A 56,772-nucleotide genomic window follows, 5' to 3' on the forward strand; every position below is an offset into this window, starting at 1 on the left:
GGGCGGATGCCGTGGCGTCCGACGATGGCGGCAAGACGGGCCGGCAGCGCCGGGTCGAACTGCAGCGGTGAGAAGTTGATGGCGAGATAGCTATCCTGCATGCCCGGTATGCGGGAAATCTTCGCGAGGTTGGCGATCGCCTTTTCCATGATGACGTTGCCGACCCTGACGATCTTTGCCGTTTCCTCGGCGACGCTGATGATTTCGGCCGGCGGCATCAAACCCTTCTGCGGATGGTTGAGGCGCATCAGCGCCTCGAAACCGGCAATGCCGCGGCCGTTCAGGTTGACGATCGGCTGCAGGAAGGCCTCGAACCAGTTGTCGATGAGGCCGGCTTCGATATTGGCCTCGATCTCGGCGCGGCGGCGGGCCCGGTCGAGCATGGCGTTGTCGAAGAGCTGCGCGCCGTTCTTGCCGTCGCGTTTCTTGGCATACATCGCCATGTCGGATTTCTGCAGCAGTTCGGCTGCGGTTGCGGCATGATGCGGATAGACGGCGATGCCGATGGACGCGCTCAGATGCATGTCGGGGGCGAAGGGCGTTTCGAAGATCGAGGCGATCTGCTCGCACATCACCTTGGCGCGTTTTTCGGCGTCCCTGGCCGGCAGCAGGATGGCAAATTCGTCGCCGCCGAGACGGGCCGCTTCGTCGGAAGGGGCAAGATGGGTCTTCAGGCGCTCGACGAGCTCGATCAGCGCCATGTCGCCGGCGGCATGGCCCATATTGTCGTTGATCCACTTGAAGCGGTCGAGATCGACGAAGAGGCAGGCGAGTTCCTGGCCGGCGGCGTCGGCGTCGGCGATCTTGTTATCGAGGACGGCTTCGAAGCCCTGGCGATTGAGAAGACCGGTCAGGTGATCGGTGATCGCCTGGCGGTGGTTGCGGTCCTCGGAGGCCTTGAGTTCGGTCACATCGGTCATGACCGATAGCGACAGGCGGTCATGAGCGCCGGCTCCCGCCTCCGATTCCATGATGAGGACGTCCATGATGCGGCCGTCCAGGCAGACGAACTTGACGGTTACGGTCATGCCGCTTTCGGCCAGGCGGCGCTTGCCGAATTTGTCGCGGGTGGTCGAGGTGACGAGATCGGCGAAGTTGCGGCCGATGACGGCGGCACGGTTATACCCTGTGGCCAGCAGCCAGTAGTCGCTGACGGCGGTGATGCGGTCCTCCTCGTCGAGCGAGAAGAGCATGGCGGGCGTCAGATTGTAGATGTCGGTGGCGCGGCGGTGGGCGAACTTCAGCTCCTTTTCCTCGCTTTCAAGCTTGGTCTGCATCTCGTTGAAGCTGCGAGCCAACCGTCCCATCTCGTCGTTCGACTGCCAGTCGACATGATGGCGGGAGCCCAGCTGGCGGGTGGCCTCGATTGCCGCCGTCAGCCGCATCAGCGGCTGGATGACGAAGAAACGGTTGCCGATCAGCGCCGTGCCGAAAACGGTCAGCACGGCGAAAATGAAGATCGAGATGAAGACGACCTCTTCCTGCTTCAGGCCGGAAAACAGCCCGAGTGCGGGATAATAAACGCTGATGCTGCCGAGGTTCCTCGGACCGTCGACGGTATTGTAGATGATGGCGCGCGACACCTGCACGAGCTGACCGTTGAAGGAGCGCGGAATGGTGGACTGGCTGACGTCAAGCTGGCCTGACTGATCGCGCACCTCGACCTTGACGATGGCGCCCTGGGAAACGACCGTCGCGCTGATCTGGGTGACGCTATCCTCATCGAGGTCCCACAGGGGTTTGGCCAGCGCCTGGGCATTGGCGACAAGAAGAACGGAGATATGGTCGCGTATTTCCTTATCGGCCCGTTCCGAGGAAAGAAAAAGGAAGAGAACAAAAAGCGGAGCGACAAAAACAAGCAGCGCACCGCAAACTATCGCAAAAAATCTGTTCTCAACGGAATTGTTCATGGTTCCGTTTACTCCCCCAGGCCGGCCATATTTCCTGTCGCGCGTCAAGGCGGGCTTCTTCGCAGCTGACGAAGCATGCTTTCACGAATTTGTTAAATGTTGCTGAAACGGGGCAGTTGCCGGGCAATGAAAAGCCCGCTTTCCAGGGGAAAGCGGGCCATATGCTTTACAAATTGGTCGAAGCGATCAGGCTTCGGCTTCGCCTTCGGCAGCAGTCTCGTCGATGCCGGCAGCCGGGGCAATGATGGTCGCGATCGTGAAGTCGCGGTCGATGACCGGGGTGACGCCCTTCGGCAGGGTGACTTCCGAAATATGGATGCTGTCGCCGATCTTCTTGCCGCTGAGGTCGACATTGAAGAATTCCGGGATCGCATCGGCCGGGCAATGAACTTCGACTTCATGGCGAACGATGTTCAGAACGCCGCCGACCTTGATGCCCGGGGATTTCGCTTCGTTGACGAAGTGAACCGGGATTTCGACGCTCACCTGGGTGTTACCGGAGACGCGCAGGAAATCGACATGCATCGTGAAGTCGCGGACCGGATCGAGCTGATAGTCCTTCGGCAGAACCTTGTACTTCTTGCCGCCGACTTCGATCGTCGCCACGGTGGTCATGAAACCACCGGCATGAATGCGCTTCGTCACCTCATTGGTGTTGAGAGCGATGGCAATGGGGGCCTGCTTGTCACCATAGATGACAGCGGGAATCAAACCGTTGCGGCGAAGTTCACGGGCGGACCCCTTACCAACCCGTTCGCGCGCCTCGGCCTTGAGCTCGTAAGTTTCCTGGCTCATGGCTATTCCTTTCGAGGTTATTTGGAGAGTTCGGCGGGCGGGCAATGCCTTGCTCCGTCGAACCGGAGGCGGGTATAACCCAACCTCATCCGCGTTGCCTCCAAGGGTGTCTACGCGGACCGGTGGCCTATATTATAAGTCGATCGGAAACGCAAGTTGCGGTTTCAGGCTGTTTTCCGGCGAAATACGCGCTTCGGCAAGCCGAAACCGCAGCCGACTTCGCAGCGATCGTATTCCCGGTCCAGCAAGCGGCAAAATTCAGCATTCCCGCTGCGGCCGAGGTTGACATCGGCACGCTTCACCTCTTTGGATGCCGCATTCAAAAAGCGGCTGAGGAGAAATCGGACTATGCGTCTTAAACTTGTCACGGCAACGAGCTTGCTGGCACTTTGCCTTGTCACTACGGCCCAGGGTGTCGAGATCAATCAGGGCGGCGCCGACGCGCTCAAAGGTACCCTGACGAAGCTGCTTCCGGAGGATCTGGCAAAGAGCGGCCTGATCACCGTCAATCCGGCAGGCACGCGCTACGAGATCATCTACGATCTGGCGAAGCTGCTTGCCAAGGCCGATCCCGCGACATTCGCGATCAACGGGCTGGCGCCGTTCTCGACGTTCGCTACACCGCTCGATAGCGGGCTTTGGAATATCGAAGGCGACAACAAGTTCAACGTCTCCGGCCATTTCAAAGGCAAGGACGAGAAGCCGACGGATTTCTCCTATTCTATCGCATCGCTTGTTTACAGCGGCGTCTTCGATCCTGCGATTAGCTATCTGCGCTCCGCCACTTCTACGGCCAAGGACATCAAGCTCACCAGCAAGTCCGAGACTGAGGAAGTCAGCGCCAGCATCGCCAGCATGGATCAAAAGCTGAGTTCGACGGACAGCGCAGGCGGCAACGGGCGTATCGATCTTACGGGCAGCGGTTCGATGTCGGCTTTCGTCGAGCAGATTTCCGGCGCGCAAATGCCGCCCGTTGAAATCCGTGCCGACTCGGTCGATGTCGAGGCCAAGGTGAACGGCCTGCCGGCGAAGCAGATCCGCGAGATGGTCTTCTTCATTCTCGATCATGTCGAGGAGAAGGAGTTGAGCCCCGAAAACAGCGACAGGATCAAGGGAATCCTCAAGGAAGCCTTCCCGCTTCTGGCCTCGTTCAGCGAGACGATCGGGGTCAACAATTTGACCGTCAGCACCCAGGTGGGCAGCGGCGGCGTCAAGGCCTTCGGTTATAACGTCGCCATCGATGGGCCGACCAACGCGATGCGCTTCGGCTTCGGCATGAATGCGCAGGAGCTCAGCTTCGACAGCCCGCTGATGCCGGCAAGCTATTCGCCTTTCCTGCCGACCAGCTTCGATCTGCAGCTCGCCATGCCGAATCTAGACTTCGCAAGTTTCGGCGACGCCTTGATGGCGATGGATTTCAATGAGAAGGCGCCGGAGACGAGCGGTGAGGAGATGGGCAAGAAGCTCTTCCGCGATGGTCGGCTCACCGTCGAGTTTCCGAAGATCAGCGCCAAGTCGGATGTCTATGACATCGACATGACGGGCAAGATCGAGGGGCGCGTCGATACCCAGAAGGACTATTCGATGGAGGCGACGATCCTCGCCCGCGATCTCGACAAGACGATCGCCGCAGTTCAGGAGCTTGCCAAGACCGATCCCGATCTCAACCAGGTCTCCTTCGGCATCATGATGGTGAAGGGCTTCGCCAAGACCGATGCGGATGGACGCTCGCGGTGGGACATCAGTGTCAGCCGCGATGGTGCGGTCGCCGTCAACGGCCAGCAGATCAAGGGGCCGGATGGTCCGGATCAGGATCAAGATCAAGGGCTGGAGCCAGATCAGGAGCAGGAACCGGATCAGGGTCAGGATGCGGTACCTGCGCCGCCGCAGCAGCCTTGAGCGTTATCAATTGGGATCAGACATGAAGAGGCCGGCCTTGTGCCGGCCTCTTTGTTTTAAGTCACACGCTTCACCGAGGCCAACGATCGGGACGACGATTTATTCTGGGCTTTCGCTGTCAACGAAGGCGGCTCCGCGACGATCAACGGCCAGCAGTTGACGCGGCTCGGAGGGCCTGCCCGGCAATAGCTTGGTCCATCTGATGCAGAAATTAAAAAGAGCCGGTCGATGCCGGCTCTTTTTTATTGAAGCGGCCGGTCAATCGAAGAGGCTGGAGACGGACTCTTCCTGGGCCGTTCGGCTGATGGCTTCGCCGATCAGCGGCGCCGTCGTCACGATGCGGATATTGTGGGCCGAGAGCACGGCGGTGGTCGGCTGGATCGAATCCGTGATGACGAGTTCGCGCAGCTTCGAGGAGGTCACGCGGGTGACTGCGCCGCCCGAGAGAACGCCGTGGGTGATATAGGCGGTGACGCTGGATGCGCCCTTGGCCAGCATCGCGTCGGCCGCGTTGCAGAGCGTTCCGCCGGAATCGACGATGTCGTCGATCAGCAGGCAGTCCTTGCCGGCAATGTCGCCGATGATGTTCATGACTTCGGATTCACCCGGCCGATCGCGACGCTTGTCGACGATGGCCAGAAGACAGTCCAGCCGTTTGGCGAGCGCGCGGGCGCGAACCACGCCGCCGACGTCAGGCGAGACGACCACGACGTTGCTGAGATCATAGTGACTCTTGATGTCGCGGGTCAGCACCGGCAGCGCAAAGAGGTTGTCTGTGGGTATATCGAAGAAGCCCTGGATCTGACCTGCGTGGAGATCGAGCGTCATGACGCGGTCGGCGCCGGCTTCGGTGATCAGGTTTGCCACCAGCTTGGCGGAGATCGGCGTACGGCCGGAAGCGCGGCGGTCCTGACGCGCATAACCGAAATAGGGAAGCACGGCAGTGATGCGACGGGCTGACGAACGACGCATCGCATCGATCATGATCAGCAGTTCCATCAGGTGGTCGTTGGCCGGGAAGGCAGTCGGCTGCACGAGGAAAACGTCCTCACCGCGGACATTTTCCTGGATTTCCACAAAGATTTCCTGATCGGCAAACCTTCGGACGCTGGCTCTCCCCAAGGGAACATTGAGATAGGTGCAGATCGCTTCGGCGAGTTGCCGGTTCGAATTGCCTGCGAAAACCTTCATTTTGGTCCGCCTGTTATGCGCTGATAGCCGCGCTTTTTAGTCAGCTTCCCGATGAATGCAAGGGCAAAGGTGCCACAGGCTTTCATATTTGCAAAAAGTTTGTGACTAACCGCCCTGAGTCTGTCGCCAGGAGGAGAATTCCGCGATGGTTTTCGAGGCGATCTGCTGCATGACCGAGGCGGGAACGCCTGCCCAGGGATCGGCCGCGGCCGCCGGCACGCTTTCCTGCCCCTGGATGCGGTGCAGGCGACCGCCGGCGCTGTCGAGAATGTCCCAGACATAGACCACTGTGACCTTGCCGTCGTCGCTGAAGGCTGAGAGATAGCCCTTGAGGATGTAATCGCTGCTCGCATCGGTCGAGCTCTTGATGGAAAGGCCGTGCGCGCGCGCCTCGGCGCCGAGCTGACGTGAGAGCGGGGTCACGGCCTGCACCGGCGCGCCGATGATCGGCAGGAAGCGTACGGTATTGCCGCGGCCGGAGGAAGAACTGGGCGGCAGGGCCGCGGTCTGCTGTGGCTGTTGCGCCTCGGCCGGCTGAGCCGGCTGTGCGGGAAGCCCGCCATTGGCCGCCGCCGGTGGCAGCGATTGCCCCTCGATCGGAGTAGAGGCGGCCGGCGAGGAGCCGCTCCGCGACAGGGCGTCTGCCTGCTGCTGCATCGTCGTCGGCGGCGCGCCGCTGCCGGGCCGATAGGCCTGCTGCGACTGATTGTAGGCTGGATGGTAGCCGCCCTGCTGCGCACTTGCCGCGAAACCCGGCTGGCGGGTACCCGCCAAACGCTCGGCTTCGCTCTGCGACACCGGGCTCGACGATGTCGCCCCGGAGGAATCGCCGATATCGACCTGCGGCGTCAGTGCATCGGTGGTATTGCAAGCGGTCAGCAGAGCTGTGACGAACAGGAGCGTGGGCACAATCGCAGCTCGCGTCATCCCTTGATCCGTCCTTCCCACAATTGCAATCAGCCCCACCCGAATTTATGCGGGCGGGGATGGTCGTCTGTCAATTCCGGATTCTCACCGGTCAGAGGCCGATGAAGTCGAGCGGATGCCGGGACAGCGGGCGCGGTGCATCCGCTGTCGTCAGATAGGTCTGGCCGAGCGTCATCGCCGTGCCCGTGTCGGAATCGGCGATGATCATATGCACGAAGAGCGACATGTTCGGCTCGATCGGCTGCGGATTGCCGACATGGAACATCTGGTGCTCCATCCAGGACGGCGAGAAGCGGGCGCCGAGCGAATAACCACAGGCATTCAGCCGGTGGCGAGCCAGGCCGCGCTCATCGATGATCCTGGCATGCATGTCGAAGACATCGCCGAAGGTATGGCCGGGCTTCAGCACGGTCTCAATCGCCTCGATGGTCTCGCGGCAGGCGTTGTAAAGCTCGCGATGGCGGTGCGTCGGCTCGCCGACGACGATCGTGCGCATCATGGCGGCGTGGTAATGCGCATAGGCGCCGGCCCATTCGAGCGTCAGCTGGTCGTTGGCGTCGAGCTTGCGGCGGCCGGCCTTGTAGCGGCAGAGCAGGGCGTCGGCGCCGGAACCGATGATGAACTCGTTGGCGGGATAGTCGCCGCCGCCGGAAAAGATCGCGCCCTGCATGGCGGCGAGGATATCGGCCTCGTCGGCGCCGGGCTTCGTCAACCGGATTGCGGCATCGAGCGCATCGTCGGCCAGAACGGCGGCGCGCTCGACATAGGCGACCTCGGTCGGGCTCTTGATCAGGCGCAGGCGGCTGACGAGGTAGGAGGCGTCGACGATCTGGCCGAAGGTGGTCAGTTGCGCGTCAAGCAGGCGGGCGACGCGGCCGGTCATGCCGTGCGTATCATATTCGACGCCGATGCGGGTGCCGAGCAGATCCATCTCGACCAGCAGGTTCTTCAGGTCGAGCGTCGGATCGGCATTGACCCGGTCGACCCAGATATGGATGTCCTCGAGGATCGAGGTGTGCCTGGCCTGGCGAAGATCGGCCGAGCGGGTGATCAGCGCCATGGTGCCGTCGCTCTTGACGACCAGCGTCTGGAAGAAGCAGTAGCCGAAGGTGTCGTAGCCGGTCAGCCAGTACATGCTTTCCTGGGCGAAGAGCAGCAGGGCGTCGAGCTTTTCTTCCTTCATCTTCTCGGTGAGGCGCGCAAGCCGGCTTGCGAATTCAGCCTTTTCGAAGTGCAGTGCCATTCTGCTCAAGTCTCCCTGATTGATATCGCGGAAATCTGGCGGCCGTAATCCGGCTCCTTGCGATGTGTCGTTCTGCGATAGGAAAAGAAGCGCTCGCTGTCCGGATAGGTGCACAGGCCGAGACTTTCGGCGCGCACGCCGGCTTTCGTCAGCCGATCGACGGTCAGCCCCGGCAGGTCGAACATGGCGTGGCCTGATGTTGCGGAAGGCACGAAGAAGCGATCGTCATCCGGGTTCTCGGCGACGAAACGCTCGACGAACTCGGGACCGACTTCATAACTTGCCTGGCTGATCGAGGGGCCAAGGCAGGCGACGATGCTGCCGCGGTCCGCACCCAGCGCCTCCATGGCGGCGATGGTATTTTCGAGCACGCCCGTCAGCACGCCCTTCCACCCGGCATGGGCGGCGCCGATGACGCGGTTGTCGGGGTCGGCGAAAAGGATCGGCCCGCAATCGGCGGCGAGCACGCCAAGCGCAATGCCGGGGGCCGCCGTCACCATCGCATCGGCGTCGGGGCGGGCACCGTCGTAATTGGCGCGGATCGTCACGACATCGGGGGAATGAACCTGATGCACGGTTGCCAGCCGTTCGACCGGCAGGTCGAACCAGGCGGCGACACGGCGGCGGTTTTCCAGGACCTTGTCGCGTTCGTCGCTGGAGCTGAGGCCGACATTGAGGCCGCGATACAGCCCTTCGGAAACGCCGCCGGCCCGAGTGAAATAACCGTGGCGGATGGTGCTGCCCGCCGCTTCGTTCAGCAGCGTGCTTTCGATCGGTGCGGGAGAGGCCGCGTCCTGCATCTGTGATTCCGGGGTTTTTAAGGGGTTTGTTATTATCCCAAGCGCATCGCATATGCGGCGCGCTTCAAGTTCTTGTTGCGCTGGGATGTTGAACCAGCCGCGTGCGCCCTGTCAATCCACCGGGCGAAAGGGCATGAGATCGACGGCGGGATGGGAGACCGCCATTACCTTGAAGAGTTCGCCCATCCGGCCTTCACCGGCGCCGGCGAGCCTTTCGACCGCCGTCTGGATGATCTGCTGGGTTTGCTGCTCGCGGTCGCGGCCGAGGGCGGCCGCGCGCTCGAGGATGCCGAGGCCGGTCAGAAAATCACCCTGATGCAGGGCGCCGTTCAGATGGACGCCGGCCGCAAGCGCCGTTTCGGCGAGCTGCTGGAAGTCGACATGGCTCGTCAGATCGGCTTCACCGGGATGGGCGAGCGGCGGGTCGAATTCATGCATGCGCACGGCTTGCAGCGTATCGCCGAAGCCGGTGACGAGATGACCGTAGTCGATCGCGAGCGCCGTGCCGCCGAAGGCGCGCAGCCGCTCGCAGATCGCCATCATCACCGCCTGGCGGGCCGGCGAGATCTCGAAGAGCGTACCGACCGGCACGTTCTGCACCGGTTCGGGAAGAAGCGCGGGATCGAGGCCGGCGACGCCGGCGGCGAAGGTCAGTTCGCCATCGGCGTCGATGCCGACCATGCGTTCGCGGAAACCCGTCGGCATGCGGACGAACTGGCGGATCGGGATGGCGTCGAAGAGTTCGTTGGCGGCAATCAAGGTGAAGCCTGATGGTACTTCGTCGAAGCCATCGTGCCAGGAAATCTTCTCGCCGTGGGGTTCGAGCGTCTGGCTCTGGACGTCGCGCAGGCGCTCACTGGTTTCGACGAGATGCACGGTCATGGCGTCGAAAAGCGGTGGAGCGATGCGGGAGATGACGCGCAGCATGTCTGCCATCATCGTGCCGCGGCCAGGGCCGATCTCGACGAGGCGGACGTCGGCCGGCGTGCCGTGACGCTGCCACGCATGGACGATGAAGACGCCGATCATCTCGCCGAAAATCTGGCTGACCTCGGGCGCGGTGACGAAGTCGCCGGAACGGCCGAAGGGCTCGCGGGTGCGGTAATAGCCGTGTTCGGGATCGGCGAGGCACAGCGAGAAATAATCGGTGACGCTGATCGGGCCGTTCGCCTGGATGATCGCCTTGATCTTTTCGCCTAGAGCGGTGGTCATGTCGCGCGTCCTGCCGTTTCAGAGCTGCAGCGCAGCCTGGCGGCGGGCCCGCAGCATCGCCCAGAGGCCAAGCAGGATCATCGGGAAAGAGAGCACCATGCCCATGGTCAGCCAGTTCGTGCCGATGAGGTAACCGATCTGGGCGTCAGGCTCGCGGAAGAATTCGACGAAAATGCGCGACAACGCATAACCGCAGACAAAGACACCCGTGATGAAACCGGGGCTTTTCAGCGCCCGCATGAAATAGACGAGGGCGGCCAGCACCAGCAGCAGAACGATGCCTTCGAGGCCGGCTTCGTAAAGCTGGCTCGGATGGCGGGCGAACGGGCCGCCGGTCGGGAAGACCACGGCCCAGGGCACGTCGGTCAACCGGCCCCAGAGCTCGCCATTGATGAAATTGGCGATGCGGCCGAAAAACAGCCCGAAGGGAACGACAGCAGCGACGATGTCGAACAGGCTCCAGATCGGGATGGCGTTGCGGCGGGCAAAGAGGATCATGGCGATCGTCGTGCCGGTCAGGCCGCCATGGAAGGACATGCCGCCGTTCCAGATCTCGAGCGCGCGGACGGGACTGCGCAGGACGGCAGGGAGATCATAGAAGAAGATATAGCCGAGACGGCCGCCGAGGACGACGCCAAGCGCTGCCCAGACGATGAAATCGTCGAGCTGCGTCCTTGATATCGGCGAGACGTTGCCGGGCCAGAGACTGTCATTGGCGGCGAGGCGGCGCGCATAGGCCCAGCCGAGCAGGATGCCGGCGACATAGGCAAGACCATACCAGTGAATCGCCACCGGACCGATCGAAAAGGCGATCGGATCGATATCCGGGAAAGGCATGATGGCAAGGAGATTGGCTGCTGTCGGCAAGGTTTTCCCACCTGTTTGGTTGCGCGGAACATGCCGCTGCGATCCCGGACGGTCAAGTCCATTGTTCGTGATGGCCCGTTTGCGGCCGCTTCCCGAGGCCTATCCCGTGCAAAGCGCTTGCATCGTCGATGGTGAAGCCCTACCTCAATCCTCGAGGCCCCGAAGGGCTGAATTCACCTCATGCGAAGGGAGAAAAACGCCATGACGACCGGAACGAACCGCATCATGGACGAATTCGCCAAGCTGATGACCGATGCGGCCGGTGCCGCCCAGGGCGTCCGCAAGGAGATCGAAACCGCGTTCAACGCCCAGGCCGAGCGTTGGCTGAACAGTATGGACGTCGTTAAGCGCGAGGAGTTCGAGGCCGTGCGCGAGATGGCGATCAAGGCACGCGACGAGAACGAGGCGCTCGCCGCCCGCGTCGCGGCACTCGAGGCGAAGCTTGCCGGCGAAGGGCACTGAAGTCCCGATATGACGCAGGTGCGGCACGTCTTCCTGGCAGATGCCGCATCTGTCACAAAAAATTCAGGTGAGTTTTCCACCTGTGGACACTGCCAAAAAAGCCAATTCGCAGAGTCGCTTATTCTCCCTTCTGAATTGAATTTCGAAGAGCCTTTCCACAGTGGCCGGTCCTATTTTCCGTTCGGGGGGCTGGCAGGGGGCAAGGGGCGCTATACACTGATTTTAAATGATGATTCGAAGCGACTTGGTAAGCTCCGGGCAGGTTATCTGCGTTAAGTCTGGCAGCGGTTCAACGATCATCCGAGTGGTGGTTTCCGGTATTTGCGTGTGTCTTTCTTGTGTTCGTACACCAAGTTAAGTCGCATTCGTTCCGGTCAAGAAGGTGCTGCATGAACCTGATGGAATTGGAAGTCGAGCGTCAGTCGAACCCGGTCGATATGATCGAGTACGTTGCCTCCAGCAACGACTGGTCGTTTGAACGGTCCGGCGAGGACGAGATCGCGATGACGGTCGAGGGTCGCTGGACGGACTATCACGTCTCCTTCTCCTGGATGGAGGAGTTCGAGGCGCTGCACCTTGGCTGCGCCTTCGATATCAAAGTTCCCGACATCAGGGTCAACGAGGTGGTCAAGCTGCTCTCGGCGATCAACGGGCAGGTGCTGATGGGTCATTTCGATCTCTGGCGCCAGGAAGATGTCGTCATTTTCCGCCAGTCGCTGCTGCTCGCCGGCGGTGCAGAGCCCACCAACCGTCAGGTGGAGGTGCTGCTTTCCAGCGCGCTCGATACCTGCGAAGCCTATTTCCAGGCATTCCAGTTCGTCGTCTGGTCCGGCATGGAAGCGACGAAGGCGATGGAAGCCGTGCTGTTCGAAACAGTCGGCGAGGCATAAGATGCCGACGAAGCGTTTCTCCTCGACAAATCCCGTCCTTTTGATCGGCGCCGGAAACATGGGCGGGGCGATGCTATCGGGCTGGCTGAAAAGCGGCGTCCCGGGCTCGGCCGTCATTGTCGTCGATCCCGGTCCGTCGCCGGCGATGCTGGCGACGATCAACGAAGCTGGCGCCACCCATGTGACCGCGCTCCCGGCGGATTTGAAGGCAAGCGTGCTGTTCCTCGCGGTCAAGCCACAGGTGATGGAGACGGTGCTGCCGACGGTGAAGAGTGCGATCGGGCCGGACACGGTCGTCGTCTCGGTCGCGGCCGGCAAGACGCTCGGTTTCCTCGAGAAGCATCTGGGTAAAGCCGCCATGGTGCGCGCCATGCCGAACACGCCCGCTATGGTTGGGCGCGGCGTCACCGGCGCCTTTGCCAATTCAGGGGTCAGCGATCAGCAGCGTGAGCGCGTCCATTCCCTTCTGCGCGTCTCGGGGCCTGTCGAGTGGGTGCCCGCGGAAGCCGATATCGATGCCGTGACGGCGCTTTCGGGCAGTGGTCCGGCCTATGTCTTCTATCTCGTCGAATGTATGGCGGAGGCAGGCCGTAAACTCGGTCTGCAGGCGGACCTCGCCATGCGTCTTGCGCGGGAAACAGTCGCGGGGGCTGGTGAACTTTTGCACCAGTCCCCCGACGGCGCTTCGCGGCTGCGCGAGAATGTGACCTCTCCCGGCGGCACGACGGCGGCGGCGCTCGCCGTGCTGATGGCAGAGGACGGCATGCAGCCTCTGTTCGACGCGGCACTCGCGGCGGCGCGCAAGCGGGCCGAGGAACTGGCCGGCTGACGGAGACGACATGGCCGAAGAGATCACCTATGCCGATTTCGAGCGTGTCGATATTCGTGTCGGCACGATCATCGAGGCCAGCCCCTTTCCGGAAGCGCGCAAGCCGGCGATCAAGCTGGTGATCGATTTCGGCCCTGAGATCGGCACGAAGAAATCCTCAGCGCAGATCACCGTGCATTATATGCCGGAAAGCCTGATCGGCCGGCAGGTGCTCGGCGTCGTCAATTTCCCGCCGCGCCAGATCGGGCCGTTCCGCTCGGAAGTGCTGACGCTGGGATTCGAGGACGAGAACGGCGCGATCGTGCTTGCGGCCGTCGAGCAGCCGGTGCCGAACGGCCGGAAGATGATGTGAGCGGGCGGAGCGCAGCTTCGCCGCCCATTCTCCACTAGGTCAGATTTCCCGCAAAAACGGATTGCTTCGCCGCTCATCGCCGATGCGGCTGCCGGGACCGTGGCCGCAGATGAAGCCGACGTCGTCGCCGAGCGGCAGCACCTTGTCGCGGATCGAATCAAGAAGCTGCTGATGATCGCCGCCCGGCAGGTCGGTGCGGCCGATCGAGCCGTTGAAGAGCACGTCGCCGAGATGGGCGAAATTCTGCGCGCGGTTGAAATAGATGACGTGGCCGGGGGCATGGCCGGGCGTGTGATAGACCTCGAATTCGTGGGCGCCGAAGGAGATCTTGTCGCCATCCTTCAGCCAGCGGTCGGGCACGACGTTACGCAATCCTGATATGCCGTATTTCGCAGCCTGGCTCTCGACCCGCTGCAGCAGCGGCAGATCGTCCTGATGCGGGCCGACCACATCGACCCCGAGGGCCTCCTTCAGTTCGCTGGCGCCGCCCGCATGGTCGAGATGGCCATGCGTCAGCCAGATTTCCTTGATGGTCAACCCGTTTTCCGCGATCGCCTGCAGGATGAGCGGCACGTCGCCGCCCGGATCGATGACGACGCCTTCCTTGGTATCTGGATCGAAGAAGATCGTGCAGTTCTGCTGGAAGGGTGTCACCGGAATAATGCCGGCCTGGAGCATGCCCATAGGTGCCTCGCTTGGTGTCTCGGATATCCAGGGTATAGTCCGAAACCACGGCGAGGACAGCCGGAATCTTCTCCCATTTACGGTCGGCCTCACGGCAAAAAGACAGACTGCAACAAGAGTTTATACCTGCTTTTGTCATCGTCATCAGGCGAAGAAATCGGGTTTTATTCAATTTTTCAAGGCACTTGCAGGAATTCTCATAGAGGCGATGTTCCGCCGGGCTGAGCGCATGGGAACATCGTGGAACCCCGCACGTTGTCAGCCCATCGAAACCAAGGAGACGCTCACATGACCTTAAAGAGAAACATTCTGCTGGCAGGCGCGGTGCTGATAGCGAGCGCCGGTCTTGCGCAGGCGGAGATGATGGCGACGACGGTCGATGATCTCAACGTCCGCGCTGGCCCCGGCCCGCAATATCCCTCGGTCGGTCTTGCCACCCGCGGCTCCACCGCAGTCCTCGACGGCTGCATCGAAGGCAGCCGATGGTGCCGTGTCGACGTCAACGGCATGCGCGGCTGGGTCTATGCCGATTATCTGCAGGTCGATCATGGCGGCAGCCGCGTTATCGTCGAGGAGCATCGTGCCGAGATCGGCGTTCCCGCCGTCACCTACGAGTCGACCGCAAGCGTCGTTCCGGCCGAGCCGCAGCCGGCGCCGGGCGACGAACTGCTCGGCCCCGTCGGGTCGGTCGAGACCATCACTCCGCCGGAGACGGTTCGCACCTATATCGACACCAATCCGGGTGAGACGGTGCGACTTGGCGGCGATGTCGTCGTCGGCGCGGAAGTGCCTGCCGATGTCACCTTCCAGACGATCCCCGACTATGAGTACCGCTATACGAGGATCAACGACCGGCCGGTGCTGGTCGATCCCGGTACGCGCCGGATCGTCTACGTCTATCAATGACGTGAATCGGCAAGAACTGAGGCGAGGCGGAACGTCGGGCCGCCTCGTTCCAGGGCAGTTCTCCCTGCCTTAATCCCGCATCGGTTGATTTTCTTAACGCTGTCTTCCGAAATATGATAAAATCCTAATATGCCGAAGGTTCGGCATGGATCGGCGATCGGGGAGATCGCCAGAGGAGGAAATCATGGAAGCGCTACTTCCGCTCATCACACAATTGATAGCCGGTGCAATCGGCGGCAATGCCGCGAGCGCCGCTTTGAAGCAGCACGCGATCAATGTCGTCGCTCGTACGATCGCAGGCGCGATCGGCGGCGTCGGCGGCGGCATGCTGCTCAGCATGGTCGGCGGGGAAGCGGCTATGACCGGCCTGCTCGCCGACGGCATCGGCGGCCTGATCGGCGGCGGTATTCTCTCGACGCTCGCCGGACTGGTCATGGCACGGGCGCACAGGTAAAGAAGGCCCGGCAGACGTTTACCGACAGCGCCGCGCCTGTTTTGGGACGCGGAAAGGCTGCTGGAGCACGTTGAATGGCTGCGTAATTTTATCCTTAAATCGGTTCCGATTTGAGGAATTATGCAGTGGCCGGACCGATCGCGTGAGGCTCTTATCCGGCGGCGACTGCGGCCGGATAGACCTCCTTCATACAGTCGTTCGTCAGCGCTTCGGAGATCATCGACGGCGTGAAGCGATACGGACCGCTTTCCGAAACCGGGGTAACTTCCGGTTGATGCGATTGGCCTGCGCCGAAACGTTCATCATCTTGCTGTCTCGCGCCAGGCAATTGGACCGAGGCATGCCTAAACCCCTGGCGCTTCGGGAGCTCGACGGTCGCCGCGGGCGCCATGCCTGTTGATTGTTGTCCCCATTACGTTTTATCCACAGACGGAAGGGGAACTCGCGTATTGCGTCGGTGTGCCGGACGGCCTTGGTTTCCAGAAATGCCAGGGACATGAGAGGCCGTGCGGGGCTCCCGCAGAGTTCGGGGAAGCTGGCCGCGATTCAAATTTATGTCAATAAAGCTGACATATCCTCGCGAAGGTTTCCCTATGCGCGGAAACAGAAAGGAAATGCCGAGTGTCACGACAGACCGGCCCGAAAGCAGGCAAACCAGAGCCGCTGGCCACGCCGATGGAAGATACCGATATTATAGATTTCGAGATCATCGAGTTGTTCTTCTTCGCCTATCGCGACTTCGTTTCCGATCCCGACGCCATCCTAGAAAAGAGCGGTTTCGGCCGGGCGCATCACCGCGTCGTGCATTTCGTCAACCGCAATCCCGGCATGACGGTCGCCGATCTTCTCGATACGCTGAAGATCACCAAGCAGAGCCTCGCAAGGGTGCTGAAACAGCTGATCGATTCAGGCTATATTCGCCAGGTCGCAGGCCCCGAAGACCGGCGACAGCGCAAGCTCTATCCGACGAAATCGGGACGAGAGCTGGCGCTTGCCCTTGCCGAGCCGCAATCGCGCCGCATTGAGCGGGCATTCGAAGGGGCTTCTGCGGAGGTGCGGGAGGGCGTAAAAGCTTTCCTCAGAGGGATGCGGGACAGACAGAGGGCGGAGTGAATGGCGGTCAAGACAGGTATTTCAGACGATGCGGCGCATTTGCTGGTGGTCGATGACGACTCCCGCATCCGGGCGCTGCTCAATCGTTATCTCGCCGAGAACGGCTTCCGCGTCACCGTCGCTGCCGATGGCGCCGAGGCGCAGCGCAAGCTCACCGGTCTCGATTTCGACCTGATCATCATGGATGTGATGATGCCCGGCGAATCCGGCATCGACGTCACCCGGGGGCTTCGCGCCATCAAGAACGTACCGATCATCATGCTGACGGCGCTGGCGGAATCGGGCAATCGCATCGAAGGCCTCGAGGCAGGCGCCGACGATTATCTTTCCAAGCCCTTCGACCCACGCGAACTGGTGCTGCGCATCAACAACATCTTGCGCCGAAATGCCGGCGGCGAGGGACCGAAGATCGAACAGGTGATGTTCGGCCCCTACACCTTCTCGCTGACCCGCAAGGAGCTGAAGAAGGCCAGCGAGGTGATCCGGCTCACCGACCGCGAGCAGGAGATCATGCTGCTCTTTGCACGGCGCGCCGGCGACACGATCCCGCGCCACGAACTGATCGGCAACGACACCGAAGTCGGCGAGCGGACGATCGACGTGCAGATCAACCGGCTGCGGCGCAAGATCGAGGACGATCCCGCCAATCCGGTCTGGCTGCAGACGGTGCGCGGCATCGGATACAGGCTGAGCATCGACTAAACTCAAGGTTCGGGACCGGCGCTGATGGTGACGATCGACAGCTTGCGGCGGGAAGACCGCACTCCTGCGCAGGGTTGGCGCTGGATCGTCCGCTGGCTGCGCCGCCGGCTGCCGACCGGACTTTACGCGCGCTCGCTGCTGATCATCATCATTCCGATGGTGCTCCTGCAATCCGTCGTCGCGGCCGTCTTCATGGAGCGCCACTGGCAGATGGTGACCGAGCGGCTGTCGCTTGCCGTCACCCGCGACATTGCCGCGATCATCGAGATCATCGAGACCTATCCGCAGAATTCGGACTACAGCGAGATCATCCGCATCGCCCGCGACCAGCTCAGCCTGCAGATCTCGATCGAGCCGGATGGCGACCTGCCGCCGCCGCGCGTCAAGCCGTTCTTCTCGATCCTCGACGGCATCCTCAGCGACGAGATCACCGACGAGATCCACCGGCCTTTCTGGATCGACACGGTCGGCAATTCGAACCTCGTCGAGATCCGCATCAAGCTGGAAAACAAGATCTTGCGGGTGCTGACCAAGCGCAGTCAGACCTATGCCTCGAACACCCATATCTTCATCGTCTGGATGGTCGGTACGTCGCTGGTGCTGATCGGCATCTCGATCCTTTTCCTGCGCGGGCAGATCCGGCCGATCCTGATGCTGGCGCGAGCGGCCGAAAGCTTCGGCAAGGGGCAGAAACCCGATAATTTCTATCCGCGCGGGGCCGACGAGGTCAGGCGCGCCGGCCTTGCCTTCATCCTGATGCGCGAGCGGATCGAGCGGCAGATCGAGCAGCGCACCGCGATGCTCTCCGGCGTCAGCCATGATCTGCGAACCATCCTCACCCGCTTCAAGCTGCAATTGGCGCTCGCCGGAGACAATCCCGACCTGCACGGGCTGAATGACGACGTCAACGATATGCAGACTATGCTGGAGGCCTACATGGCCTTCGCCCGCGGCGAGGTCGAAGAGGATGTCGGCGAGCTGAAACTCAGCGAGATCTTTGCGAAGCTGGAATCCGATTTCGCCCTGCACGGCAAAAAATTCAGCTATTCGATCGAAGGCGATGACGACATATCGGTCCGGCCGAACGCCTTCATGCGTCTCGTGACCAACCTTGCCTCGAACGCGCGCCGTTATGCCGACCGCCTCGACATCGAGGCCAAGCACAATGCCAAATGGCTGACGGTCATCTTCGACGATGACGGGCCGGGCATTCCCGAAAAGAATCGTGAGGACGTGTTCAAACCATTCTTCCGGCTGGATACGGCGCGCAATCTCGACGCATCGGGGACCGGGCTCGGGCTTGCGATTGCCCGCGACATTGCCCGCAGCCATGGTGGCAACGTCACGCTGAGCGACAGCCCGCTTGGTGGACTAAGGGCAACGATCCGCATCCCAGCCTAACAGGCCTGCATCAAATGAGCTGGATCAATTGGGCTGCAGCGAGACGTTAAGCGACATGAGCAGCTGTCTTTTCGCGGTCTCGAACGAGGCCGATGCCCGATCGCGCTTCCTCGGCAGATCGATGCGGATCTCCTCGAGAATGCGCCCCGGCCACGGTCGCATCACGATAATCCGGTCGGCAAGGACGAGCGCCTCGTCGATATCATGCGTCACCAGCACGAGCGTTGGGCGCGTTTCGGCCCATATGTCGAGCAGGTGATCCTGCAGATCGGCGCGCGTGAAAGCATCGAGGGCCGAGAAAGGCTCATCCAGCAGCAGCACTTCCGGTCGGGTAATCAGTGCGCGAGCGATTGCCACTCTCTGGGCCTGGCCGCCGGACAACTCCTTCGGCCAGCGTCCGCCCAATTTCCCCAGGCCGACCTTTTCCAATGCGGCCTCCACCCGTTGCCGGCGGTCATCACCTTCGAGCTCGGCGAGGCCGAAGCCGACAAAGTTTGCGACACTCAGCCAGGGGAAGAGGCGTGGCTCCTGAAAGATGAGATTGATCAGCGGATGCGGCTTGGTGACCTGTTCGCCATTCAGCTCGACCGTTCCCTGCGTGGGAATGTCGAGACCGCTGATCAATCGCAGCAACGTGCTCTTGCCGCAACCGGATCCGCCGATGACGGCGACGATTTCTCCCGGAGCCAGCCCGAGCGAAAAGCCCTCCAGTGCGCGCACCCCATTCGCATAGGTTTTTTCCAAGTTTCGCAGCGTCAGCATCGGCTCATCCCTCCCGCCTGTAACTATCCTGCCAGGTCAGGAAGGGTGCCGTCGCCGCAAGCAACAGGCTGTCCGTCAACTTGCCGACGACCGCGAAGGTGATGATGGCAGCCATGATCTGGTCCGGCTTGCCCATTTGCTGGCCATCAACGAGGAGATAGCCGAGGCCCTCCGAAGCGCCCATGAATTCCGCTGCGACGACGAACATCCAACCGAGGCCGAGGCCGGATCGCAAGGCAGTCACATAGGCTGGAAAGACCGCAGGCAGCATGACCCGCCGCACCAGTGCGAAACCGGAAAGCCGGAAGATGCGGCCGACCTCGACAATCTTGCGATCAACCGACAGGATCGCGCCGGAGATGCCGAGATAGATCGGAAAAAACACCCCGACGGCGATCAGCGCCACTTTCGATGTCTCGAAGATCCCGAACCAGAGAATGAAGAGCGGCACCCAGGCGATCGACGGGATGGAGCGGAGCGCCTGAAGCGACGGATCGATCAGTCGGCGGGCGAGACCGAAATATCCCGTTATGGCGCCGGCGATCGTGGCCGTGGCGGCGCCGATCGCAAATCCGAAGAATACCCGGACGGTGGTGATGCCGATATGGTCGAGCAATTCGCCGGACCTCAAGAGCGCCCATAGCGTCGCTGCGACCCTGGATGGTGGCGGCATGAGACGGCCTGAGAACCAGCCGGCCGCGACCGCAATCTCCCAGAACAAGAGGCCGAGCGCAGGCAGCAGAACGGCCACCGCCATCCGGTTGCTCACGCCATAAAAGATCGAAGCCGCGACCGGGCGCGGCGTCCTTGTTTCCGTCTTGATACCGGTTTCGGCCAAGTCCGTCATAGCGATGATCGATGCTCTGTCACTGGGTTTTCCCCACGGCAAAACGGTCGTCGATCAGTTCGTTCGTGACTTTGGCAATGTCGACGTCGGCGGGCAGGACGCCGGCGCTTTGCAAGGCGATACCCGCTTTCGAGATCGTGTCGCGCTGCAGGTCGCCGATCGTCGGTTGCGAGAGGTCCGTCCGCTCCAGCTGCTTGGCGATGACATTGTCCGGCAGTTTTGCCGCCTCCACCAGCGCTGCCTTGAGCGCTGCAGGATCGGCCAGCGCCTCGGCCCGTGCCTGCTCATAGACGGCGACGACGCGCTTGATGATGTCGGGATGTTCGGCGGCAAATGTCTCGGTCGTATTGAGCACGCCCCAGCTGTTGTTTTCCGGCTTGCGATAGAAGAGCTTCGCCTTGTCGTCCACTTCGGCGGCCGCCATCAGCGGATCGAGGCCTGCCCATGCATCGACATCGCCACGCAGAAGCGCAAGCTTGCCGTCGGCATGCTGTAGCAGCACCAGCTTCACGTCCGATTGTTTCAGGCCGGCATCCGCCAAGGCACGGACGAGAAAGACATGCGGATCGGTGCCGCGCGTCACCGCGATCGTCTTGCCCTTCAGATCCTCGACGGTGGATATCGGACTATCGGCGCGGGTGACCAGAGCCGTCCATTCGGGGCGCGAATAAACATAAATGGATTTGATCGGATTGCCGTTGACCCGCGCGATCAGTGCTGCCGCACCCGCTGTCGAGCCGAAATCGATCGATCCGGCGTTCAGGAATTCCAGCGCCTTGTTCGAGCCGGCGGATTGTACCCAGCGAATGCTGATATTGTCCTTGGCGAATTCCTTTTCCAGCAGGCCTTCCTTCTTCAGAAGAACACTGACGGGATTATAGGTCGCCCAGTCGATCCTGATTTCTGAAAGATCGGCCGCGCCAGCCGATGACAGGCCCAGCCCCAAAGCAACCGCGACACCGATCATCGCCGAACGAAACACGCCCATAACTTATTCCTCTCCTTACCATTGCCATCGATAGGTCGAGATAGCCTACGAGCACTGGTGACGGGCGAGAAACCTATAGCTTCTATTTCTATGGAATTTGTAGAAATATTTTTCCCCGGCCACGTGGATATGGTGCGGGGTGGGCAATGTCGAGAAAGCGGACGCGGTAGAGGACCAGTTGAGGGATCGACAAAAAGAAAGCGCCGCTGAAGAGCGGCGCTTGGCATCAGGGATGATGGCGAAATCAGCCGGCAGTGCAGAAATGGCTGCGGCCGTCATTGCCGATATAGGTGCCGCTGCGCGGATCGAAAGAGCGGTAGCGGTAAGAGCAGTAACGCTCCCATTGCGGCGACCAGGGTTCCACCGCCGTGCGGACCGGCTCGTAATATTGCGGCTGCTCGGCATAGACTCGGCGCGGGGCGCGATAGACCGGAGCGGGCTCATAATAATCCGGCTCGTAGGCCGGGTCGATGTAGCGGCGCTCTTCGTAGACCGGGCCGTTATTGGCGTTGGCGATGGCCGAACCGACGATCAGGCCGGTTGCGAGGCCGACGGCACCGCCGACGAGCGCGTCGTTGCCGTCATGATGGCGCCAGTGGCGGTCGCGTGCCGATGCTTCGCCAATGGCGGAGAGAGTGAGCGCGGCAGCCGTTGCCGTCAGCAGAAGAGTCTTGGCGAGCCTGTTCATAAGCATAAATCCCAATCCAGGGAACCGAACGCCGGTTCCTTTCTCGATGGTGACAGTCCTATCGATTTGTAGCTGAACGAAGGCTGAACGACAAAACCCGGCATTGCTGCCGGGCTTCAACTCGAATTTGACAGCCGTTAAGGGTTCAGCCCGCAATCTGCAGATTGACGGCCTTCGGGCCCTTGCCGCGGCGATCCGGCTCCGTGTCGAAGCTTACCTTCTGGTTTTCCGTCAGACCGGCCAGCCCGGAGGCCTGAACGGCAGAAATGTGAACGAAGATATCGGCGCCGCCCCGGTCCGGCTTGATGAAGCCGAAGCCTTTGTCGGTATTGAAGAATTTTACAGTGCCAGTCTCTGCCATGCGTCAGGTCCTTTTCTCTCTGCCCGCCATCCACACGGGCAGCATCATAGCATTGCCTCCTTGCGGGAGGTGTTGGCAGGCAATTCTTGAAATGTGAGAAAAAGGTCCCCTCTACCTCGGCCTGTTCCAGGCAGGACTTTCGCCCGCCATTTTTGGAACCGGCTGACCGGAATATTAGCGTTCCCGGCGCGCAAATACTTAAGGACTTCCCATGCTCGCAAAATGCCCGAACGCGCTGAGAGTGCTGCGTTTAAAGGATTTTGGCAAGCAAAAGTTTTTTAGCGTGTCGTTCCTGGCACACCCCTGCCGATAAACAATTTGCGCAAAAACGCAAAATTTCCTTCGCCGATAGGGAATGATTAACGTTTTATATCGTCTGCAATATAAGTTCCGAGCAGATTTTCCCAAAAATGCAACGTGAACGCGTCTTTCCGCCCCCAGTAAATTTTTTTCCGCTGTGGGACTCACCCATATTTGGACGCGTGTTCACGTGGCTGGCAGCCGCCGTCGGGCGAATCCAGGGACGAGTTCGACTACAAGCATAGCGATCAACATGAGCGCGCAACCTGCATAACCTGTCGCCGGCATCGTTTCGCCGAGCAGCAGGGCTCCGAGCGATGCGCCGAAGATCGCTTCGGAAGAAAGGAAGATCGCGGCCTGCGAGGGCGTCGTATAGCGCTGGGCTATCACCTGCAGGACGAAAGCCAGGCCAGAGGAGAAAATTCCGACGTAAAGGATCTCCGGCGCCGCCGCCCAAATCGCCGCAAGGCTGACAGGTTCGACGGCTGCGGCAACGGCCAGCGCACAGGTCGCGGTTACGGCGAATTGCACGGCGGAGAGCGCGAGCGGCCTTCCGGTCGCCGAAACGGTCGTGCCGGCGAGGGTGATCTGGATCGCCCAGAAGACGGCGCAGACGACGGTCAGCAGATCGCCCGGCGTCAGCGCCGAAAGATGGCCACCGGACAGGAGGTAGATGCCGGTGATCGCCAGCAGCGCGCCGGGCCAGATGATCCAATGCGGGGCGCGGCGCAGGAAGAACACGGCAATCAGCGGCACAAAGACGACATAGAGGCCGGTGATGAAGCTGGAATTCGTCACCGTCGTCGTCTGCAGTCCGACCTGCTGCGTGGCTGCACCGCCGAAAAGGGCAAGGCCGGTCAGGATGTAGAGCTTCGCATGGCGCGCGCTGGTCTTCTCTTTGGCCTTGCGCGCCTCAAAAAGGACGAAAGGCAGCACCGCCAGCGTGGCGACGGCAAAACGCAGGCAGATGAACCAGAAGGGACCGATCGCCTTCATCGCCGTCGACTGCGCGACGAAGCCGCCGCCCCAGATGGCGGCTGCAAGCAACAGGAGGAGGTTCGCCTGAACGCGCGTCATGTCGTCCTCGATGGGGAAGGGAGGTGTGGTCAAGCGGTTAGCAGTTGCGTTTCCTTCCGGCAAGGGTGAAGACTTTGGGCGGTGTGAACGGAGGTGAAGGCATGCGACGTGAAGAACGGCCAGCCGGCGACACCGCAGCGGCTAAGACGGCAGGCTATTCCGGCACGCCGCTTGCCCGGAAGCTCGGCCTGGCTGATGGGCAGGCCGCGGCTCTTCTCGGTGTTCCCGAGACGATCGGCGAGATCCATGGTTTCGACGGTTTTGCTTCGGTCGTCCGCGCGCTTCCCGAGACGCCTCAGCGCGCCTTCGACTATGTGCATTTGTTTACAACAGAACGGGCGGCGCTGGAGGCTGTTGCGCCCACGCTTTTTTCTGTCCTGATGCCGAGCGGCATGGTCTGGATCTCCTGGCCGAAGAAGAGTTCACGCGTGCCGACCGACATCACCGAGGACGTGTTGCGGGAGGTTCTGCTCCCGACGGGCCTGGTCGACGTCAAGGTCTGCGCCGTCGACGAGATCTGGTCCGGGCTGAAATTCGTCATCCGCAAGGAACTGCGCGGCCCGTTGTGATCTCTCAGCCGTTGCGGGCTTGCGCCCTGGAGACCCTGAGCAGCGCGCCGTCGTCCTCGTCCGTCACCATCAGCAGCGCTCCGTCGGGTGCGACGACGACGTCGCGGATGCGGCCGTATTCGCCCTCGAACAGGCGCTCTTCGGCGACGAAGGCGCCGTTGTCGTCACGTTGCATGCGCGACAGCAACTGGAACTTCAGCGCTGCGACGATGAAATTGCCGTCCCATTCCGGAAACATGGCGCCGCGATAGACGACGAGCGCGCCGGGTGCGATCGAAGGATCCCAATAATGCAGCGGCTGTTCCAGCCCTTCCTTGGCTGTGCCTTCGCCGATCTCGGCGCCGGAATAGTCGCGTCCATAGGTGATGATCGGCCAGCCGTAATTCTTGCCGGCCTGGGGCTGGTTGATCTCGTCGCCGCCGCGGGCGCCGTGTTCGACGGTATAGAGCTTGCCATCCCTGGCGTCGAAGGTGATGCCCTGCGGGTTGCGGTGGCCTTTCGACCAGATTTCCGGCAGCGCCTTGCCGCCGTCCTTGAACGGATTGTCGGCGGGGATGCTGCCGTCGGCATTGATATGGATGATCGAGCCGGCATCGTCCTGCCAGTCCTGCGAGCGGTCGCGGTCGCCGCGGTCGCCGACGCTGATGAACAGCGAGCCGTCGCCGGATATCGCGATACGCGAGCCGTACTGGATATTGCCTGATGTGAAGCGCCGCATGGTGAAAACCGGCTTTACTGCGTCCAGGGTCTTTTCATCGGCCGAAAGTGTGGCGCTGAAGGCTTCGGTGCCGGAGCCCTGCCTGTTGGCGATGGCGGCGGTGAAATAGAGTTTTCGGCTCGTCGCAAAGTCCGGGGCGAGCGCCACGTCCATCAGGCCGCCCTGGCCACGGGCGCTGACTTTCGGCACGCCGCCGATCGGGTCGGAGACCTTGCCCTCTCGGATGATGCGCATGCGGCCCGGCCGCTCGGTGACGAGATAGGCGCCGTCGGGCAACACCTCGACCGCCCAGGGATGTTCGAGACCGTCGGCGAGCTTGTCGACTCGCACTGTAAGATCCTGCGCTTTGATGGTATCAGCCGCATCCGCGGATATAGCCCCGAACAGGACCAGCGCTGCGGCCAAATGGAGGGCGGATATTCTCTTCATCGTGTTTTCCCTGTCGTCTCTCCAGGCTGAACGTGGAGCGGACAGGAAACAGCTTCAACCCTCATTCGACCTGATATAACGGCTTTGTGTTTGGCGGTTGAACCGAGCCGGTCGCCTGAGGGTCGACCAGTTCCGCCTCGAGGATGTAGCGCAAGGGCCCGCGCTCCGTCGCGTCGAAGGGCCAGCAGGTGGTCAGCACGAGACGGCGGCCGTCGGAGGAGGAATCGATGCCGTTTGCATCCCACGGAGCGATGCGGCCTTCGCCCGCCTTGAAGGTCAATAGTTTGCCGTCGCGGCGCGTGACTTCGATCGTATCGCCGGGCTTTATATATTGCAGCCAGCGGAAGTGCGTGTCGCGATGGGCTGCGATCACGGAGGTGCCTTCCTCGCCCGGCTGTGGGGTGTTGACGAGCCAGGCCGGACCGAAGGCGAGAGCCTCGCCGGAGGCGCCGGAAAGCACGATCGCCTCCTTGCCGAGGCGCGGGGCGCGCACCTTGGCCTCGGTGGTGAAATCCGCCCAGGGCCAGGGCTTTGTCTCTTTCCCCTGCAGCTCCGCGGCGAAAGCGCGTTTCAGCAGGATCTGGGAGAGCTCCGCCTTCGCTTTCAGCAGGAAGCCGTCGCCGATCAGCGCCAGGCCATAGAGGGCAAGACCGGCAATGGCGAAGGCGATTGCCTTTTCGATCGAGGAAAGACGCCAGAGGAAAAAGCCCTTGCTCGGGCGCGCCTTCGGCCTGTCATAGGCCGTGGCGGCCGCCATGGCGAGTTCCAGATAGGTCGGAAGCGGCTCGAATTCGGCCGCTTCCTCGTTGTGGCTTGCGGAGAGCCTAGAGACCATAACGCTTGGCCCCGACCGCGATCACCCGTTTGATGCGCCGGCGCCAGATGGCCAGCCCGCTTGCCGCCGTCAGCGCCAGGAGCAGCATGGTAAGCCCGCGGATGATCTGCTCGTCGGCGCGCGTTGCCGTCTGCGGCAGGTTCACGGTCGAGCTCTTCTGCGCGATCATGGTGGCGGCCTTGGCGGTCGGGGCTGCTGCCATCATGTTTGCGATCCCGGGCGATGCGGCGAGATCCTGTGTTTCGGCTGCCGCCTGTTCCGGTCCGGCGTTTCCTGCCGGCGTCGCCGAGCCATGGCGTTCTCCGCCGGCAGGAGGGACAGGGTTTTCGCCGAAGACCTTATCGAAGTCCCAACCTTCAGGCAGATTGAGCGGCAGCTTGGTTGAGCCGAGCGGCTGGTCGGCCGGGCGTGACGGGGTAACGTCGACGGCAACGAGGCTGGTGAGGCGGGAGACGAGATGGTGGGCGAGAGCGACCGTCTCGATATCCTTGTCGAGCGCGGCCCGATCCTGACGTTCATAGGCACGGGCTTCGAAATCGTCGATCTTGCGGCGGGCCCAGAGCTTGGAAATGCCTTTGCCGTCGGCGGCATTGGCGATATCCATGTCGACGCGCCAGGGCTGCTCGCCTGTCTTGCCGAAGATCTGCAGCTTGCCGGCGGGTTTGTCCTCAGGCAGTTCGGCGGTCAGCACGACGGGTTCGCCACTGTAAAGGTCCGGCATCGGGTTCGGCGTGATATCCTCGGCTTTTATGCCTTCAAAGGTCGCGGCGATATCGGTCATGGCTGGGTTCTGCAGCTTGGCGAAAAGCTCGGCCATGCGGCTTGCCACCTGATCGGTCGAGCCGATCGCCGTGAAGGTGCCACGGCCGACTTCGGCGGCCTTGGTCATGAAATAGGTATTCGGCGCCGAGCCGATACCGACGGTGAAGACGCGGGCATCGCCGCGGTTTGCAGTGATTTCCTGGAAGAGCTGTTGCTCGTTGCCGATTGCGCCATCCGTCAGGAACACGACCTGGCGCAACGCTCCGCTTGCGACCGGTCCCTGGTTGCGCAATGCAGCCTCCAGGGCGGGCAGCATTTCCGTGCCGCCGTCGGCTGTCAGGCCCCTGACATAGGCAATGGCCTTTTCGCGATTGTCCGGGGTGGCAGCAACGAGACCCTTGAAGTAATCCGTCATCGTATCGTCGAAACGGATGACGTTGAAACGGTCGTCGGGGTTCAGCTTGGAAATGGCAAGCGCCAGGCTCTGCCTTGCCTGCTCGATCGACGGACCGGACATGGAGCCGGAATTGTCGATGACGAAGACTACCTCGCGTTTTGCCGGCGGCGCTGCCGCATCCGGAGCCGTGGGCGGGGTGACGAAGGCGAGCAGATAGGTCTTGCCGTTCATGACTTCCCGGAAGAGGCCGGCACTCGGCATCTTGCCGGGGGCGGCCTTCCAGGTGAGCTCGAAATCCTTGTCGGCGGGAACGGTGTCCGCCTTCAGGCCGATCGTCCTCGCCTGGTCGCCATCCTGCCTGATATCGACCGCGTGGAAGGACGATTTGACGTCGCCAAGCGGGAAGCCTGCCTTGAGGTCGACGGTCAGCGAAACCGGATTGATCCTGGCGTTCTCACGCGGATCAAGTACGGGGGCTTCGATCTTGTCGCGGTTTTCCACCGGGTCGCGTGGTGTGGCGAAACCGGCGCCGTTATTGAACTCGACGGTCTGGACGATCGGCGCCGGATTGTAGCGCGGGGCGACGACCATCGGAAAACGCAGCGAGAACTCGCCGCCCGACTGGTGGACCGTCTGCTGATATTCGATCTGGACGACGACGGTTTCGCCGGGACCGATATTGGCGACCTGGTTGGTGAAAATGTTCGGCCGCTGTTGTTCGAGCAGCGCCGTCTTCTTGCCCTCGGCCTTGGCCTGCTCGTAGATTTCACGGGCTTCCTGGCGAGGCTTGATCTGGCCTTCGATGAAGCGTTCGCCGATCTGCATTTTCAGGGCGTCAACGGCGGAATTGTCCGGCAGCGGGAAGACGTAGGTGCCTTCTACCCAACCCTGGCTTGGATTCTGAAAGCGCTGCGTCACCTTCACCCTGGCGATCGGGCCGGAGACGTCGATGGCGACATCGGTCTTCAGCCGCGGCGCTTCGACATAAAAGCCCGGCTCCTTCGACGGAAAGAGCAGCGAGCCGCTGTTGACGTCATTCGGCCGGACAAGCGCCGCCAGTTGGTTGGATGCCTGCGGCGCCTGCTCGGCGCGGACTGTGGAGGCAAACCCCAGCATCGCCGCTATGCAGGCGGCAAGAGCGGTGACGGCAACAAGGACTGAAACGGAAATTCGGCGGGCGCGAATGCGCCCTATGGCAAACTCATCTTCCAGAAACATTGGCATACCCTCAATAACCAATTTCGGATGCCGGATGATGCGGCTTCGATCTCGGCGCGCTCACGACCGAATTGCGGCGTGGCTCGGCATTTGTTGCGGCTTATTCGTGGCGATGGTCGAATCCGGCGATGCCACTGATTTCAGGGTATAAATCCGGATGACTTCAGAGTTTGATTCAAGATCCGCGCAGCACGATTCAACCTCGTGACGCCGGCCAGTCCGAAGGCGTGGACAGGCCGGGCGGGCGGCGCGGCGAAATGATCAATAAGAATCATGCCGCCATGACGCCTTTCCGCTTGAAATGCCGTCATACATTGGACATAGAGCTAACCGCAGAACTCCGGTCCCGGCTTTCTGCCCGTTTCAACCAATAGGACCGTTATCATGGCCTTCCTTGCCGATGCTCTTTCCCGTGTGAAGCCTTCAGCCACCATCGCCGTCTCCCAGAAAGCGCGCGAGCTGAAAGCAAAAGGACGTGACGTCATTGGCCTCGGTGCGGGTGAACCGGATTTCGATACGCCCGACAATATCAAGAAGGCCGCCATCGACGCGATCAACCGCGGCGAGACGAAGTACACGCCGGTTTCCGGCATTCCTGAGCTGCGCAAGGCAATTGCCGCCAAGTTCAAGCGCGAGAACGGCCTGGACTATACAGCGGAGCAGACGATCGTCGGCACCGGCGGCAAGCAGATCCTTTTCAACGCTTTCATGGCAACGATGAACCCCGGCGACGAAGTCGTCATCCCGGCGCCTTACTGGGTTTCCTATCCCGAGATGGTGGCGCTGTGCGGCGGCACGCCGGTTTTCGTTTCGGCCACCCAGGAGCATAATTTCAAGCTCCAGCCGGCCGATCTCGAAAAGGCGATCACCGAGAAGACAAAGTGGTTCATCTTCAACTCGCCGTCCAACCCGACGGGTGCGGCCTATACGCATGACGAGTTGAAGGCGTTGACGGATGTGCTGATGAAACATCCGCATGTCTGGGTGCTGACCGACGACATGTACGAGCACCTGACCTATGGCGACTTCAAGTTCGTCACGCCTGTCGAAGTCGAGCCGAAGCTCTACGACCGGACGCTGACGATGAACGGCGTCTCCAAGGCCTATGCAATGACCGGCTGGCGTATCGGCTACGCGGCAGGCCCGCTGCAGCTCATCAAGGCCATGGACATGATCCAGGGCCAGCAGACCTCGGGTGCGACATCGATCGCCCAGTGGGCTGCTGTCGAAGCGTTGAACGGCACGCAGGACTTCATCCCGGAGAACAAGAAGATCTTCGAAGGCCGTCGCGATCTCGTCGTTTCCATGCTGAACCAGGCCAAGGGCATTGTCTGCCCGGTGCCGGAAGGCGCCTTCTACGTCTATCCCTCCTGCAAGGGTCTGATCGGCAAGACGGCTCCGTCGGGCAAGGTCATCGAGACGGACGAGGATTTTGTTTCCGAACTGCTGGAATCGGAAGGCGTTGCCGTCGTTCACGGTTCGGCCTTCGGTCTCGGCCCGAACTTCCGCATCTCCTATGCAACTTCCGAAGCACAGCTCGAGGAAGCCTGCCGCCGTATCCAGCGCTTCTGCGGCGCCTGCAAGTAAGCCGGTTGGCACAGCATCGATCAAAGGCCCGCCGCGACGGCGGGCCTTTTTCTTTGTGGCGAGGTCGGGCTGGCGCTGTGATTGTCGTTCACGTCCCGATTCAACATGCTGCAGAGTTGATTCCACTTTGCCTCGCAAGTCGTTGAATTCCGATTCAAAACGTGACGCAGGGTGACGGCTCGGCGGGTGATCGGCGGTTGCGGGTTGGCATCAAACCAACTAGATATCCGGCATCAAGTTTACGTTGCCGCTTCGGGAGGCCGGGATTTTGCAGCAGAGTGCGGTGATCGTCTGTTCGGATGTCAACATGCTGCCGGCCGCCTGCTGCACCCTGCTTTCCGTCAAGCGCAATCTCGGCGGTTCTGCCGTGGAGTTCCTGCTTCTCGGCATCGACCTTACGCCGAATGAAAGCGCCGAGGTCGGAAATTTCGCGCGGATGCACGGCATGGCGATCACTGTGCTGCCCTACAATACGCCGGATACGGCAAAGCAGGCGCGGGGCCGCTGGTCGGGTGCGACGCTGGCGCGGCTCTACATGGATCTGCACATACCCGCTCATATCGAGCGTCTGCTTTACCTCGACGCCGATGTGCTGGCAGTTGCGCCAGTTGACGAACTCTTCAGCAGGGATTTTCAAGGCAAGGCGCTTGCCGCCGTCGACGACTATGTCATGGCCTTTCCCGAGAAGGCCGGCGCACGGCAGCGGAAGATCGGCATGCACGAGGGTGGCCGCTATTTCAATGCCGGTGTGCTGCTGTTCGACTGGGCGGCCTGCCGGGAGAGGGAGCTTTTTGCCAGGACACGGGAGATCTTCGAGGAGCGGTCGCATCTTTTCGAGAATAACGATCAGGATGCGCTGAACGTCACCTTCGACGGCGACTGGCTGGTGCTCGATCCGCGCTGGAATACGCAGACCGGCCTTCTGCCCTTTGTCGGCCGGCCGGCGATCATTCATTTTACCGGCCGGAAAAAACCGTGGCAGGCCACCGTACCCTGGGTGCACCGCCGGATGGCCAAGCGTTATATCGAGGATCTCAGCAATACGCCGTGGGCCTCGTTCTGCAGGCAGCCGTCGATGATGGGCCGGGTCGCGGGTTTCCTTTCGCATGTGGGAAAGCGTATCGGCGGGCTGACGCGGCTGGCACGGACGCGCGCCTATTTCAGCAACAGCTAGTAAGGCGGGCAGTGCGCATCGTCCTTGGAAAGTGCATGTGAGCCGATATGGAAGCAATCCCCAGTGACACGCAGAGGGCCGCCGCGGATGGCGGCTTCAACTTCCTGACGCCGGAGGCGTGGAAGGCACTGTTGTCACCTTATTCCCACGTCGTGCTGGTGGCAAACAGCGAAGCAGTCGATTTCGAGCGGCTGCGAAGCGAATTTCCGGAGACGACGCTCTACGTCTTCTTCAACAATGTCTATAAGGTGCTCGACGAAGCCTTCACCGGCCATGCGGTGCTGATTGCCCGCAGCGGCGTGATGGGCGCCAATATCGTCCACCGGCGCGAGACGGCGGATGTTCTGCGTTTCTTTGCCGGCAACGATTTTTTGGGTGTCGTCAATATTCGCGCCTCCCCGGAGGAAAACTTCAGTGAGGAGAGCGGCTTCAAAGGCGCCAGAACCCGCCATCTCGATCTGACGCAAATGCTCGGCGATCTCTATCCGACAGGCAAGATCGCGACGAGCGGCTTTGCGATGGCGCTTTGGCTGGCCGACCTGCAACTGCCGGGCAAGATCCTGCTTGCCGGTTTTTCGGCAAAGAGAAGCGAGAAGTGGAAGGTCTTCGACGTGCACGACTGGACGTTCGAGCAGATCTTCCTGCGTCTCTTTGCCAGGATGGGCTCGATCTCGATGATGGGCGGCGTCGATGCCAGCCCCTATTCGGCGCTGGCCAAACGGTTTCCGCAGGTGCCGCCGATCGAGATTGCGATGACGGCGGCCGAAGTTCTGTCGGAACGGCTCCACAATGCGAACGGCCAGATCGACCGGCTGATGTCCGTCACCAAATCGATCCGCGCCATTGAGGGTTTCTTCCGGCGCTTCAAGCCGAAAACCCGCAAGCAGCGCTTCCTCGAAAAGTCGAAGGAATGACTGCCGCAGGGACCTGCCAACAAGGGTGAACTGCCAAGAAGGCGATGTCAGCCGCCACCGTCAAAGTCCCAGCGCCGTCAGCATGATGAAGGTGGCAAAGAGGATGAAATGCGTCATGCCCTCGATGGCGTTGGTCTCGCCGTCGTTGAGGTTGATCGCCGCGGCAATCAGCGTGATCGTCACCATTACCGTCTGCACCGGGGTCATGGCCATGATGAAGGGCTGGCCGGTGTAGAGCGCGATTGCCTCCATGACGGGTACCGTCAGGATCACCGTCGACAGTGAAGCGCCCATGGCGATGTTGACCGTCGCCTGCATGCGGTTCCTGAGGGCTGCCCTCAATGCCGTCAGGATTTCGGGGGCGGCCGAAATCGCCGCGACGACGACGGCGGTCACCGCGATCGGCGCGCCGCTGTCGCGCAGCCCCTCTGCCATGAAGGCCGACATGAACTCCGCCAGCAGGCCGATGATGACCACGCCGACGAGAATGGTGGCGATCGAGATCGCGGCCGACTCGTCGGGGGCGTGCTCGTCCGGACTTTCTTTCTTCCGCTCGGAGCGCGGATAGCTATAGCTGAAGAAATAGCTGTGCTGACCGACTTGCATGCGCAGGAAGAGGCCGTAGAGCGCGATCATCGCGACGATAGTGAAGGCGGAATAATAGTGCCATTTGTCGCGGGGCACGAATTCCGGCACGATCATCGAGATGCCCATGGCGGTGAGGATCATCACGCCGTAGGTCTTGCCGGAGTTATCGTTATAGGGCTGTTCGCCGTGCTTGAGGCCGCCGAGCAGCGCGGCGAGGCCAAGAATGCCGTTGATATCGAGCATTAGGGCGGAATAGATCGTGTCGCGCACCAGCGTCGGCGAACTCTCGCCACTCATCATGATGGCGAGGATGATGACTTCGACGGCGACGGCCGAAAGGGTCAGGATCATCGTGCCGTAGGGATCGCCGACTTTGACGGCGAGCAGTTCGGCATGATGGGCGACGCGGATAGAGGCGAGCACGATGGTGCCGACCAGGGCGACGGCTGCGATCAGCGCGACGCCGCGCCCCATCTCGATCACCGCGTGTTCCATGAGATAGGCGATCACTGCAACGAAAAGTGCGACGACCAGAAACTTTTCTTCTTTAAAGCGTGACGCGATCCCCAAGCCTGAGCTCCTGTCCCGATTCATGCGTTTTATCTAAGTCACTGATTTCGCCTATCAAGCAGGCCCAGGGCCAGTCCCGTTTGCAGTCTTCGGCGTTTAATGGAATACTGAACGTCATCGGGGCCGGAAAGCAGATCGCGGCGTCCTCGAATTCTCGTCAAGCGGCCGCGATGATCCGGATCCTGTCCGGAAGCGTGCGAATGCGCAACAAGAAGATGAGGAGACGGATGCATGATCAAGGTGGTCTACGAAGTCGTGCCGCATGACGGCGGCTGGGCCTACAGGCTGGGAGGTGTCTATTCCGAGGCATTTCCGACCCATGCCGAGGCCCTCGAAGCTGCGCGCATCGTCGCGGCCGAACAGCAGGTCGGCGGCGATTCCGCCGAGATCAGCTGGCAAGACGAGAACGGCAAGTGGCATGAGGAATATGCCGAAGGCGGCGACCGGCCGGAAACCGAGGTGGTGGATGGTCTCTGGAAAGGTCACGCGGCCGGGGCCTCGCCAGGCATTTGAAATTACCGATTGCCCGTCAATGCCCGCGCGACGATCGCGTCGACGAATTCACGCTTATGCGCGGTATAGCGATCGCCGTCCATCCTGAATTCGGCTGCCAGCCTGCGTTTGAGCGCGGCATACTCCGCCGCCGCTTGCGGATGCGCGATGAGATAATCCCGGAAAGCCAGCCTGTTTCGATGGGTGCTGTTGCCGGGCGGGCAAAGATAGACCCGCTCCGCCGGCACTGAACCTCTCGACAAAAACGCCCAGACATCGTCGTCATAGCGGTTGCCGCGCGGCTCGTAGCCTTCTGCCAGAAGCACGCGGGTGGCGCCTTCGATATGCCCGAGGCCGGGAAGGATGATGTCGATATCGATAAGCGGCTTGGCGGTCATGCCCGGTATGGACGTGCTGCCGATGTGATCGATGGAGAGCGCCTGCGGCAGCAAGCCCAGCAACCTGTCGCGGATGCGCCGGAAGGCTTGGGGCCATTGCGGATCGTGGGGCACGAGTTCAACCGGGTTGTGCGTCGTCATTTTCCCATCCCGCCGGAGCGCCCGTCCAACAGGACGTGCCAAGGAGCCTATTGCTTTGAAATTTGCGCATGATTCTTTCCGAAAATCGATTCCGATTTTCGCACTTATGCGCTGGTCGAATATCGGTAATAGTCCTGCAGACCGTTGACCAGGGCGTCGAACGTGGCGCGGCAGCGCGGCGAGGTCTTCAGGCTCGCATGCATCGCCACCCATGTACCGAGCGGGATTTTGAAGGCATCGGGCAGGATGTGCACCAGGTCAGGATTTTCCCGCGCAAGCCCGGTCTGGCAGATGCCAATGCCGACGCCGGCGCGGATTGCGGAAAGCTGGGCAAGGTTGCTGTCGGTCCTGTAGGAGAATTCGATGCCGGGCACCGCATAGCGTTTCATCACCATGCGTACATAGGCCGTCTGCCGGTCGAAGCCGATCAGCCGGTGGTTTGCGAGGTCAGCCAAGGTTTGCGGAATTCCGTATCGGCTGAGATAGCGGCGATGGGCGTGAAAGCCGAGCGGGATATCGCCGATGCGGCGCACGAGGAGCGCATCCTGCTGCGGCTCGGCCATGCGCACGGCGATGTCGGCCTCGCGGTTCACCAGGTCCTCGATGATATCGGAAGCCGAGAGCTCGATCTGGAGGTCGGGATAGGTCTCCTGCAGCGGTCCGAGAATCCCAGGCAGCACCTCGACGGCGATGACTTCGCTGGCGCTGACCCTGACCGTTCCAGCCACGCGTTCGCGCTCACCGGATGCGGTGCGCAACAGGGCGGCAGCGGTTGCCGCCAGTGTTTCGGCATAGGGCTTGAGCGCCAGTGCGGCGTCGGTCGGCAGCAATCCATTCGGCGAGCGGGTGAAGAGTTCGGCGCCGATCGCCAGTTCCAGTGCATCGACATGGCGGCCTATGGTCGGCTGGGTCAGCCCCAGTTCTCGGGCGGCGGCTGAAAGCGATCCCTGCTGGAGCACGGTCAGGAAACTGCGGTAGAAATCCCAGCTTGGTTCAACGCTCATATATTTCTGTATAGCAGATGCAACAATTTCGTCAATTTTGTTTATGCCTTGCTGATGGCATGATCCTCTCATCCAACCGAAGGAGATGAATGTCATGAACAGCGAAATGCAGATGACGGCCCTCGTCCTCGGCGCGACCGGCGGTATCGGCGGCGCGGTTGCCCGCAAGCTGCTTGGGCGCGGCTGGCGCATCCGGGCGCTCAACCGTGATGCAGCCAAGGCGTCGAGGCGCGAGCCGGCTTTCGAATGGCTGCAGGGCGATGCGATGAATGCCGGTGACGTGCTGAGGGCGGCTGAAGGCGTCGGCCTGATCGTCCACGCCGTCAATCCGCCCGGCTACCGCGACTGGGAAAAGCTGGTGCTGCCGATGCTGGACAATACAATCGCCGCCGCCCGCGCCGTCGGCGCGCGCATTGTGCTGCCGGGCAACGTCTATAATTTCGGCCCCGATGCCTTGCCGGCGCCGACGGAGGAAAGCCCGCAGCATCCGGTGACGAAGAAAGGGGCGATCCGCGTCGACATGGAGAAGCAGCTGAAGGCCGCCTCGCAGTCCGGTGCCGGCGTGATCATCGTCAGGGCGGGGGATTTCTTCGGTCCGGGCACGACTGGCAACAGCTGGTTTTCGTCTGGCCTCGTAACCCCCGGTAAGCCGGTCGGCACGATCAGGAATCCCGCACGGCGCGGCATCGGCCATCAATGGGCCTATCTGCCCGACATGGCGGAAACCATCGCCCAGCTCGTCGAGCGGGCCGATCGGCTGCCGCCTTTCGCCGTCTATCATATGGAGGGCTTCTGGGATGCGGACGGCATGCAGATGGCCGAAGCGATCAAGCGCGTCGCCGGCGGCAAGGCGAAGATCGCCGGCTTTCCCTGGTGGATCGTGCCGCTGGCAGCACCCTTCGTTCCTGTGATGCGGGAGATCAAGGAGATGCGTTATCTCTGGAAGGTGCCGGCGCGGATGCGGAACACCAGGCTCACGGCCGAGCTCGGAAGGGAGCCGCAGACGCCGATCGACGAGGCCGTCAGGGCTTCGCTCGCGGCGCTTGGCTGCCTGCCTGAACCGCATCGCGACATGACGACCGCCTTTATCGGGCATTCGCCTGAAAAGATGCGTTAGGTCCGAAGTTCGGCCAGCGCAATCCGGGCGACCGTCAGGGCTTTTTCTGCCTGCTCGATGTTCGGATCGCCGAGGAACCAGGCGGCGGAAAGGCCGGAATAGGCAGATATCCATTGCAGCAGCCGTTTCGGCTCGAGCCCAGCCGCTGCTGAGACGACTGCGAGCTGGCGGCGGAAGCGAGCCGGATCGGTGATCGTTGGCAATTCCTCATTGGCGAAGATGTTGGCGAAATCGAAGCCGCGTTCGCCGTGGAGCCGCTTCGGATCGATCGCCAGCCAGCCGCGCGACTCGAAATCGAGGATATTGCCGTGGTGGATGTCGCCGTGAAGGATGGCGACGTCGCGCGGATCGGCAAGGAGGGCGTTGGCGATCGCCGAACAATCGGCAAGCGTGCCGCCATGCTTGGCTGCTGCCGGCTCCAGATCGCGGAACCAGCGGGTGAGGGGCACGGGATCGGGAAGCAGTTTTTCGCGCGGCGCATGCAGCCGTGCCGCTGTCTGACAGAGAATGCGGCTTGCCTCGTCGTCCTCACCATTCATCGCCATGGCAAGCAGCGAGCGTTTCCCCATCGCCCTTTCCAGCAGCACGGCGTCGTCCTCACGGGCGAAGACATAGGCTGCGCCGTCACCATCCCACCATTGCATCAGCAGTGCGCCATATCGCTCGTCGATATCGGCAGCCACTTTCAACATGGCGGGCCCATCCTGCCAGAGGACCGGCAGCAACAGGCTCGAATGGGTGATGATCGGCTCGCCGTCTTGTATGAGCGACCAGCGATGGAGATAAGAATCGAACATGGCGACACGCTACAAAGATGCATCGAAAATGGAAATCCCGCCTTTCGGCGGGATTTCGCGGTTTGCATTGCAAAAGGCTCAGGCGACTTTTTCGAGGATAGGATAGTCGATATAGCCCTTGCCGGTGCCGCCGTAGAAGGTCGACTGGTCGGGCGTGTTGAGCGGCAGATGGTGTTCCAGGCGCTCGACGAGGTCGGGATTGGCAATGAAGGGCTTGCCGAAGGCGACGAGATCGGCGCGGCCGCTTTCGACGGTGTCGATCGCCAGATCACGGTCGTAGCCGTTGTTGACCATCCAGTCGGCCTTGCCGCCGGCCCTTTCGTAAGCTTGGCGCAGCGCCTTGTATTCGAAGGAGGGATTATCGCCCTGCTTGTAGTCACGGTCGCCGCCGGTCTGGCCTTCGATGACATGGAGATAGGCGAGGTCGTATTTGGCCAGGCCTTCGACGATGTGTGTAAAGGTCGCCTGCGGATTGGAATCGTAGCTTTCGCCGGACGGCGTCACCGGCGAGATACGGATCGCGGTGCGGCCGGCGCCGATTTCCTTGACCACGGCATCGACGACTTCGAAGGTCAGGCGGGCACGGTTTTCGATCGAGCCGCCATATGCATCGCTACGGTCGTTGACGCCGTCGCGGATGAACTGGTCGAGCAGGTAGCCGTTGGCGCCGTGGATCTCGACACCATCGAAGCCGGCATCGATCGCGGCCCGGGCGGCCTTGCGGTAATCCTCGATAATGCCGGGAATTTCGGCGGTTTCAAGCGCGCGCGGCTCGGAGGTGTCGGCGAAGCCGCCGGTGCCGTCGGCATTGACCAGATAGGTCTTGGCCTTGGCGACGCGGTTGGTCGAGGAAACCGGCTTGCCGTCGTTCGGCTGCAGCGTCGTGTGCGAGATGCGTCCGACATGCCACATCTGCACGACGATCTTGCCGCCAGCAGCATGGACCGCGTCGGTGACGCGCTTCCAGCCGTCGAGAGCCTCCTTGGTATAGAGACCCGGCACATTGGCATAACCCTGGCCTTGATGTGTGATGGCTGTCGCTTCGGTGATGATCAGGCCGGCGCTGGCGCGCTGGCGGTAATATTCGACGTTGAGGTCGTTGGGGATTGCGCCCGGCGAGCGGTTGCGGGTCAGCGGCGCCATGACGATGCGGTTCTTGACGGGGATGTCGCCGACTTTCGTGGGTTCGAAAAGCTTGGCCATGATGGTCCTTTCTTTTGCGGGAGGATCACTCGGCAGGAGCGAGGGCGGCTCGGCCCCTGGCGGAGAGATAGGTGAGCACCGTCGCGCCGAGGCCGATTAGGGCCATCAAGGCTGCGGCGAGTGGAACGCGGGTGAGATCGAAGCCCGCGTCGATGACCAGGCCGCCGACCCAGGCGCCGAGCGCATTGCCGGTGTTGAAGGCGCCGATGTTGATCGTCGAAACAAGATTCGGGGCGTCCTTGCCGAAGCCGACGACGCCGACCTGAAGCGCCGGCACGGCGGCAAAGCTTGCCAGTGCCCAAAGGAAGAGGGTGATTTCGGCCGGGATGAAGAAGCGGCTCGTATAGCTGAAGGCGATCGAGGTGATGGCGATCGCGGCAAAGACGCCGGCAAGCGTCGCGCCGAGCCGCCAGTCGGCAAGCTTGCCGCCGACGAGGTTGCCGACGGTCAGCCCGAGGCCGATCAGGAACAGCGTCCAGGTGACGCCTTCGGGCGACACGCCGGTGACGTCGCGCAGCAGCGGCGCGATATAGGTGAAGAGGGCGAACATCGAGGCGGCGAAGAAGACGGTGGTGGAGAGCGCCAGCCACAGGCCGCCATTCCGGAGTGCCGCGATCTCGCGCAGGATGCTGCCGTTTTCCTGCTGCTTGTCCCTCGGCAAAATGGCGATCAGGCCTGATATAGTGACGATGCCGATGACGGTGACGACACCGAAGGTGGCGCGCCAGCCATAGGCCTGGCCGATCGCGGTGCCGAGCGGCACGCCGAGAACATTGGCAAGCGTCAGGCCGGTGAACATCAGCGCGACGGCGCGAGCCTTGCGGTCTTCGGCGACCAGTCCGGCGGCGACGACCGAGCCGATGCCGAAGAAGGCGCCGTGGCAAAGCGCGGTCACGATGCGGGCGATCATCAGCACCCAGTAGCCGCTCGCCAGAGCGCACAGCAGGTTGCCGGCGATGAAGAAGGCCATCAGCGCAATCAGGGCGGTGCGGCGCTTCAGCTTCGCAGTCGAAACGGCCATCACGGGTGCGCCGATTGCGACCGCCAGCGCATAACCGGTTACCAGCCATCCGGCCTGCGGGATCGTCACCGACAGATCGGCGGCGACCTCAGGCAGCAAACCCATGATGACGAATTCGGTGGTGCCTATCGCAAACGAGCTCAAGGCGAGAACGAGGAGGGCGAGGGGCATTCTAAAGGTCCTGCGTCAGTTGCTTGAGAAAAGCGGCGATCGTTTCTTCGTTTCGCTTGTAGAAGATCCACTGGCCGACGCGTTTGGTGGTGACGAGGCCGGCGCGATGCAGCGTCCCGAGATGAGCCGAGACCGTCGACTGCGACAGGCCGCAGCGCTCGAACTGACTGGCGCAGACACCCATTTCGAAAGGGTGCTCCTGCGAGGGGAAATGTTGCTCGGGGTTTTTCAGCCAGTTCAGAATGTCCATCCGGGCGGGATGAGCGAGTGCCTTGATAATCTCGTCTTTGTCCATCGTCGTTCGCCGAACTATAAATCGTGTTTGACCGATATATTGATCGTCGGAACTCGATATGCAAATCACGGAGGCGTGAGGTGGCGGCTTTTAGTGGGTGCGCAATTTTTGGGCAAAAAAAGAGGGCCACCGGAAAACCAGGGCCCTTGTAATTGTGAAGGTCAAAAACCTCCAGAGGGGAACAGCTAATGCGGTGGTACTGGGAGAGAAACCACAAGATGCATCAGCTGAGATGGATATGGTGCTTCCTTGAGCAGGTTTCAATGCTTTTTTGTGCATGTCTGCTATGCGCCGCACAATTTTTTTGCGGTGCGGCATTTCCCTGGGCAAGCAAGGCAAAAAAAGAGGGCCACTGGAAAACCAGGGCCCTTATAAGTGTGAAGGTCAAAAACCTCCAGAGGGGAACAGCTAATGCGGTGGAACTGGGAGGAAAAGCCACCATGTGCATCAGCTATGTGCGATATGGTGGTTTAATGGGCAAACGGCAACCCTCATTTGTGCATGCCAGTCATGCGCCTTCTGCATAGTATGCAAAACGTCGACAAAATCGGGCTTAAAAGTTCCAGTTTCTAGCCTTGCTGACGATGAAATCGCGGAAGGCCTTCAGCTTGGCGGCGTTCTTGATTTCATCGGGATAGCAGAAATACGTATCGAAGGAGGGGACGTCGGCATTGATCGCCAGCTGAATCAGGCCGGGGTCGCGACCGACGATGTAATCCGGCAGGCAGGCGACGCCGATGCCGAGCAGGGCGGCTCGCTTGATCGAGGTCTGGCTGTTGATCTGCAGATGCGGGATGCGCTTGTTGTCGGACGAGCGGCCAGCGACCTCCAGCCAGTTGACGTCGAGCAGGTAGCTCGGCGCCGGCTCGCCGAAGGTGATGATGCGGTGATTGTCGAGATCCTCGATCTTCTGCGGCTCGCCATGGCGGTTGATATAGGACGGAGCCGCATAGACGTGCATGTGCACGGTGAAGAGCTTGCGCTGGATGAGGTCGGATTGCTGCGGCTGGCGCAGGCGAATCGCGCAGTCGGCATGGCGCATGTTCACATCCACTTCCTCGTTGTCGAGGATCAGCTGGATCTGCACATCGGGATAGAGCTGCAGGAATTCCTGGATCTTGTCGGTCAGCCAGCCCTGGCCGAGACCGACCGTCGTCGTGACGCGCAGCTTGCCGGACGGCGTCTCGGTCGTCTCGGTGAGCTGCATCTTCACGGTTTCGAGCTTCAGCAGCACGTCGTGGGCGGTGCGATAAAGCAGTTCGCCCTGCTCCGTCAGAATCAGGCCGCGCGCATGGCGGTGAAACAGCTTGGTGCCGACATCCTGCTCCAGCGCGCTTACCTGGCGGCTGATGGCGGATTGGGACAGATGCAGTTTATCCGCCGCATGCGTGAACGAACCCGCCTCGGCAGCTGCGTGGAAAATACGCAGCTTGTCCCAATCCAATGGCATTCCCCCACCCCTCATGCCGATCTTACTCCGCGGCCACGGCGACGGGCATGTGGCCCGTCAGATATCGCTCGGCTTCCAGTGCTGCCATGCAGCCCAGGCCGGCGGCGGTGATCGCCTGGCGGAACGTGTCGTCGGTCACGTCGCCCGCAGCATACACCCCCTCCAGGCTGGTCGCGGTCGAATCCGGTGCGGTCCAGAGATAGCCATTGTCCTTCAGCTTCAGTTTGTCCTTGAAGAGCTCGGTTGCCGGCGCGTGGCCGATGGCGACGAAGACGCCGTCGATCGTAACCTCGGTGATCGCCCCGGTACGCGTGTCGCGCAGGCGGGCGCCGGATACGGATTGCGGCATCGGCGGCTTGGCCGGCGTGCCGGTGATCTCTGCCACTTCGGTGTTCCACAGCACCTTGACATTGTCCTTGGAGAACAGACGCTCCTGCAGGATCTTCTCGGCCCGGAAGAAATCGCGGCGGTGCACTACGGTGACCGACTTGGCGATGTTGGAGAGATAGAGCGCCTCTTCGACGGCGCTGTTGCCGCCGCCGACAACGATCACATCCTTGTTGCGATAGAAGAAGCCGTCGCAGGTGGCGCAAGCCGAAACGCCGAATCCCTGGAAATGCTGTTCGCTCTCGATGCCGAGCCATTTGGCCTTGGCGCCGGTGGCGATGATCAGTGTATCCGCGGTCCAGACCTGGCCGCTGTCGGTGCGGGCGACGAAGGGACGCTGGTTCATGTCGACTTCGGTCACGAGATCGTTGACGATCTCGGCGCCGACATGTTTTGCCTGCTGCAGCATCTGTTCCATCAGCCAGGGACCCTGGATCGGATCGGCAAAGCCCGGATAATTCTCCACATCGGTGGTGATCATCAGCTGGCCGCCCTGTTCGAGACCGGCGATCAAAACCGGTTTCAGCATGGCGCGCGCGGCATAGACCGCGGCAGTATAGCCTGCGGGTCCGGAACCGATGATGAGCACCTTGGTATGGCGGGCGGGCATGTCATTTCCTTTCGACTGGCAGGAGGGCGGCGGCTAAGTGGTGATTGCGGCCGTTTCGCGGTCCATGGGCCATTTATGAACGTCCAATGCTTTTATTCAAGGGCAGCCTTGCGTTACCAACAAGGCAAATCGCCAGGATGTGCAAGAATCCGTCATCGGCGTGAAACATTCTTGCGTATTCCGCCGCTTTATATAGAAGCTCCCCGCGGAGAATTAAAGAAAGGCAATGATGTGGGTCGCGCCGAACTCGACGTCATCGACATAAAGATACTCCGGGAGCTGCAGGCCGACGGCCGCATGACCAATGTGGAGCTCGCCGATCGCGTCGGCATCTCGGCGCCGCCCTGCCTGCGCCGGGTGCGCAAGCTCGAGGAAGCCGGCATCATCGAGGGCTATCACGCGATGCTGAACAGCCCGAAGCTCGGCTTCGACCTCGTCGCTTTCTGCATGGTTGGCCTCAAGCACCAGTCGGAAGGCAATCTCAAGGCCTTTGCCGCCGCCACCACCGAATGGCCGCTGGTGCGCCAGGCGTGGATGGTCTCCGGCGACAGCGATTTCCTGCTGCATTGCGTGGCGGAGAACCTCACCCGCTTCCAGGATTTCGTCATCGAGGTGCTGACGGCGAACGAACATGTCGATACCGTGCGCACCATGCTGACGATCCGGCAGGTGAAGAAGCTGGGACTGGTGGAAGTCTAGACTCCCAATTGCTCCCGTCCATTACTTGCGCGAGATATAGCCGCCCCGGTTGATGCCGTGGCGCTGGAGCTTGTCGTAGAACGTCTTTCTCGGAATACCGAGCGCTTCGATGGTGCGGCGCACGTCGCCGTCATTGGCCGACAGCGTGTCGCGGATGATCTCCGCCTCGTAGCGTTCCAGTCGTTCGGGAAGCGTGGAGCCCGCCGGCTGCGCAGGGACCACTGCCGCTCCACCGCCTTCCACACCAAGCACCACGCGTTCGGCATAATGCGAGAGTTCGCGGACATTGCCGGGCCATGTATGCGAGGCGAGATGCTGCCGCACACCGGGCGAAAGCGGCGGGACCTCGCGGCGAAACCGCTCCGCGGCACGGGCGGCGAAATGGGAGAACAGCAGCGGAATATCGTCGCGGCGTTCTCGCAGCGGCGGAATGGAGATCGTCACAACATTCAGCCTGTAATAGAGATCCTCGCGAAAATCGCCGCGCACCGAGGGATCCCCGAGGTCGATCTTGGCAGCCGCGACAACGCGAAGATCGACCGGGCGCACCTCGTTGGTGCCGAGCGGCGTGATCTCGCGCATCTCCAGCACTCGCAGCATCTTGACCTGCGTGGCGGCCGGCATGCTCTCGATCTCGTCGAGGAAAAGCGTGCCGCCGCTTGCATGTTCGATGCGGCCCGTGCGGCGCTTCTGAGCGCCGGTAAAGGCGCCGGCTTCGTGGCCGAACAGTTCGCTTTCGATGACGGTTTCGGGCAGAGCGCCACAGTTGAGCGCCACGAAATTGCCCTTCCGGCGGTGGCTCCACTGATGCAGGATCTGGGCAACCACTTCCTTGCCGCTGCCCGTTTCGCCGGCGACCAGCACGTCCACATCGGTATCGGCGATATGGCGAAGAATGTTTCTCAAGTTTTCCATGACAGGCGTCTGGCCGATCAGCGGCAAGTTCTCCTGCGCATCCTCGGCTGCTTTGCGCAGCATGCGGTTCTCCAGAACAAGCCGCCGCTTCTCGCTGGCGCGACGCACGCTTTGGACGAGCCGATCGGCCGCGAAGGGTTTGGCGATGAAATCATAGGCGCCGTCCTGGATCGCCTGAACGGCCATCGGAATATCGCCGTGGCCGGTCATCAGGATCACCGGCAGGTCGGCATCCATGCCCTGCAGCGTGGCGAAGAGTTGCAGTCCATCGATCTCCGGCATGCGGATATCGGTGACGACGGGGCCGGCGAAGTCGGCCGGCAGGTCCGCCAATGCGGCTTTCGCCCCGTCATAGGCGGACACGGTGAAACCGGCGAGTTCGAGCGTCTGGGCGGTGGCGCGGCGCAAATCCTTGTCGTCGTCGATCAGCGCAACGGGGCTCAGTGTGTCCATGAGCTCAAGCCTTCCTCAGATGAACGATGAAGCGGCTTCCCCCGCTGTCGCTGACGACCTCCATCCGGCCGCCGTAATCGCCGACGATATCCTTGGAGATGACCAGCCCGAGACCGAGACCGCTCTCTTTCGAGGTGTTGAACGGGGTGAACAGGCCTTTGCGAATGTCAGGCGGAATGCCGGGGCCGTTGTCGGCGACCGTCACCGTTATCATCTCCGCATCGGCTGACGTTCTGACCTCGACGCGGCCCTCTCCGGCCTTCGGCGCCACCGCCTCCAGGGCATTCTGAAGCAAGTTGATCAGCACCTGTTCGAGACGGATCCGGTTTCCCATCACCTGCAGCTCAGGCGGCGGCAAGTCGATGTCGAGCAAATCCATTCGCCCGGCAAACCGGCTGCGCAACAGCATCACAGCACCCTCGATGACGTCCTTCAATCCTGTCGGTTCGGCGCTGCCTCGGCCTTTGCGGGCAAAGGTCTTCAGCTCTTCGGTGATCGCACCTATGCGCTCCGTCAGCGCCGCAATGCTTTCGAGATTTTCGCCGGCTGGCGCCGCCTGGCCGCGATCGAGGAAGGTGCGGGCATTGTCTGCATAGGCACGGATGGTCGCCACCGGCTGATTGATCTCATGAGCGACGCCGGCCGCCACCTGGCCCAGGATGGCCAGCCGGTTGGCCTGCACCAGATCCTGCTGCACCGCCTGCAGCTTCTGCTCTGTGCTCTTATGGCCGATGATTTCGGCCTGCAGCCGGTCCCGCGCCTGGCTGAGATCCAGCGTCCGCTCGACTACCCGCCGTTCCAGTTCCTCCCGCGCCTGCTGTTCTCTGGATATCCGCAGGGTGATCGCATGCCGGCGGCGCAACAGGAAGGCTGCTGCGGCCAACAGCGGCAAGAGGATGAGCAAGGCCAGCATGCGGGCTTCGCGAATTCCCGCATCGACGGACGGCCCGAGCGTCACGAGATGCTGCAGCTGCCATCCGGTGGCCGGAACCGGCATCCCGACATCGAGAAACCTGGTTTTTCCGGCATCGCCGGGCATGACGATCTCAACGACGTCAAGGCCGTCCCCGAGGTTCCTGATAAGATCGAGCGGCAGGGGCTGAAGCGGCGCAGCGCCGAATTGAAGGCTTTCGCGGATCGCAGTCAGCCGGTCTTCGGCGATCCGGCCGATCGTCATGAACCGCCATGATGGAAGACTGGTGATGAGGACGATGCCGCGCTCGTCAACGACATAGGACGGGGTGCCCGAGGCATTCCAATCCGCCTCGACGTCGTCGAATTCGACCTTGACCACGACGACACCCAGCAGGCCATTGCTGCCCGAAATCCGCTGGGAGATATAGAGGCCCGGCTTCTTGCTGACCGTGCCAAGTGCGAAGTGCTCGGCCTGTCCTCGTTCGACTGCCCCTTGGAAATACTCGCGGAAGCGGTAGTCATTGCCGACGAAGCTCGTCGGTTCGCGCCAGTTGCTGGCCGAAACCGCCATGCCGTCCTTGTCGATGACATAGATGACGGCGGCCTTCGTGCCCGCCGCCAAATTTTCCAGCTTCTGACTGAGCCGCTCGAACGCGCCGGCATCCTTTCCGGCCAGCGCCGCGGCGAGTGCTGCGTCCTGCGACAGAACGAAGGGAAGCGCCCGGTATTTTTCGAGAACCGTGCGCAGCAAAGCCGCATTCAGTCTCGCATCCATGCGGGCCTGTTCCTCAAGGGCGGCCTCCGCCCGGTGCCGGCCGATCTCGCCGCCAGCCCAGAGGCTTGCGACGACGGCGAGGAGGGCGAACACGGCATAGGTCCACCACATCCGGTGGATGCGGTGCTGCAGGGGCAGGGAAGGCCACAATTTCGGCGACACGGACATGGCGGATTTGTGCATTTTTCTGCACGAAACGCAAATGGATTTGTGCGGATTTCCGCATTTCTTAATTAGCTGTCAGCAGCCCCGTAAATTTTTCATTAATAAATTCAATCTGTTGGTTGGTCGGCGTGAAACTGGCACGGTGATTGCGAAGGAGATGGCAACAACGGCTGAGCTGTTGGATTTGAAGCGAACGGCTCGGGAGGCCGGAGTTCGTTCCGGGCGAGCCATTAGGAGGACATCATGATCGCAGCACCACTCGATGCAGTCGCAGGCAGCAAGGGCAAGAAGCCCTTTTATAGCCATCTTTACGTTCAGGTTCTCGTGGCCATTGCTGCGGGTATCCTTCTCGGCCATTTCTACCCCGAACTCGGCACCCAGCTGAAGCCGCTCGGCGATGCCTTCATCAAGCTCGTCAAGATGATCATCGCCCCGGTCATCTTCCTGACCGTCGCGACCGGCATTGCCGGCATGAGCGATCTGCAGAAGGTTGGCCGTGTCGCCGGCAAGGCGATGCTGTACTTCCTGACCTTCTCGACATTGGCGCTCATCATCGGCCTGATCGTCGCCAACGTCGTCCAGCCTGGCGCCGGCATGAACATCGATCCGGCCTCGCTGGATCCGGCCGCCGTCGCCACCTTTGCCGCCAAGGCGCATGAGCAGAGCATCGTCGGCTTCCTCACCAATATCATCCCGACGACGATTGTCGGCGCCTTTGCCGATGGCGATATTCTGCAGGTCCTGTTCTTCTCGGTGCTCTTCGGCATCGCGCTCGCCATGGTCGGCGAAAAGGGCGAGCAGGTCGTCAATTTCCTGAATTCCCTGACGGCTCCCGTCTTCAAGCTCGTCGCCATCCTCATGAAGGCTGCCCCGATCGGCGCCTTCGGCGCCATGGCATTCACCATCGGCAAGTACGGCGTCGGATCGATCGCCAACCTCGCCATGCTGATCGGCACCTTCTACGTCACCTCTCTGCTCTTCGTCTTCATCGTTCTCGGCGCCGTCGCCCGCTACAACGGCTTCTCGATCGTGGCGCTGTTGCGCTACATCAAGGAAGAGCTGCTGCTGGTTCTCGGCACCTCGTCTTCGGAGGCGGCGCTTCCGGGCCTGATGAACAAGATGGAAAAGGCCGGCTGCAAGCGCTCGGTCGTCGGCCTCGTCATCCCCACAGGCTATTCCTTCAATCTCGACGGCACCAACATCTACATGACGCTGGCTGCACTCTTCATTGCCCAGGCAACCGGCATCCATCTCTCCTGGGGTGACCAGATCCTGCTGCTCCTGGTGGCGATGCTGAGCTCCAAGGGTGCCGCAGGCATCACCGGCGCCGGCTTCATCACCCTGGCAGCGACGCTCTCCGTCGTCCCCTCCGTACCGGTCGCCGGCATGGCGCTCATCCTCGGCATCGATCGTTTCATGTCGGAATGCCGGGCGCTGACCAACCTTGTCGGCAATGCGGTTGCAACGATCGTCGTGGCACGCTGGGAAAATGAGTTGGATACGGCGCAGCTGGCCGCGGCGCTGGACGGCCAGACAAGCGAGGACGCTCCGGCTGCCGGGCTCCAGCCGGCCGAGTAATCGGCCAGGACGTTCACAGTCTTGAAAATCCTGCAGCGGCCCGTTCTTCAGCGGGCCGTTTCTCTTTTCTGCTTCAGCCGCGGTTGTCGCCGAGCAGGCTGTTGTAAACGGCGGCGATCGCGCCTGCTTCCTTCTCCAGCGCGAAATTCGCCCTGACATGCCGCAGCGCATTTTCGCCATGCGCAATCGCCAAGGCGGGATCGGTGATATAGGGCGCGATTGCCCGCGTCAGCGCCTCGCCATCGCCGGCGGCAACGACCGAACCCGTCTCGCCCTCAACGATGAGCTCGGCGTAGGCGCCCGCATCCGATGCCACCACCGCGGTGCGCGAAGCCATGGCTTCAAGCGGCGTCAGGCCGAAGCCCTCGTTGCGGGAGGGCGCGACGTAAAGCGTCAGGCGGCGATACCAGATCTTGATATCGGGCACTTCGCCGAGAAAGAGGATACGGTCGCTAAGCCCGGCGGCGGCGACATCGGCCTTGAGCTTGTCACCGAATGCCGCATGCTCCGCCGTCACGCGGCCGGAGACGATCGCTGTCCATTCCGGATTCTGCGGCAGCAGTTCGATCATCGCTTTGACGAAAAGATCGGTGCCCTTCTGGTGGCGCACGCGGCCGAAACAGCCGATAAGATGGCGTCCGGGCAGGCCGGTGGCGGCGATGCCGTCCTCTGCCGTTTCCGGCGGATGAAAGAGGGCAAGGTCGACGCCGTGCTGGATGACCGTGTGCGGCACCTCGAGGAACGAGCCGGAACGGTCGCTGGTCGCGATGACGGCGTCCATGCGGCGGATCAGCCATTTCGTATAGGCGGTGTGGCGGCGTTGGGCAGCCGAGGTGAAGAGCAGCTTCAGCGGCATGCGCATGAGATGGCGAAGCAGGATGCCGACGGCCATCTCGTTGTTGCGGCGCGCGTGCCAGACACGCTGGCGCCGGCGTGCCGGCGGGCGCCAGAGGCCAAGAAGCTGGCGCCACCTCAGTTTCGGCAGGCCTTCCGGCAGGCCGGGGCCAAGGGTTGCGATCTTTATGCCGAGCCGGATCTGGCAGGGAATGAGCTGAACAATGGTCGACGTGACGCCGGAGAGCCGGCGCTTGAAATTGGGCGCGATGATCTCGACGTCACGCATATCGGGCAAGGGATAGGTCTCGCGGCTGGCGGGCGATCAGCCCCAGGAAACCTGGAGGATTTCGTAGGCCTTGGAGCCGCCCGGCGCATTGACCTCGATGGAGTCGCCGACTTCCTTGCCGATCAGCGCACGGGCGATCGGCGAAGAGATGGAGATGCGGCCGGCCTTGACGTCGGCTTCCTGGTCGCCAACGATCTGATAAGTCTTTTCTTCCTCGGTGTCCTCGTCGACGAGCTTCACCTTGGCGCCGAACTTGATCTTGTCGCCCGACATCTTCGTGAGGTCGATGACCTCGGCACGCGCCGTCAGGTCTTCCAGTTCGCTGATGCGGCCTTCATTATGGCTCTGGGCTTCCTTGGCGGCGTGATATTCGGCGTTTTCGGAAAGGTCGCCATGAGCACGGGCTTCGGCGATCGCCTCGATGATTCGGGGGCGCTCCTCCTGCTGACGCCAGCGCAGCTCTTCCTGCAGCTTGACGAAACCACCCTGTGTCATCGGTACCTTTTCAACCATTTTTCTGTCCTTCACTCCTTGTATCCGCTCGTCCGTGCTTTTCGAGCAATCAGCCGCAGACACAAAAGAAAACAGGTCCCGAAGGGGAGCTTCGGAACCGTGCCACAATCCTAGTTAAGTGCTTATAGCAGATCGCCAAGGCCGATTTCCAGAAAATTCGCATAAACGAAACGCAACCCACCGCGGCATCCGGTGGCGCGCCTGAAAAATGGGCAAAGGTGACGTCGCTCCCATTGACTTTGCATATAAGAACATATAGTGAACATACTAATGAAGAAGTCGCTAACAGAACGCTTGGCCATCCTTTCCGATGCTGCGAAATATGACGCTTCCTGCGCTTCCAGCGGCACGGTGAAACGTGATTCTCACGCAAGCGGCGGCCTCGGTTCGACCGAGGGATCCGGCATTTGTCATGCCTATGCGCCGGATGGACGGTGCATTTCGCTGCTGAAAATACTGCTGACCAATTTCTGCATCTACGACTGCGCCTATTGCGTCAATCGCTCGTCGAGCAATGTCGAACGGGCGCGCTTTACGCCTGAAGAGGTCATCTGGCTGACACTGGAATTCTATCGCCGCAATTATATCGAGGGCCTGTTTCTTTCTTCCGGCATCATTCGTTCGTCCGATTACACGATGGAACAGATGGTTCGCGTCGTCCGCGAACTGCGTGTGACGCATAATTTTCGCGGCTATATCCATCTGAAGTCGATCCCTGAAGCATCACCGCATCTGATCGAGGAGGCGGGGCTTCATGCCGACAGGTTGTCCCTCAATATCGAGTTGCCAACGGATAGCGGCATTACCCGTTTCGCGCCGGAAAAGAAGCCCGCCAATATAAGGCGATCGATGGGGGATCTGAGGCTGAAGATCGAGGCCGCCGGCGAGCCGACGCTGCGGACGAAGAAGCGTCAGCGTTTTGTGCCGGCCGGTCAGAGCACGCAGATGATCGTCGGCGCCGATGGCGCCAACGACGCGACGATCCTTGCCACCAGCGGCCGGCTTTACAGCAGCTATGGCCTGAAGCGCGTCTATTATTCCGCCTTCAGCCCGATCCCGGATTCGTCGAAAAACCTGCCGCTGATCAAGCCGCCGCTGATGCGTGAACACCGGCTTTATCAGGCCGACTGGCTCTACCGATTCTACGGTTTCGGCATCGATGAGATCACCGCGAACCAGGCGGGAGGCATGCTCGATCTCACCCTCGACCCGAAACTTGCCTGGGCGCTCGCCAACAGGGCCGAATTTCCTGTCGATATCAACAAAGCCGAGCGCGAGCGGTTGCTGCGCGTGCCCGGTCTCGGCACCAAGACCGTCAAAGCGATCGTTTGGGCTCGCCGTTTTCGCCGCCTGCGGATCGACGATCTCCAGCGGCTCGGCATTTCGATCAAGAAGGTCCAGTCCTTTATTTCAGCGGAAGGCTGGTCGCCGCGCCGTCTGATCGACCGCCCCGACCTTCGCGCCATGTTCGAGCCGCAACCTGAACAATTGTCGTTGCTGTGATGCGCCGGGTCGTGCTGGCAGGACGCGGGGATCTTGCCGAATGGCGTGATGCCGCGCGGGCCTTTGCTGCCGCCGGCATATCGCCTGAAGAGATCGATTGGCGCGAAAAAGATGAAGAGGCCGATCTCGCTTTTCAGCGCGACGCCATGCCGCCGGCGCCGATCATGGCACGCAAGCCGATGACGGTGCCGACCGCCTTCATCGATCTTGCCGAGACCGTTCTCTGCCATTCCGATCCGGTGCGGTTTTCCCTGCTTTACCGGTTGCTCTGGCGGCTGCAGCTGGACCGGCAGCTGCTCGAAGTGGCCTCCGACGAGGACGTTGTCCGTGCCAGGCTGATGGCGAAAAACGTTCGACGCGACGCGCACAAGATGACGGCTTTCGTCCGCTTCAAGGAAGTGGGTGCGGTATCGGCAGACCGTCGGAAATTCCTCGCCTGGTTCGAGCCGGACCACCATATCGTCAGGCGCACAGCGCCCTTCTTCCAACGACGCTTCACCGACATGGACTGGCTGATCGCCACGCCCAAAGGGTCAGCCGCCTGGGACGGCGAGCGGCTGATGCTAAACGACGCGCCGTGTGAAAAGCCCAATCTCACCGATGCCACCGATGAACTATGGCGCACCTATTACGCCAGTATCTTCAACCCAGCGCGATTGAAGCTGAAGGCGATGCAGTCGGAGATGCCGAAAAAATACTGGAAGAACCTGCCGGAAGCCGATCTCATCCCCGGGCTGATCGCCTCGGCGGAGAGGAAGGTGCGGGCCATGGCCGCACGGGAGGCGACGCAGTCACTGCCCTTCCACGATCGCTTGCAGGAGGCCGCGCGCAATATTCCTGTCGTGCCCGAAGCGCCGGCGGGCACGCTGGAAGCGCTGCGCGCGGACGCTGCCGTCTGTACCCGCTGTCCGCTGCATGCGACGGCGACGCAAACCGTATTCGGGAGGGGCCACGCGATGCCGAGGTGATGTTCGTCGGCGAGCAGCCAGGCGACCAGGAGGATATATCAGGGCGTCCCTTCGTCGGTCCGGCCGGCCGGCTGCTGGATCAGGTGATCGCAGAAGCGGGCATCGACCGCTCGCGGCTCTATGTCACCAATGCCGTCAAGCATTTCAAATATGAGCCGCGCGGCAAGCGTCGTATCCACCAGAAGCCCAATATGGGCGAGGTGAAGCATTGCCGCTGGTGGCTCGATCTGGAGATGACGCTGGTCAAACCGAAGCTCATCGTTGCCATGGGAGCGACGGCGCTGGCGGCGCTGACCGATGCGAAGCAGCGGTTGCAGGATGTCAGGGGGAAAGCCATTGCGATCGACGACAGGCGAACGCTCTTCGTGACGGTGCATCCTTCCTATCTGCTGCGTATTCCCGACGAGCGGCTGAAAGCCGAGGAGCTGGCGCGGTTTCGCGAAGATATGGCGAAAATCCAGCGGCTTATGGCAGCGGCTGGATAAATCGATTCCGGAGCTTCGAGGTGTGCATCACCGCTCATCGAGCGGTGATGCTGCCCTATCTCAGGCGAAGTAGCTCTGCAGCGGCCGCACTTCGAGATTGCCGGCCTTCAGCGCCTTGATCGCCTGGGCGGCGGCCTCGGCACCTGCCATCGTCGTATAATAGGGCACCTTCTGCATCAGCGTTGCACGGCGCAGCGACTTGGAGTCCGAGATCGCCTTGTTGCCGTCGGTGGTGTTGATGACAAGCTGGACCTGGCGGTTGCGGATTGCGTCCTCGATGTGCGGACGGCCTTCCAGCACCTTGTTGATCTTGGTGGCGGTGATGCCGTTTTCGCCGAGGAAGCGGGCGGTGCCGCCGGTCGCCAGCACCTTGAAGCCCTGCTCGACAAGGATGCGGATCGCCGGCAGCACGCGCGGCTTGTCCTCGTCGCGCACTGAGACGAAGACCGTCCCGTCACGCGGCAGCTCGACGCCGGCGCCGAGCTGCGACTTGGCGAAGGCAAGGGCGAAATCGGTGTCGAGGCCGATGACTTCGCCGGTCGAGCGCATTTCCGGGCCGAGCAGGGTGTCGACGCCGGGGAAACGGGCGAAGGGGAAGACGGCTTCCTTGACGGCGATGTGCTTCAGCTTGCGCGGATCGGGCTTTTCGCCGTAGGCGGCGAAGGTCGCGTCGAGTTTCTCGCCGGCCATGACGCGGGCGGCGATCTTGGCGATCGGCGCGCCGATGGTCTTGGCGACGAAGGGCACGGTACGCGAGGCGCGCGGATTGACCTCGAGAACGTAGACGATGCCGTCCTTGATGGCGAACTGGACGTTCATCAGGCCGCCGACATTGAGCGCCTTGGCCATCGCCTTGGCCTGGCGCTCCAGCTCGTCGATCAGTTCGACGGGCAGCGAGCGCGGCGGCAGCGAGCAGGCGCTGTCGCCGGAATGGATGCCAGCTTCCTCGATATGCTCCATAATACCGGCGACATAGACGTCGGTGCCGTCGGAGAGGCAGTCGACGTCGACTTCGATCGCATGAGAGAGATAGCTGTCGAAGAGCAGCGGGTTCTTGCCGAGCAGGGTGTTGATCTGGCCGGTCTTGTCGTTGGGATAGCGCTGCTTGATATCTTCAGGCACCAGTTCCGGAACCGTGTCGAGCAAGTAGCTCTGCAACTGGCCCTCAGAATGCAGGATCTGCATGGCGCGGCCGCCGAGCACGTAGGACGGGCGCACGACCAGCGGGAAGCCGATTTCGGCCGCGACCAGGCGGGCCTGCTCGACCGAATAGGCGATGCCGTTGTTCGGCTGGTTGAGATCGAGCTTCATCAGGAGCTTCTGGAAGCGGTCGCGGTCTTCGGCAAGGTCGATCATGTCAGGCGCGGTGCCGAGGATCGGAATGCCGTTCTTTTCCAGCGCCTCGGCAAGCTTCAGCGGCGTCTGGCCGCCGAACTGGACGATGACGCCGACGACTTCGCCCTTTTCCTGCTCGGCGCGCAGGATCTCGATCACGTCCTCGGCGGTCAGCGGCTCGAAATAGAGGCGGTCCGACGTGTCGTAATCGGTCGAGACGGTTTCGGGATTGCAGTTGATCATGATCGCTTCATAACCGGCATCCTTCAGCGCGAAGGCGGCATGGCAGCAGCAATAGTCGAACTCGATGCCCTGGCCGATACGGTTCGGGCCACCGCCGAGAATGACGACCTTCTTGCGGTCGGAGACTTCGGCCTCGGAGCGGGCGGCGCCGGCGAAGGGCGTCTCGTAGGTTGAATACATATAGGCGGTCGGCGAAGCGAATTCGGCGGCACAAGTATCGATGCGCTTGAAGACCGGCCGGACGTTCAGGCCGTTGCGCAGTTCGGCGACTTCCTTCGGGCGTTTGCCGGTCAGCGTCGCCAGGCGGGCGTCGGAGAAGCCCATGGCCTTCAGCATGCGCAGGTTGGTGGCATCCTCCGGCAGGCCGTGCTCGCGGATGCGGGCTTCCATGTCGACGATGTTCTTGAGCTCAGCGAGGAACCACGGGTCGATCTTGCAGCCTTCATGCACCTCTTCGATGCTGAGGCCCTGGCGCAGCGCCTGGGCGACCATGCGCAGACGGTCCGGCGTCGGCGTGCCGATGGCGGCGCGGATGGCGTTCTGGCTGGATTCACCTTCCTCGAAATCAGGAATTTCGATTTCGTCGAGGCCGGTCAGGCCGGTTTCGAGGCCGCGCAGCGCCTTCTGCAGTGATTCGGCGAAGGTGCGGCCGATCGCCATGACTTCGCCGACCGACTTCATCGCCGTCGTCAGCACCGGCGAAGCGCCGGGGAATTTCTCGAAGGCGAAACGCGGGATCTTGGTGACGACGTAGTCGATCGACGGTTCGAATGAGGCAGGCGTTGCGCCGCCGGTGATGTCGTTTTCCAGCTCGTCGAGTGTATAGCCGATCGCGAGCTTGGCGGCAATCTTGGCGATCGGGAAGCCGGTGGCCTTGGAGGCGAGCGCCGACGAGCGCGAGACGCGCGGGTTCATTTCGATGACGACGAGACGGCCGTCCTTCGGATTGACGGCGAACTGGACGTTCGAGCCGCCGGTTTCGACGCCGATCTCGCGCAGCACCGCAATCGAGGCGTTGCGCATGATCTGGTATTCCTTGTCGGTCAGCGTCAGCGCCGGCGCGACGGTGATCGAATCGCCGGTATGGACGCCCATCGGATCGATGTTTTCGATCGAGCAGATGATGATGCAGTTGTCCGCCTTGTCGCGGACGACCTCCATTTCATATTCCTTCCAGCCAAGCACCGATTCCTCGACCAGCACTTCGGTGGTCGGCGAGGCGTCGAGGCCGCCGCCGACGATCTCGAAGAATTCCGAGCGGTTGTAGGCGATGCCGCCGCCGGTGCCGCCGAGCGTGAAGGAGGGGCGGATGATGGCGGGCAGGCCGACATGATCGATGGCCTGGGCCGCGATCGCCATGGCATGGCTCATGTAACGCTGCTTGCGGTCGCTCTCGCCGAGGTTCCACTGGTTTTCCAGTTCGTCCAGCGCCTTGTCGAGCTCGGATCCGGACAGGCTTTCGCGCAGCTTGTTGCGCTCGGCCTCGTGCGTCTTGCGGTCGAGGTCCTTGATGTCGGTGGCGTTGGCCAGCATCGAACGCGGCGTTTCCAGGCCGATACGGGCCATCGCCTCGCGAAACAGCGCGCGGTCTTCGGCCATGTCGATGGCGGCGGGCTTGGCGCCGATCATCTCGACATTGTAGCGATCGAGCACGCCCATGCGCTTCAGCGAAAGCGCGGTGTTCAGCGCCGTCTGGCCGCCCATGGTCGGCAGCAGCGCATCCGGGCGCTCCTTGGCAATGATCTTGGCGACGACCTCGGGGGTAATCGGTTCGACATAGGTGGCGTCGGCAAGGCCCGGATCGGTCATGATCGTCGCCGGGTTGGAGTTGACGAGGATGACGCGGTAGCCTTCCTCCTTCAGCGCCTTGCAGGCCTGGGTGCCGGAATAGTCGAACTCGCAAGCCTGGCCAATGACGATCGGTCCCGCGCCGATGATGAGGATCGATTTGATGTCTTGGCGCTTCGGCATGGGCGATATCCATTTCTAGCTGCGCAAAAAGCCGGCCAGGGTGGGAGATCACCGGGTCGGGTCGCGCATTGAGGGTCTTTTCAGGCTAGAAGCGGCTTATAGGCAAATGTATTTGCAAACGGAACCCCATAAATCGCGGAATCGACAGGAATCCAACACGGCGCGAACGGCTATTTAGCGTCCGGCCCGACGAGCAGCCGGAATCCCTAGCCTTGCTTCGGGACGAGCGAAAGCGGGAGTCCCGCCAGGGGCCTGCGGCGCCGTGCGTCTTCCTTAGGTGAAGCGGCGGCGCACGTCCTCGGCATAACTGCGGCTGACCGGGATTTGCGTGCCGTCACGGGTGAGGATCAGCAGCCTGCCATTGTCGCGTTTCAGGCTTTCGACATGGGCGTCGGCCACCCAATGCGAGCGATGGACACGAAGACCAGGCGTCGCGGCGGTTTCCTTCAGCGCGTCGGCGAAACGCAGGAGCAGCAGTTCGCGCCCGCGGCTGGTCACCACCTCGGTATAGTGATCCTGGACGGAAAGGCGCAGCAGAGGGCCACGATTGTCAGGCTTCAGCCGATCGAGGATCGAGAGGCGGGGGCTGGTTTCCTCAGGAACTGCGGCTTCGGCGATTTTCTG

General features: G+C 61.7%; 52 protein-coding genes and 1 pseudogene (2 of these 53 cut by a window edge). 20 read left to right on the forward strand and 33 right to left on the reverse strand.

Annotated elements, in window-relative coordinates:
- A protein-coding gene (locus tag FHX10_RS01855; RefSeq protein ID WP_063474531.1) for a putative bifunctional diguanylate cyclase/phosphodiesterase crosses the window boundary here: on the reverse strand, window positions 1-1,910 show its 5' portion. The gene continues 442 nt to the left of window position 1, outside the view; only the first 1,910 of its 2,352 coding nucleotides appear in the window; the start codon lies at window positions 1,908-1,910; the stop codon falls past the left edge of the window.
- A gap of 186 nt (window positions 1,911-2,096) precedes the next feature.
- Window positions 2,097-2,705, reverse strand: coding sequence for a 50S ribosomal protein L25/general stress protein Ctc (locus tag FHX10_RS01860; RefSeq protein WP_047611239.1), 609 nt, complete (start codon window positions 2,703-2,705; stop codon window positions 2,097-2,099).
- 348 nt (window positions 2,706-3,053) lie between these two features.
- Between FHX10_RS01860 and FHX10_RS01865 the strand changes: the two genes are divergently transcribed.
- Window positions 3,054-4,604 (forward strand): hypothetical protein, encoded by a 1,551-nt coding sequence (locus FHX10_RS01865; protein WP_063474532.1) that lies wholly within the window; start codon window positions 3,054-3,056, stop codon window positions 4,602-4,604.
- 258 nt (window positions 4,605-4,862) lie between these two features.
- Here FHX10_RS01865 and FHX10_RS01870 read toward each other — a convergent pair whose 3' ends face one another.
- The 6 genes from FHX10_RS01870 to lgt form a co-directional block, all read right to left on the reverse strand.
- A complete protein-coding gene (locus tag FHX10_RS01870) occupies window positions 4,863-5,795 on the reverse strand; it encodes a ribose-phosphate pyrophosphokinase (protein WP_047611235.1) in 933 nt (310 codons plus the stop codon).
- A 105-nt stretch (window positions 5,796-5,900) separates the two neighbouring features.
- Complete coding sequence (locus FHX10_RS01875) at window positions 5,901-6,722, reverse strand: hypothetical protein (protein WP_047611232.1); 822 nt, start codon at window positions 6,720-6,722, stop codon at window positions 5,901-5,903.
- Between the two features lie 91 nt (window positions 6,723-6,813).
- Window positions 6,814-7,965, reverse strand: coding sequence for a M24 family metallopeptidase (locus FHX10_RS01880; RefSeq protein WP_047611230.1), 1,152 nt, complete (start codon window positions 7,963-7,965; stop codon window positions 6,814-6,816).
- A gap of 5 nt (window positions 7,966-7,970) precedes the next feature.
- Window positions 7,971-8,765: a peptidoglycan editing factor PgeF gene (gene pgeF / locus FHX10_RS01885; RefSeq protein ID WP_047611227.1), complete on the reverse strand. Its 795-nt coding sequence runs from the start codon at window positions 8,763-8,765 to the stop codon at window positions 7,971-7,973.
- 111 nt (window positions 8,766-8,876) lie between these two features.
- Window positions 8,877-9,977 carry a class I SAM-dependent methyltransferase gene (locus FHX10_RS01890; protein ID WP_063474533.1) on the reverse strand — a complete coding sequence of 367 codons (1,101 nt, stop codon included), beginning with the start codon at window positions 9,975-9,977 and terminating at the stop codon, window positions 8,877-8,879.
- A gap of 18 nt (window positions 9,978-9,995) precedes the next feature.
- Window positions 9,996-10,844 carry a prolipoprotein diacylglyceryl transferase gene (gene lgt / locus FHX10_RS01895; protein WP_063474534.1) on the reverse strand — a complete coding sequence of 283 codons (849 nt, stop codon included), beginning with the start codon at window positions 10,842-10,844 and terminating at the stop codon, window positions 9,996-9,998.
- A gap of 201 nt (window positions 10,845-11,045) precedes the next feature.
- Between lgt and FHX10_RS01900 the strand changes: the two genes are divergently transcribed.
- From FHX10_RS01900 to FHX10_RS01915, 4 genes are all read left to right on the forward strand, one after another.
- Entirely contained in the window at window positions 11,046-11,306 is a 261-nt protein-coding gene (locus tag FHX10_RS01900) for an accessory factor UbiK family protein (protein WP_063474535.1), read from the forward strand.
- Window positions 11,307-11,695: 389 nt separating this feature from the next.
- Window positions 11,696-12,196 carry a YbjN domain-containing protein gene (locus FHX10_RS01905; RefSeq protein WP_184389046.1) on the forward strand — a complete coding sequence of 167 codons (501 nt, stop codon included), beginning with the start codon at window positions 11,696-11,698 and terminating at the stop codon, window positions 12,194-12,196.
- Between the two features lies 1 nt (window position 12,197).
- Window positions 12,198-13,025, forward strand: coding sequence for a pyrroline-5-carboxylate reductase (gene proC, locus FHX10_RS01910; RefSeq protein ID WP_063474536.1), 828 nt, complete (start codon window positions 12,198-12,200; stop codon window positions 13,023-13,025).
- A gap of 10 nt (window positions 13,026-13,035) precedes the next feature.
- Window positions 13,036-13,377, forward strand: coding sequence for a tRNA-binding protein (locus FHX10_RS01915; protein WP_063474537.1), 342 nt, complete (start codon window positions 13,036-13,038; stop codon window positions 13,375-13,377).
- A 39-nt stretch (window positions 13,378-13,416) separates the two neighbouring features.
- Here the strand turns inward: FHX10_RS01915 and FHX10_RS01920 are convergent, their stop codons facing one another.
- Complete coding sequence (locus tag FHX10_RS01920) at window positions 13,417-14,061, reverse strand: MBL fold metallo-hydrolase (protein WP_047611207.1); 645 nt, start codon at window positions 14,059-14,061, stop codon at window positions 13,417-13,419.
- A gap of 288 nt (window positions 14,062-14,349) precedes the next feature.
- On the opposite strand from FHX10_RS01920, the gene FHX10_RS01925 reads away from it, so the two are divergent.
- The 5 genes from FHX10_RS01925 to FHX10_RS01945 all read left to right on the forward strand — a co-directional run bounded on the left by FHX10_RS01925 (window position 14,350) and on the right by FHX10_RS01945 (window position 18,637).
- Window positions 14,350-14,967 carry a DUF1236 domain-containing protein gene (locus FHX10_RS01925; protein WP_047611204.1) on the forward strand — a complete coding sequence of 206 codons (618 nt, stop codon included), beginning with the start codon at window positions 14,350-14,352 and terminating at the stop codon, window positions 14,965-14,967.
- Between the two features lie 184 nt (window positions 14,968-15,151).
- Window positions 15,152-15,421, forward strand: a complete 270-nt coding sequence (locus FHX10_RS01930) for a hypothetical protein (protein ID WP_047611201.1) — start codon at window positions 15,152-15,154, stop codon at window positions 15,419-15,421.
- A gap of 621 nt (window positions 15,422-16,042) precedes the next feature.
- Window positions 16,043-16,534 carry a MarR family winged helix-turn-helix transcriptional regulator gene (locus tag FHX10_RS01935; RefSeq protein ID WP_047611199.1) on the forward strand — a complete coding sequence of 164 codons (492 nt, stop codon included), beginning with the start codon at window positions 16,043-16,045 and terminating at the stop codon, window positions 16,532-16,534.
- Window positions 16,535-17,236: a response regulator gene (locus FHX10_RS01940; RefSeq protein ID WP_018073989.1), complete on the forward strand. Its 702-nt coding sequence runs from the start codon at window positions 16,535-16,537 to the stop codon at window positions 17,234-17,236.
- 24 nt (window positions 17,237-17,260) lie between these two features.
- The gene (locus FHX10_RS01945; RefSeq protein ID WP_063474541.1) at window positions 17,261-18,637 is read left to right on the forward strand and encodes an ATP-binding protein; all 1,377 of its coding nucleotides are present in this window, start codon (window positions 17,261-17,263) and stop codon (window positions 18,635-18,637) included.
- A 24-nt stretch (window positions 18,638-18,661) separates the two neighbouring features.
- Here FHX10_RS01945 and FHX10_RS01950 read toward each other — a convergent pair whose 3' ends face one another.
- The 6 genes from FHX10_RS01950 to FHX10_RS01975 form a co-directional block, all read right to left on the reverse strand.
- Complete coding sequence (locus FHX10_RS01950; protein ID WP_184389049.1) at window positions 18,662-19,399, reverse strand: ABC transporter ATP-binding protein; 738 nt, start codon at window positions 19,397-19,399, stop codon at window positions 18,662-18,664.
- A gap of 4 nt (window positions 19,400-19,403) precedes the next feature.
- A complete protein-coding gene (locus FHX10_RS01955; RefSeq protein WP_047611189.1) occupies window positions 19,404-20,246 on the reverse strand; it encodes an ABC transporter permease in 843 nt (280 codons plus the stop codon).
- A gap of 19 nt (window positions 20,247-20,265) precedes the next feature.
- A complete protein-coding gene (locus tag FHX10_RS01960; protein ID WP_047611186.1) occupies window positions 20,266-21,234 on the reverse strand; it encodes an aliphatic sulfonate ABC transporter substrate-binding protein in 969 nt (322 codons plus the stop codon).
- Window positions 21,235-21,478: 244 nt separating this feature from the next.
- Window positions 21,479-21,928: a BA14K family protein gene (locus tag FHX10_RS01965; RefSeq protein WP_174824439.1), complete on the reverse strand. Its 450-nt coding sequence runs from the start codon at window positions 21,926-21,928 to the stop codon at window positions 21,479-21,481.
- Window positions 21,929-22,067: 139 nt separating this feature from the next.
- Complete coding sequence (locus FHX10_RS01970) at window positions 22,068-22,283, reverse strand: cold-shock protein (protein WP_003561293.1); 216 nt, start codon at window positions 22,281-22,283, stop codon at window positions 22,068-22,070.
- Window positions 22,284-22,769: 486 nt separating this feature from the next.
- Entirely contained in the window at window positions 22,770-23,660 is an 891-nt protein-coding gene (locus FHX10_RS01975; RefSeq protein ID WP_063474695.1) for a DMT family transporter, read from the reverse strand.
- Between the two features lie 101 nt (window positions 23,661-23,761).
- Between FHX10_RS01975 and FHX10_RS01980 the strand changes: the two genes are divergently transcribed.
- Window positions 23,762-24,229: a hypothetical protein gene (locus tag FHX10_RS01980; RefSeq protein WP_063474542.1), complete on the forward strand. Its 468-nt coding sequence runs from the start codon at window positions 23,762-23,764 to the stop codon at window positions 24,227-24,229.
- Window positions 24,230-24,233: 4 nt separating this feature from the next.
- Here the strand turns inward: FHX10_RS01980 and FHX10_RS01985 are convergent, their stop codons facing one another.
- The 3 genes from FHX10_RS01985 to FHX10_RS01995 form a co-directional block, all read right to left on the reverse strand.
- On the reverse strand, window positions 24,234-25,376 hold the full coding sequence (locus tag FHX10_RS01985) for a PQQ-dependent sugar dehydrogenase (protein WP_063474543.1): 1,143 nt from the start codon (window positions 25,374-25,376) through the stop codon (window positions 24,234-24,236).
- Window positions 25,377-25,437: 61 nt separating this feature from the next.
- Window positions 25,438-26,211 carry a class GN sortase gene (locus FHX10_RS01990; RefSeq protein ID WP_184389052.1) on the reverse strand — a complete coding sequence of 258 codons (774 nt, stop codon included), beginning with the start codon at window positions 26,209-26,211 and terminating at the stop codon, window positions 25,438-25,440.
- A complete protein-coding gene (locus tag FHX10_RS01995; RefSeq protein ID WP_047611151.1) occupies window positions 26,201-28,588 on the reverse strand; it encodes a marine proteobacterial sortase target protein in 2,388 nt (795 codons plus the stop codon). Before FHX10_RS01995 ends, FHX10_RS01990 begins: the two co-directional genes overlap by 11 nt.
- Before the next feature lie 384 nt (window positions 28,589-28,972).
- Between FHX10_RS01995 and FHX10_RS02000 the strand changes: the two genes are divergently transcribed.
- From FHX10_RS02000 to FHX10_RS02010, 3 genes are all read left to right on the forward strand, one after another.
- The gene (locus tag FHX10_RS02000; RefSeq protein WP_028758400.1) at window positions 28,973-30,175 is read left to right on the forward strand and encodes a pyridoxal phosphate-dependent aminotransferase; all 1,203 of its coding nucleotides are present in this window, start codon (window positions 28,973-28,975) and stop codon (window positions 30,173-30,175) included.
- 268 nt (window positions 30,176-30,443) lie between these two features.
- The gene (locus FHX10_RS02005) at window positions 30,444-31,349 is read left to right on the forward strand and encodes a glycosyltransferase family 8 protein (protein ID WP_028758401.1); all 906 of its coding nucleotides are present in this window, start codon (window positions 30,444-30,446) and stop codon (window positions 31,347-31,349) included.
- 47 nt (window positions 31,350-31,396) lie between these two features.
- A complete protein-coding gene (locus tag FHX10_RS02010; protein WP_063474545.1) occupies window positions 31,397-32,263 on the forward strand; it encodes a hypothetical protein in 867 nt (288 codons plus the stop codon).
- 60 nt (window positions 32,264-32,323) lie between these two features.
- On the opposite strand, the gene FHX10_RS02015 is transcribed toward FHX10_RS02010, so the two are convergent.
- Window positions 32,324-33,421: a calcium:proton antiporter gene (locus FHX10_RS02015; protein WP_063474546.1), complete on the reverse strand. Its 1,098-nt coding sequence runs from the start codon at window positions 33,419-33,421 to the stop codon at window positions 32,324-32,326.
- 231 nt (window positions 33,422-33,652) lie between these two features.
- On the opposite strand from FHX10_RS02015, the gene FHX10_RS02020 reads away from it, so the two are divergent.
- Complete coding sequence (locus FHX10_RS02020) at window positions 33,653-33,934, forward strand: DUF2188 domain-containing protein (protein ID WP_028758403.1); 282 nt, start codon at window positions 33,653-33,655, stop codon at window positions 33,932-33,934.
- 2 nt (window positions 33,935-33,936) lie between these two features.
- Here the strand turns inward: FHX10_RS02020 and FHX10_RS02025 are convergent, their stop codons facing one another.
- Both FHX10_RS02025 and FHX10_RS02030 read right to left on the reverse strand, forming a co-directional pair.
- On the reverse strand, window positions 33,937-34,452 hold the full coding sequence (locus FHX10_RS02025; RefSeq protein WP_028758404.1) for a GrpB family protein: 516 nt from the start codon (window positions 34,450-34,452) through the stop codon (window positions 33,937-33,939).
- Window positions 34,453-34,556: 104 nt separating this feature from the next.
- Window positions 34,557-35,456 carry a LysR family transcriptional regulator gene (locus FHX10_RS02030; RefSeq protein ID WP_063474547.1) on the reverse strand — a complete coding sequence of 300 codons (900 nt, stop codon included), beginning with the start codon at window positions 35,454-35,456 and terminating at the stop codon, window positions 34,557-34,559.
- 94 nt (window positions 35,457-35,550) lie between these two features.
- On the opposite strand from FHX10_RS02030, the gene FHX10_RS02035 reads away from it, so the two are divergent.
- Complete coding sequence (locus FHX10_RS02035) at window positions 35,551-36,573, forward strand: NAD(P)H-binding protein (protein ID WP_047611139.1); 1,023 nt, start codon at window positions 35,551-35,553, stop codon at window positions 36,571-36,573.
- Here FHX10_RS02035 and FHX10_RS02040 read toward each other — a convergent pair.
- The 6 genes from FHX10_RS02040 to trxB form a co-directional block, all read right to left on the reverse strand.
- Window positions 36,570-37,370: an aminoglycoside phosphotransferase family protein gene (locus tag FHX10_RS02040; RefSeq protein WP_047611136.1), complete on the reverse strand. Its 801-nt coding sequence runs from the start codon at window positions 37,368-37,370 to the stop codon at window positions 36,570-36,572. The two genes, FHX10_RS02035 and FHX10_RS02040, sit on opposite strands and share 4 nt — an antisense overlap.
- 78 nt (window positions 37,371-37,448) lie before the next feature.
- On the reverse strand, window positions 37,449-38,573 hold the full coding sequence (locus FHX10_RS02045; protein ID WP_063474548.1) for an alkene reductase: 1,125 nt from the start codon (window positions 38,571-38,573) through the stop codon (window positions 37,449-37,451).
- Between the two features lie 25 nt (window positions 38,574-38,598).
- Entirely contained in the window at window positions 38,599-39,765 is a 1,167-nt protein-coding gene (locus tag FHX10_RS02050) for an MFS transporter (protein WP_028758409.1), read from the reverse strand.
- 1 nt (window position 39,766) lies between these two features.
- On the reverse strand, window positions 39,767-40,060 hold the full coding sequence (locus tag FHX10_RS02055) for an ArsR/SmtB family transcription factor (RefSeq protein WP_028758410.1): 294 nt from the start codon (window positions 40,058-40,060) through the stop codon (window positions 39,767-39,769).
- Window positions 40,061-40,613: 553 nt separating this feature from the next.
- Complete coding sequence (locus FHX10_RS02060) at window positions 40,614-41,510, reverse strand: LysR family transcriptional regulator VtlR (protein ID WP_003581089.1); 897 nt, start codon at window positions 41,508-41,510, stop codon at window positions 40,614-40,616.
- 22 nt (window positions 41,511-41,532) lie between these two features.
- Window positions 41,533-42,507, reverse strand: a complete 975-nt coding sequence (gene trxB, locus FHX10_RS02065) for a thioredoxin-disulfide reductase (RefSeq protein ID WP_028758411.1) — start codon at window positions 42,505-42,507, stop codon at window positions 41,533-41,535.
- A gap of 231 nt (window positions 42,508-42,738) precedes the next feature.
- On the opposite strand from trxB, the gene FHX10_RS02070 reads away from it, so the two are divergent.
- Window positions 42,739-43,206 (forward strand): Lrp/AsnC family transcriptional regulator, encoded by a 468-nt coding sequence (locus FHX10_RS02070; RefSeq protein ID WP_017994786.1) that lies wholly within the window; start codon window positions 42,739-42,741, stop codon window positions 43,204-43,206.
- Between the two features lie 21 nt (window positions 43,207-43,227).
- On the opposite strand, the gene FHX10_RS02075 is transcribed toward FHX10_RS02070, so the two are convergent.
- Window positions 43,228-44,574 carry a sigma-54-dependent transcriptional regulator gene (locus FHX10_RS02075; protein WP_047611123.1) on the reverse strand — a complete coding sequence of 449 codons (1,347 nt, stop codon included), beginning with the start codon at window positions 44,572-44,574 and terminating at the stop codon, window positions 43,228-43,230.
- A gap of 4 nt (window positions 44,575-44,578) precedes the next feature.
- Window positions 44,579-46,447, reverse strand: a complete 1,869-nt coding sequence (locus FHX10_RS02080) for an ATP-binding protein (RefSeq protein ID WP_047611122.1) — start codon at window positions 46,445-46,447, stop codon at window positions 44,579-44,581.
- A 225-nt stretch (window positions 46,448-46,672) separates the two neighbouring features.
- On the opposite strand from FHX10_RS02080, the gene FHX10_RS02085 reads away from it, so the two are divergent.
- Window positions 46,673-48,007, forward strand: a complete 1,335-nt coding sequence (locus FHX10_RS02085; RefSeq protein WP_047611120.1) for a dicarboxylate/amino acid:cation symporter — start codon at window positions 46,673-46,675, stop codon at window positions 48,005-48,007.
- 73 nt (window positions 48,008-48,080) lie between these two features.
- On the opposite strand, the gene FHX10_RS02090 is transcribed toward FHX10_RS02085, so the two are convergent.
- Window positions 48,081-49,139 (reverse strand): glycosyltransferase family 4 protein, encoded by a 1,059-nt coding sequence (locus FHX10_RS02090; RefSeq protein ID WP_082849685.1) that lies wholly within the window; start codon window positions 49,137-49,139, stop codon window positions 48,081-48,083.
- A 27-nt stretch (window positions 49,140-49,166) separates the two neighbouring features.
- Window positions 49,167-49,643, reverse strand: a complete 477-nt coding sequence (gene greA / locus FHX10_RS02095; protein ID WP_017965278.1) for a transcription elongation factor GreA — start codon at window positions 49,641-49,643, stop codon at window positions 49,167-49,169.
- Between the two features lie 270 nt (window positions 49,644-49,913).
- Here greA and FHX10_RS02100 point away from each other — a divergent pair, with 270 nt between their 5' ends.
- Window positions 49,914-51,146: a putative DNA modification/repair radical SAM protein gene (locus FHX10_RS02100; protein ID WP_063474550.1), complete on the forward strand. Its 1,233-nt coding sequence runs from the start codon at window positions 49,914-49,916 to the stop codon at window positions 51,144-51,146.
- Window positions 51,146-52,599: pseudogene (locus FHX10_RS02105) on the forward strand (UdgX family uracil-DNA binding protein). The gene FHX10_RS02100 and the pseudogene FHX10_RS02105 overlap by 1 nt, the downstream one beginning before the upstream one ends.
- A 60-nt stretch (window positions 52,600-52,659) precedes the next feature.
- Here FHX10_RS02105 and carB read toward each other — a convergent pair.
- Together carB and FHX10_RS02115 are read right to left on the reverse strand one after the other, a co-directional pair.
- Entirely contained in the window at window positions 52,660-56,148 is a 3,489-nt protein-coding gene (carB, locus tag FHX10_RS02110) for a carbamoyl-phosphate synthase large subunit (RefSeq protein WP_047614239.1), read from the reverse strand.
- A gap of 273 nt (window positions 56,149-56,421) precedes the next feature.
- Window positions 56,422-56,772, reverse strand: partial view of a LytTR family DNA-binding domain-containing protein gene (locus FHX10_RS02115; RefSeq protein WP_063474551.1) — the 3' portion only. Its footprint extends 426 nt past the window's final position; only the last 351 of its 777 coding nucleotides appear in the window; its start codon lies beyond the right edge, outside the window; it ends in the stop codon at window positions 56,422-56,424.

It is taken from the genome of Rhizobium sp. BK591, assembly GCF_014195045.1.
Taxonomy (GTDB): Bacteria; Pseudomonadota; Alphaproteobacteria; order Rhizobiales; family Rhizobiaceae; genus Rhizobium; species Rhizobium anhuiense.

Bases quoted from the DNA above. Each gene is read 5' to 3' on its own strand.
- FHX10_RS01860 (WP_047611239.1), bottom strand. From the start codon at position 2,705: ATGAGCCAGGAAACTTACGAGCTCAAGGCCGAGGCGCGCGAACGGGTT.
- FHX10_RS01865 (WP_063474532.1), top strand. From the start codon at position 3,054: ATGCGTCTTAAACTTGTCACGGCAACGAGCTTGCTGGCACTTTGCCTT.
- FHX10_RS01870 (WP_047611235.1), bottom strand. From the start codon at position 5,795: ATGAAGGTTTTCGCAGGCAATTCGAACCGGCAACTCGCCGAAGCGATC.
- FHX10_RS01875 (WP_047611232.1), bottom strand. From the start codon at position 6,722: ATGACGCGAGCTGCGATTGTGCCCACGCTCCTGTTCGTCACAGCTCTG.
- FHX10_RS01880 (WP_047611230.1), bottom strand. From the start codon at position 7,965: ATGGCACTGCACTTCGAAAAGGCTGAATTCGCAAGCCGGCTTGCGCGC.
- pgeF (WP_047611227.1), bottom strand. From the start codon at position 8,765: ATGCAGGACGCGGCCTCTCCCGCACCGATCGAAAGCACGCTGCTGAAC.
- FHX10_RS01890 (WP_063474533.1), bottom strand. From the start codon at position 9,977: ATGACCACCGCTCTAGGCGAAAAGATCAAGGCGATCATCCAGGCGAAC.
- FHX10_RS01900 (WP_063474535.1), top strand. From the start codon at position 11,046: ATGACGACCGGAACGAACCGCATCATGGACGAATTCGCCAAGCTGATG.
- FHX10_RS01905 (WP_184389046.1), top strand. From the start codon at position 11,696: ATGAACCTGATGGAATTGGAAGTCGAGCGTCAGTCGAACCCGGTCGAT.
- proC (WP_063474536.1), top strand. From the start codon at position 12,198: ATGCCGACGAAGCGTTTCTCCTCGACAAATCCCGTCCTTTTGATCGGC.
- FHX10_RS01915 (WP_063474537.1), top strand. From the start codon at position 13,036: ATGGCCGAAGAGATCACCTATGCCGATTTCGAGCGTGTCGATATTCGT.
- FHX10_RS01920 (WP_047611207.1), bottom strand. From the start codon at position 14,061: ATGGGCATGCTCCAGGCCGGCATTATTCCGGTGACACCCTTCCAGCAG.
- FHX10_RS01925 (WP_047611204.1), top strand. From the start codon at position 14,350: ATGACCTTAAAGAGAAACATTCTGCTGGCAGGCGCGGTGCTGATAGCG.
- FHX10_RS01930 (WP_047611201.1), top strand. From the start codon at position 15,152: ATGGAAGCGCTACTTCCGCTCATCACACAATTGATAGCCGGTGCAATC.
- FHX10_RS01940 (WP_018073989.1), top strand. From the start codon at position 16,535: ATGGCGGTCAAGACAGGTATTTCAGACGATGCGGCGCATTTGCTGGTG.
- FHX10_RS01945 (WP_063474541.1), top strand. From the start codon at position 17,261: ATGGTGACGATCGACAGCTTGCGGCGGGAAGACCGCACTCCTGCGCAG.
- FHX10_RS01950 (WP_184389049.1), bottom strand. From the start codon at position 19,399: ATGCTGACGCTGCGAAACTTGGAAAAAACCTATGCGAATGGGGTGCGC.
- FHX10_RS01955 (WP_047611189.1), bottom strand. From the start codon at position 20,246: ATGACGGACTTGGCCGAAACCGGTATCAAGACGGAAACAAGGACGCCG.
- FHX10_RS01960 (WP_047611186.1), bottom strand. From the start codon at position 21,234: ATGGGCGTGTTTCGTTCGGCGATGATCGGTGTCGCGGTTGCTTTGGGG.
- FHX10_RS01965 (WP_174824439.1), bottom strand. From the start codon at position 21,928: ATGCTTATGAACAGGCTCGCCAAGACTCTTCTGCTGACGGCAACGGCT.
- FHX10_RS01970 (WP_003561293.1), bottom strand. From the start codon at position 22,283: ATGGCAGAGACTGGCACTGTAAAATTCTTCAATACCGACAAAGGCTTC.
- FHX10_RS01975 (WP_063474695.1), bottom strand. From the start codon at position 23,660: ATGACGCGCGTTCAGGCGAACCTCCTCCTGTTGCTTGCAGCCGCCATC.
- FHX10_RS01980 (WP_063474542.1), top strand. From the start codon at position 23,762: ATGCGACGTGAAGAACGGCCAGCCGGCGACACCGCAGCGGCTAAGACG.
- FHX10_RS01985 (WP_063474543.1), bottom strand. From the start codon at position 25,376: ATGAAGAGAATATCCGCCCTCCATTTGGCCGCAGCGCTGGTCCTGTTC.
- FHX10_RS01990 (WP_184389052.1), bottom strand. From the start codon at position 26,211: ATGGTCTCTAGGCTCTCCGCAAGCCACAACGAGGAAGCGGCCGAATTC.
- FHX10_RS01995 (WP_047611151.1), bottom strand. From the start codon at position 28,588: ATGTTTCTGGAAGATGAGTTTGCCATAGGGCGCATTCGCGCCCGCCGA.
- FHX10_RS02000 (WP_028758400.1), top strand. From the start codon at position 28,973: ATGGCCTTCCTTGCCGATGCTCTTTCCCGTGTGAAGCCTTCAGCCACC.
- FHX10_RS02010 (WP_063474545.1), top strand. From the start codon at position 31,397: ATGGAAGCAATCCCCAGTGACACGCAGAGGGCCGCCGCGGATGGCGGC.
- FHX10_RS02020 (WP_028758403.1), top strand. From the start codon at position 33,653: ATGATCAAGGTGGTCTACGAAGTCGTGCCGCATGACGGCGGCTGGGCC.
- FHX10_RS02025 (WP_028758404.1), bottom strand. From the start codon at position 34,452: ATGACGACGCACAACCCGGTTGAACTCGTGCCCCACGATCCGCAATGG.
- FHX10_RS02030 (WP_063474547.1), bottom strand. From the start codon at position 35,456: ATGAGCGTTGAACCAAGCTGGGATTTCTACCGCAGTTTCCTGACCGTG.
- FHX10_RS02035 (WP_047611139.1), top strand. From the start codon at position 35,551: ATGAACAGCGAAATGCAGATGACGGCCCTCGTCCTCGGCGCGACCGGC.
- FHX10_RS02040 (WP_047611136.1), bottom strand. From the start codon at position 37,370: ATGTTCGATTCTTATCTCCATCGCTGGTCGCTCATACAAGACGGCGAG.
- FHX10_RS02045 (WP_063474548.1), bottom strand. From the start codon at position 38,573: ATGGCCAAGCTTTTCGAACCCACGAAAGTCGGCGACATCCCCGTCAAG.
- FHX10_RS02050 (WP_028758409.1), bottom strand. From the start codon at position 39,765: ATGCCCCTCGCCCTCCTCGTTCTCGCCTTGAGCTCGTTTGCGATAGGC.
- FHX10_RS02055 (WP_028758410.1), bottom strand. From the start codon at position 40,060: ATGGACAAAGACGAGATTATCAAGGCACTCGCTCATCCCGCCCGGATG.
- FHX10_RS02060 (WP_003581089.1), bottom strand. From the start codon at position 41,510: ATGCCATTGGATTGGGACAAGCTGCGTATTTTCCACGCAGCTGCCGAG.
- trxB (WP_028758411.1), bottom strand. From the start codon at position 42,507: ATGCCCGCCCGCCATACCAAGGTGCTCATCATCGGTTCCGGACCCGCA.
- FHX10_RS02075 (WP_047611123.1), bottom strand. From the start codon at position 44,574: ATGGACACACTGAGCCCCGTTGCGCTGATCGACGACGACAAGGATTTG.
- FHX10_RS02080 (WP_047611122.1), bottom strand. From the start codon at position 46,447: ATGCACAAATCCGCCATGTCCGTGTCGCCGAAATTGTGGCCTTCCCTG.
- FHX10_RS02085 (WP_047611120.1), top strand. From the start codon at position 46,673: ATGATCGCAGCACCACTCGATGCAGTCGCAGGCAGCAAGGGCAAGAAG.
- greA (WP_017965278.1), bottom strand. From the start codon at position 49,643: ATGGTTGAAAAGGTACCGATGACACAGGGTGGTTTCGTCAAGCTGCAG.
- FHX10_RS02100 (WP_063474550.1), top strand. From the start codon at position 49,914: ATGAAGAAGTCGCTAACAGAACGCTTGGCCATCCTTTCCGATGCTGCG.
- carB (WP_047614239.1), bottom strand. From the start codon at position 56,148: ATGCCGAAGCGCCAAGACATCAAATCGATCCTCATCATCGGCGCGGGA.